The sequence below is a fragment of the Amycolatopsis sp. NBRC 101858 genome, assembly GCF_030269325.1.
Classification (GTDB): domain Bacteria; phylum Actinomycetota; class Actinomycetes; order Mycobacteriales; family Pseudonocardiaceae; genus Amycolatopsis; species Amycolatopsis ponsaeliensis.
Window position 1 is genome coordinate 1,978,816 of the sequence record NZ_BSTD01000002.1, and the last position, 55,584, is coordinate 2,034,399.

The 55,584-nt window shown below is 72.6% G+C and carries 56 protein-coding genes (2 of these 56 cut by a window edge); 16 read left to right on the forward strand and 40 right to left on the reverse strand.

What is annotated here, in order from left to right; genetic code table 11:
• From QSK39_RS22170 to QSK39_RS22200, 7 genes are all read right to left on the reverse strand, one after another.
• On the reverse strand, window positions 1–456 hold the beginning of the coding sequence (locus tag QSK39_RS22170) for a UbiD family decarboxylase (protein WP_285479678.1). 969 nt of this gene lie to the left of the window's left edge; the window shows 456 of its 1,425 coding nt (coding positions 1–456); its start codon is at window positions 454–456; its stop codon lies beyond the left edge, outside the window.
• Window positions 453–1,157, reverse strand: a complete 705-nt coding sequence (locus QSK39_RS22175; RefSeq protein WP_285479679.1) for an isochorismatase family protein — start codon at window positions 1,155–1,157, stop codon at window positions 453–455. The genes QSK39_RS22170 and QSK39_RS22175 overlap by 4 nt, the downstream gene beginning before the upstream one ends.
• The gene (locus QSK39_RS22180) at window positions 1,154–2,116 is read right to left on the reverse strand and encodes an ABC transporter substrate-binding protein (RefSeq protein ID WP_285479680.1); all 963 of its coding nucleotides are present in this window, start codon (window positions 2,114–2,116) and stop codon (window positions 1,154–1,156) included. The genes QSK39_RS22175 and QSK39_RS22180 overlap by 4 nt, the downstream gene beginning before the upstream one ends.
• Window positions 2,113–2,871 carry an ABC transporter permease gene (locus QSK39_RS22185; protein WP_285479681.1) on the reverse strand — a complete coding sequence of 253 codons (759 nt, stop codon included), beginning with the start codon at window positions 2,869–2,871 and terminating at the stop codon, window positions 2,113–2,115. The genes QSK39_RS22180 and QSK39_RS22185 overlap by 4 nt, the downstream gene beginning before the upstream one ends.
• The gene (locus QSK39_RS22190; RefSeq protein ID WP_285479682.1) at window positions 2,855–3,748 is read right to left on the reverse strand and encodes an ABC transporter ATP-binding protein; all 894 of its coding nucleotides are present in this window, start codon (window positions 3,746–3,748) and stop codon (window positions 2,855–2,857) included. The genes QSK39_RS22185 and QSK39_RS22190 overlap by 17 nt, the downstream gene beginning before the upstream one ends.
• Window positions 3,749–3,992: 244 nt before the next feature.
• Window positions 3,993–5,186 (reverse strand): MFS transporter, encoded by a 1,194-nt coding sequence (locus QSK39_RS22195; protein ID WP_285479683.1) that lies wholly within the window; start codon window positions 5,184–5,186, stop codon window positions 3,993–3,995.
• Window positions 5,183–5,959, reverse strand: coding sequence for a DeoR/GlpR family DNA-binding transcription regulator (locus tag QSK39_RS22200; protein ID WP_285479684.1), 777 nt, complete (start codon window positions 5,957–5,959; stop codon window positions 5,183–5,185). Before QSK39_RS22200 ends, QSK39_RS22195 begins: the two co-directional genes overlap by 4 nt.
• Before the next feature lie 123 nt (window positions 5,960–6,082).
• Between QSK39_RS22200 and QSK39_RS22205 the strand changes: the two genes are divergently transcribed.
• Window positions 6,083–6,670 (forward strand): TetR/AcrR family transcriptional regulator, encoded by a 588-nt coding sequence (locus QSK39_RS22205; protein ID WP_285479685.1) that lies wholly within the window; start codon window positions 6,083–6,085, stop codon window positions 6,668–6,670.
• Here QSK39_RS22205 and QSK39_RS22210 read toward each other — a convergent pair.
• Window positions 6,667–7,767: a Gfo/Idh/MocA family protein gene (locus QSK39_RS22210; protein WP_285479686.1), complete on the reverse strand. Its 1,101-nt coding sequence runs from the start codon at window positions 7,765–7,767 to the stop codon at window positions 6,667–6,669. The genes QSK39_RS22205 and QSK39_RS22210 overlap by 4 nt on opposite strands.
• Window positions 7,764–8,498 (reverse strand): sugar phosphate isomerase/epimerase family protein, encoded by a 735-nt coding sequence (locus tag QSK39_RS22215; protein WP_285479687.1) that lies wholly within the window; start codon window positions 8,496–8,498, stop codon window positions 7,764–7,766. Before QSK39_RS22215 ends, QSK39_RS22210 begins: the two co-directional genes overlap by 4 nt.
• Window positions 8,499–8,696: 198 nt before the next feature.
• Here QSK39_RS22215 and QSK39_RS22220 point away from each other — a divergent pair, with 198 nt between their 5' ends.
• The 3 genes from QSK39_RS22220 to QSK39_RS22230 all read left to right on the forward strand — a co-directional run bounded on the left by QSK39_RS22220 (window position 8,697) and on the right by QSK39_RS22230 (window position 10,220).
• Window positions 8,697–8,891 carry a hypothetical protein gene (locus QSK39_RS22220; protein ID WP_284742694.1) on the forward strand — a complete coding sequence of 65 codons (195 nt, stop codon included), beginning with the start codon at window positions 8,697–8,699 and terminating at the stop codon, window positions 8,889–8,891.
• Between the two features lie 77 nt (window positions 8,892–8,968).
• Window positions 8,969–9,814 carry an SAM-dependent methyltransferase gene (locus QSK39_RS22225; protein WP_285479688.1) on the forward strand — a complete coding sequence of 282 codons (846 nt, stop codon included), beginning with the start codon at window positions 8,969–8,971 and terminating at the stop codon, window positions 9,812–9,814.
• 61 nt (window positions 9,815–9,875) lie between these two features.
• Window positions 9,876–10,220, forward strand: a complete 345-nt coding sequence (locus QSK39_RS22230; protein WP_285479689.1) for a hypothetical protein — start codon at window positions 9,876–9,878, stop codon at window positions 10,218–10,220.
• Here QSK39_RS22230 and QSK39_RS22235 read toward each other — a convergent pair.
• The 10 genes from QSK39_RS22235 to QSK39_RS22280 all read right to left on the reverse strand — a co-directional run bounded on the left by QSK39_RS22235 (window position 10,217) and on the right by QSK39_RS22280 (window position 23,831).
• A complete protein-coding gene (locus QSK39_RS22235) occupies window positions 10,217–13,072 on the reverse strand; it encodes an RICIN domain-containing protein (protein WP_285479690.1) in 2,856 nt (951 codons plus the stop codon). The genes QSK39_RS22230 and QSK39_RS22235 overlap by 4 nt on opposite strands.
• A 298-nt stretch (window positions 13,073–13,370) precedes the next feature.
• Window positions 13,371–13,796 (reverse strand): CU044_2847 family protein, encoded by a 426-nt coding sequence (locus tag QSK39_RS22240; protein WP_285479691.1) that lies wholly within the window; start codon window positions 13,794–13,796, stop codon window positions 13,371–13,373.
• Window positions 13,797–13,820: 24 nt separating this feature from the next.
• Entirely contained in the window at window positions 13,821–15,110 is a 1,290-nt protein-coding gene (locus QSK39_RS22245) for an ABC transporter substrate-binding protein (protein ID WP_285479692.1), read from the reverse strand.
• Window positions 15,107–16,216 carry a GlnX family signal transduction membrane protein gene (locus QSK39_RS22250; protein ID WP_285479693.1) on the reverse strand — a complete coding sequence of 370 codons (1,110 nt, stop codon included), beginning with the start codon at window positions 16,214–16,216 and terminating at the stop codon, window positions 15,107–15,109. The genes QSK39_RS22245 and QSK39_RS22250 overlap by 4 nt, the downstream gene beginning before the upstream one ends.
• The gene (locus QSK39_RS22255) at window positions 16,213–17,622 is read right to left on the reverse strand and encodes a vWA domain-containing protein (RefSeq protein ID WP_285479694.1); all 1,410 of its coding nucleotides are present in this window, start codon (window positions 17,620–17,622) and stop codon (window positions 16,213–16,215) included. Before QSK39_RS22255 ends, QSK39_RS22250 begins: the two co-directional genes overlap by 4 nt.
• Window positions 17,623–17,626: 4 nt before the next feature.
• Window positions 17,627–19,822: a serine/threonine-protein kinase gene (locus QSK39_RS22260; RefSeq protein WP_285479695.1), complete on the reverse strand. Its 2,196-nt coding sequence runs from the start codon at window positions 19,820–19,822 to the stop codon at window positions 17,627–17,629.
• Between the two features lie 46 nt (window positions 19,823–19,868).
• Window positions 19,869–21,323 (reverse strand): S1 family serine peptidase, encoded by a 1,455-nt coding sequence (locus QSK39_RS22265; protein ID WP_285479696.1) that lies wholly within the window; start codon window positions 21,321–21,323, stop codon window positions 19,869–19,871.
• Between the two features lie 247 nt (window positions 21,324–21,570).
• Window positions 21,571–22,542, reverse strand: coding sequence for an ABC transporter permease (locus QSK39_RS22270; protein ID WP_285479697.1), 972 nt, complete (start codon window positions 22,540–22,542; stop codon window positions 21,571–21,573).
• Entirely contained in the window at window positions 22,539–23,423 is an 885-nt protein-coding gene (locus tag QSK39_RS22275; protein WP_285479698.1) for an ABC transporter ATP-binding protein, read from the reverse strand. The genes QSK39_RS22270 and QSK39_RS22275 overlap by 4 nt, the downstream gene beginning before the upstream one ends.
• A gap of 12 nt (window positions 23,424–23,435) precedes the next feature.
• Complete coding sequence (locus QSK39_RS22280) at window positions 23,436–23,831, reverse strand: GntR family transcriptional regulator (protein WP_285479699.1); 396 nt, start codon at window positions 23,829–23,831, stop codon at window positions 23,436–23,438.
• 119 nt (window positions 23,832–23,950) lie between these two features.
• Between QSK39_RS22280 and QSK39_RS22285 the strand changes: the two genes are divergently transcribed.
• The 3 genes from QSK39_RS22285 to QSK39_RS22295 all read left to right on the forward strand — a co-directional run bounded on the left by QSK39_RS22285 (window position 23,951) and on the right by QSK39_RS22295 (window position 27,439).
• Window positions 23,951–24,724 (forward strand): cyclase family protein, encoded by a 774-nt coding sequence (locus tag QSK39_RS22285; protein WP_285479700.1) that lies wholly within the window; start codon window positions 23,951–23,953, stop codon window positions 24,722–24,724.
• Entirely contained in the window at window positions 24,721–26,349 is a 1,629-nt protein-coding gene (locus QSK39_RS22290; RefSeq protein WP_285479701.1) for a thiamine pyrophosphate-binding protein, read from the forward strand. The genes QSK39_RS22285 and QSK39_RS22290 overlap by 4 nt, the downstream gene beginning before the upstream one ends.
• A gap of 91 nt (window positions 26,350–26,440) precedes the next feature.
• Window positions 26,441–27,439, forward strand: coding sequence for a hypothetical protein (locus QSK39_RS22295; RefSeq protein WP_285479702.1), 999 nt, complete (start codon window positions 26,441–26,443; stop codon window positions 27,437–27,439).
• Between the two features lie 60 nt (window positions 27,440–27,499).
• On the opposite strand, the gene QSK39_RS22300 is transcribed toward QSK39_RS22295, so the two are convergent.
• From QSK39_RS22300 to QSK39_RS22310, 3 genes are all read right to left on the reverse strand, one after another.
• Entirely contained in the window at window positions 27,500–29,140 is a 1,641-nt protein-coding gene (locus tag QSK39_RS22300; RefSeq protein ID WP_285479703.1) for an HNH endonuclease signature motif containing protein, read from the reverse strand.
• A 170-nt stretch (window positions 29,141–29,310) separates the two neighbouring features.
• A complete protein-coding gene (locus QSK39_RS22305) occupies window positions 29,311–30,036 on the reverse strand; it encodes a GNAT family N-acetyltransferase (RefSeq protein WP_285479704.1) in 726 nt (241 codons plus the stop codon).
• A gap of 1 nt (window position 30,037) precedes the next feature.
• Entirely contained in the window at window positions 30,038–30,484 is a 447-nt protein-coding gene (locus QSK39_RS22310) for an Lrp/AsnC family transcriptional regulator (RefSeq protein ID WP_284742675.1), read from the reverse strand.
• A gap of 157 nt (window positions 30,485–30,641) precedes the next feature.
• On the opposite strand from QSK39_RS22310, the gene QSK39_RS22315 reads away from it, so the two are divergent.
• Window positions 30,642–34,034, forward strand: a complete 3,393-nt coding sequence (locus QSK39_RS22315; RefSeq protein WP_285479705.1) for an indolepyruvate ferredoxin oxidoreductase family protein — start codon at window positions 30,642–30,644, stop codon at window positions 34,032–34,034.
• Here the strand turns inward: QSK39_RS22315 and QSK39_RS22320 are convergent.
• From QSK39_RS22320 to QSK39_RS22335, 4 genes are all read right to left on the reverse strand, one after another.
• Complete coding sequence (locus QSK39_RS22320; protein WP_285479706.1) at window positions 34,015–34,641, reverse strand: response regulator; 627 nt, start codon at window positions 34,639–34,641, stop codon at window positions 34,015–34,017. The genes QSK39_RS22315 and QSK39_RS22320 overlap by 20 nt on opposite strands.
• A gap of 67 nt (window positions 34,642–34,708) precedes the next feature.
• Window positions 34,709–35,674, reverse strand: coding sequence for a GlxA family transcriptional regulator (locus tag QSK39_RS22325; protein ID WP_285479707.1), 966 nt, complete (start codon window positions 35,672–35,674; stop codon window positions 34,709–34,711).
• 1 nt (window position 35,675) lies between these two features.
• A complete protein-coding gene (locus QSK39_RS22330; RefSeq protein ID WP_285479708.1) occupies window positions 35,676–36,185 on the reverse strand; it encodes an ATP-binding protein in 510 nt (169 codons plus the stop codon).
• 193 nt (window positions 36,186–36,378) lie between these two features.
• A complete protein-coding gene (locus QSK39_RS22335; RefSeq protein ID WP_285479709.1) occupies window positions 36,379–37,020 on the reverse strand; it encodes an FMN-dependent NADH-azoreductase in 642 nt (213 codons plus the stop codon).
• A gap of 82 nt (window positions 37,021–37,102) precedes the next feature.
• Here QSK39_RS22335 and QSK39_RS22340 point away from each other — a divergent pair, with 82 nt between their 5' ends.
• Window positions 37,103–37,579 (forward strand): MarR family winged helix-turn-helix transcriptional regulator, encoded by a 477-nt coding sequence (locus tag QSK39_RS22340; protein ID WP_285479710.1) that lies wholly within the window; start codon window positions 37,103–37,105, stop codon window positions 37,577–37,579.
• Window positions 37,580–37,582: 3 nt separating this feature from the next.
• Here the strand turns inward: QSK39_RS22340 and QSK39_RS22345 are convergent, their stop codons facing one another.
• Window positions 37,583–38,194, reverse strand: a complete 612-nt coding sequence (locus tag QSK39_RS22345) for a SecDF P1 head subdomain-containing protein (RefSeq protein WP_502873293.1) — start codon at window positions 38,192–38,194, stop codon at window positions 37,583–37,585.
• A 14-nt stretch (window positions 38,195–38,208) separates the two neighbouring features.
• Window positions 38,209–39,996 (reverse strand): glycoside hydrolase family 76 protein, encoded by a 1,788-nt coding sequence (locus tag QSK39_RS22350; protein ID WP_285479712.1) that lies wholly within the window; start codon window positions 39,994–39,996, stop codon window positions 38,209–38,211.
• Between the two features lie 165 nt (window positions 39,997–40,161).
• Between QSK39_RS22350 and QSK39_RS22355 the strand changes: the two genes are divergently transcribed.
• Window positions 40,162–41,226 carry a serine hydrolase domain-containing protein gene (locus QSK39_RS22355; protein WP_285479713.1) on the forward strand — a complete coding sequence of 355 codons (1,065 nt, stop codon included), beginning with the start codon at window positions 40,162–40,164 and terminating at the stop codon, window positions 41,224–41,226.
• On the opposite strand, the gene QSK39_RS22360 is transcribed toward QSK39_RS22355, so the two are convergent.
• Genes QSK39_RS22360 through QSK39_RS22370 form a run of 3 tightly spaced genes read right to left on the reverse strand, consistent with a single transcriptional unit; the run spans window position 41,223 to window position 43,637 of the window.
• Window positions 41,223–41,807: a CPBP family intramembrane glutamic endopeptidase gene (locus QSK39_RS22360; RefSeq protein ID WP_285479714.1), complete on the reverse strand. Its 585-nt coding sequence runs from the start codon at window positions 41,805–41,807 to the stop codon at window positions 41,223–41,225. The two genes, QSK39_RS22355 and QSK39_RS22360, sit on opposite strands and share 4 nt — an antisense overlap.
• Window positions 41,804–42,700 (reverse strand): NAD(P)H-binding protein, encoded by an 897-nt coding sequence (locus QSK39_RS22365; protein WP_285479715.1) that lies wholly within the window; start codon window positions 42,698–42,700, stop codon window positions 41,804–41,806. The genes QSK39_RS22360 and QSK39_RS22365 overlap by 4 nt, the downstream gene beginning before the upstream one ends.
• 10 nt (window positions 42,701–42,710) lie before the next feature.
• Window positions 42,711–43,637, reverse strand: a complete 927-nt coding sequence (locus QSK39_RS22370) for a DMT family transporter (RefSeq protein ID WP_285479716.1) — start codon at window positions 43,635–43,637, stop codon at window positions 42,711–42,713.
• 73 nt (window positions 43,638–43,710) lie between these two features.
• Between QSK39_RS22370 and QSK39_RS22375 the strand changes: the two genes are divergently transcribed.
• On the forward strand, window positions 43,711–44,634 hold the full coding sequence (locus QSK39_RS22375) for a LysR family transcriptional regulator (RefSeq protein ID WP_285479717.1): 924 nt from the start codon (window positions 43,711–43,713) through the stop codon (window positions 44,632–44,634).
• 3 nt (window positions 44,635–44,637) lie between these two features.
• Here the strand turns inward: QSK39_RS22375 and QSK39_RS22380 are convergent, their stop codons facing one another.
• On the reverse strand, window positions 44,638–45,522 hold the full coding sequence (locus QSK39_RS22380) for an alpha/beta fold hydrolase (RefSeq protein ID WP_285479718.1): 885 nt from the start codon (window positions 45,520–45,522) through the stop codon (window positions 44,638–44,640).
• A gap of 58 nt (window positions 45,523–45,580) precedes the next feature.
• Here QSK39_RS22380 and QSK39_RS22385 point away from each other — a divergent pair, with 58 nt between their 5' ends.
• Window positions 45,581–46,126, forward strand: a complete 546-nt coding sequence (locus QSK39_RS22385) for a helix-turn-helix domain-containing protein (RefSeq protein ID WP_285479719.1) — start codon at window positions 45,581–45,583, stop codon at window positions 46,124–46,126.
• Here QSK39_RS22385 and QSK39_RS22390 read toward each other — a convergent pair.
• The gene (locus QSK39_RS22390; protein ID WP_285479720.1) at window positions 46,110–47,000 is read right to left on the reverse strand and encodes a LysR family transcriptional regulator; all 891 of its coding nucleotides are present in this window, start codon (window positions 46,998–47,000) and stop codon (window positions 46,110–46,112) included. The genes QSK39_RS22385 and QSK39_RS22390 overlap by 17 nt on opposite strands.
• Window positions 47,001–47,085: 85 nt before the next feature.
• On the opposite strand from QSK39_RS22390, the gene QSK39_RS22395 reads away from it, so the two are divergent.
• Entirely contained in the window at window positions 47,086–48,030 is a 945-nt protein-coding gene (locus QSK39_RS22395) for a threonine/serine dehydratase (RefSeq protein WP_285479721.1), read from the forward strand.
• Here the strand turns inward: QSK39_RS22395 and QSK39_RS22400 are convergent.
• The 6 genes from QSK39_RS22400 to QSK39_RS22425 all read right to left on the reverse strand — a co-directional run bounded on the left by QSK39_RS22400 (window position 47,984) and on the right by QSK39_RS22425 (window position 53,005).
• Window positions 47,984–48,493 (reverse strand): hypothetical protein, encoded by a 510-nt coding sequence (locus tag QSK39_RS22400; RefSeq protein WP_285479722.1) that lies wholly within the window; start codon window positions 48,491–48,493, stop codon window positions 47,984–47,986. The two genes, QSK39_RS22395 and QSK39_RS22400, sit on opposite strands and share 47 nt — an antisense overlap.
• Window positions 48,390–48,803: an LLM class flavin-dependent oxidoreductase gene (locus QSK39_RS22405; RefSeq protein WP_285479723.1), complete on the reverse strand. Its 414-nt coding sequence runs from the start codon at window positions 48,801–48,803 to the stop codon at window positions 48,390–48,392. The genes QSK39_RS22400 and QSK39_RS22405 overlap by 104 nt, the downstream gene beginning before the upstream one ends.
• 90 nt (window positions 48,804–48,893) lie before the next feature.
• Window positions 48,894–49,724, reverse strand: a complete 831-nt coding sequence (locus tag QSK39_RS22410) for a peptidoglycan-binding domain-containing protein (protein WP_285479724.1) — start codon at window positions 49,722–49,724, stop codon at window positions 48,894–48,896.
• Window positions 49,725–49,794: 70 nt separating this feature from the next.
• Entirely contained in the window at window positions 49,795–51,930 is a 2,136-nt protein-coding gene (locus QSK39_RS22415) for a heavy metal translocating P-type ATPase (RefSeq protein ID WP_285479725.1), read from the reverse strand.
• Window positions 51,927–52,805 (reverse strand): DUF8832 domain-containing protein, encoded by an 879-nt coding sequence (locus QSK39_RS22420; protein WP_285479726.1) that lies wholly within the window; start codon window positions 52,803–52,805, stop codon window positions 51,927–51,929. Before QSK39_RS22420 ends, QSK39_RS22415 begins: the two co-directional genes overlap by 4 nt.
• Complete coding sequence (locus QSK39_RS22425) at window positions 52,802–53,005, reverse strand: heavy-metal-associated domain-containing protein (protein ID WP_285479727.1); 204 nt, start codon at window positions 53,003–53,005, stop codon at window positions 52,802–52,804. The genes QSK39_RS22420 and QSK39_RS22425 overlap by 4 nt, the downstream gene beginning before the upstream one ends.
• Before the next feature lie 351 nt (window positions 53,006–53,356).
• Between QSK39_RS22425 and QSK39_RS22430 the strand changes: the two genes are divergently transcribed.
• The 3 genes from QSK39_RS22430 to QSK39_RS22440 all read left to right on the forward strand — a co-directional run bounded on the left by QSK39_RS22430 (window position 53,357) and on the right by QSK39_RS22440 (window position 55,163).
• On the forward strand, window positions 53,357–54,409 hold the full coding sequence (locus tag QSK39_RS22430; RefSeq protein ID WP_285479728.1) for a C40 family peptidase: 1,053 nt from the start codon (window positions 53,357–53,359) through the stop codon (window positions 54,407–54,409).
• A 63-nt stretch (window positions 54,410–54,472) separates the two neighbouring features.
• Window positions 54,473–54,895 (forward strand): hypothetical protein, encoded by a 423-nt coding sequence (locus tag QSK39_RS22435; RefSeq protein WP_285479729.1) that lies wholly within the window; start codon window positions 54,473–54,475, stop codon window positions 54,893–54,895.
• Window positions 54,896–54,962: 67 nt separating this feature from the next.
• On the forward strand, window positions 54,963–55,163 hold the full coding sequence (locus tag QSK39_RS22440) for a DUF3072 domain-containing protein (protein WP_285479730.1): 201 nt from the start codon (window positions 54,963–54,965) through the stop codon (window positions 55,161–55,163).
• A gap of 139 nt (window positions 55,164–55,302) precedes the next feature.
• Here QSK39_RS22440 and rho read toward each other — a convergent pair whose 3' ends face one another.
• Window positions 55,303–55,584 carry the 3' end of a transcription termination factor Rho gene (gene rho, locus QSK39_RS22445; RefSeq protein WP_285479731.1) on the reverse strand. Its footprint extends 780 nt past the window's final position, so only the last 282 of its 1,062 coding nucleotides appear in the window; its start codon lies beyond the right edge, outside the window; the stop codon is at window positions 55,303–55,305.

Genomic DNA, 55,584 nt, shown 5'->3' on the forward strand with positions numbered 1-55,584 from the left:
GTCGTAGTCGCGGGTGACGACCGCGCAGCCGGTGCCGATGTAGCGGCCGCCGTCGCCCTCGTGCCAGCGCGGCACGGGGAACTTCAGCAGGTCGACCTCGTCGTCCACATGGGACAGCAGCGGCCCGTCGCCGACGCTGACAGCGTGGAAGTCGCCCGAGCGCGAGATCCACTCCCCCGGCTTGACGGCGAGCTTCTCGACGAGGTCCTCGTCGGTGTTGTCCCAGCCGAGCCCGAGCACCGACCCGAGCAGCCGCGGGTTGCTGACCGAACCGGACAGCACGCGCGAACCGGAGGCGTAGTCCTTGATCGAGTCGAACATCAGCGCCTTGGGGTGCGAGCGCCGGTAGTTGACCTGGGACAGCGCGCCGATCTCGAGCTCCCAGTGGGCGCCTTCGACGGTCTGCACCTCCCCGGCCGCCTCGGCTTCGGCGAGCCACTTCCGCAGGTCGGTCATGCCGGGATCCTTCGCGAGGTCTGGCGGAGGTGGCCGATCGCCGCCTCGGCGGTGAGCACGTCCGCGTACTTCTGGTCGAGGTCGAACAGGCTCAGCCAGTGCGACGCCTCGAACCGGTCGAAACAGCAGTCGCCGACGACGCCGACGCGGTAGCCGCGGCTGCAGGCGTCGACGACGGTCGAGCGCACGCACCCGCTCGTGGCTTCGCCGGCGACGAGCACGGTGTCGTGCCCGCCCATCCGCAGCAGCGTGTCCAACGGGGTGCCGTGGAAGCAGCTGGGACCGATCTTCTCCAGCACGACGTCCCCGGCCCACGGCTCCACTTCGGACACGATCGCGTTCGGGTCCACCGTGGATTTCGGGGTCAGCGCCGAGCCCGGTTTGCGGTTCCACCGGCCGTACCGCGCCGGCGTCGCGTGGAAGTAGATCACCGGCGCCCCGGCGTCGCGGGCGGCACGCAGCAGCGGGGCGGTGCGGTCGACGGCCGCCCAGCCGTCCACGCCGCACGCGCTCGGCCAGTCCTCGACGGCGTCGAGGATGTCCTGCCGGGGCAGGCCCAGCGCCGCGTAGTAGAGGTCGACGACGAGCACGGCCGGGTTGGCACCCAGGCCGAACGGGGCCCGCTTCGCCCACGACGTCGCCGCCAGCACCGCGCGGTCCCGTTCGGTCAGGTGCTTCGCCCACTCGGCTTCGAAGTTCATGACGCCGTGAAGCTGTTGTCGATGTACTTCGCGATGTCCGAGGGAGCCGTGGTCTTGGCGTTCTCGGCGGCTTCGTCGAAGGCCTGCTTGATCACCTTCTCGTCCACCGCCGGCGTCTTCGCCCAGACGTCGAGGAAGAAGTCGTAGGCGTACGACGCGAGCTCGGTGCTCTGCACGCCGCTGTACTTCTGGATGCTCTTGACCGTCTCGTTCTTGTGGCCGCGGATGTACTGCAGTGCCTCGGTTTCCGCCGCGACGAACCGCTTGACGACCTCGCGGTTGTTCTGCAGGTACTTCGACTGCACGGTGTAGGCGCCGAGCGGGAACGGCATGTTCGACAGCGCGGCGAGCCGGTGCGCGCCCTTGTTCCGGCTCTCGGTGCCGTTGGGCGGCTGGGTGAGGATCGCCGACACCGCGCCGCTGCCGAGCGCGGCCACCTCGGCCGGGACGCCCTTGACGAACACCGCCGTGACGTCCTCGCGCTTGAGGCCGTTCGCCTCCAGCAGCGCGGTCAGCCCGAAGTCGCTTTCCGAACCGGGCGAGGTGATCGCGACCTTCTTGCCCTTGAGCCCGGCGACCGACTGGATGTCGGGGCTCGCCCACATCTCGAGGTTGTAGTGCGGCTCGGACATCGCGACGTACTTGAGGTCCGCGCCCTTCATGATGGCCGCGGCGGTGTCGGCCGCGACGCCGACGCCGATCTGGACGCTGTTGCTGGCGAGCCCCGCGACCAGCTGCGAACTGTCGTTGAGCCGGCTGAGCTTCACGTTCAGGCCGTGCTTGGCGAAGATGCCGTAGTCCTGCGCGGTGTAGAGGTCGGAGTAGCCCGCGCCGAGCGCGGTGTAGCCGATGGTGACCGGCAGCGCGCCGCTCGCGTCGGCGGTGACCGTGCCGCCCGCCCCGCCGCCGCACGCGGTGAGGCCCAGCATGAGGCTCGCGGCCAGGAGAAGCTTCTTCATTGTGCACCTGCCCAGTGGGTGAAACGGCGTTCGACGAGCCGGACGGCCCAGTTCAGGACCAGGGCGAGCACGGCGAGGATGACGATCCCGGCCATCGCCGAGTCCATGTTGAAGTTCGAGGTCTGCGTCTGGACGAAGTAGCCGAGGCCCTGGCTCGCCAGGAACAGCTCGGCGACGATCGCGCCGACCAGCGCGCGGCCGACGGCCAGCCGCACCCCCGCGAGGATGTAGGGCAGCGTCGCGGGCAACGCGATGGTGTAGAAGAACTTCAGCCGCGGGGTGCAGAACACCGTCGCGACGCGGGTGTAGTCGCTGTCGAGGTTCCGGACGCCCGCGGTGATGTTGATGATCAGCGGCAGGATCGCAGCCCACACGATGACGATCACGCGCGAGGTGTTGTCGATGCCGAACCAGAAGATGATGATCGGCAGGAACATCACGTACGGCACCGAGTAGAGGATGTTGACCATCGGCTCGGTCATGTCGTGCAGGATCTTGCTGCGGCCGAGCACGAGCCCGATCGGGATGCCGAGGACGAACGTGATGCCCAGGCCCCACAGCAGTTCCAGGCCGGTCGCGCCGAGCGCCGGGTAGATCTCGCCGGAGCCGAAGAGCTTTCCCTCGGCCGCGGCGATGCGCAGCGGGTTGCTGCTGAAGGAGACGTCGACGAGGCCGAGCGCCGTCGCCAGCTGCCACAGCACCAGGACGATCGCCATCCCGGCCGTGCCGAGCAGCCCGCTACGGTGTCGCCGCACCCAGCCGGAGCTCGCCGACAGCGCCGGTGGCGGGGTCGGGGCTGGTGTCGTGCGCGGGAGAGACGCTGTTGTCATGGTTCGGCTCCGAAGCTGCGGGTTCGTGGTGGAGGGCCGAGAGGATCTTGTCGCCGTAGGCCAGGAACTCGGCGCTGCGGCGCCAGGCGGCGGCACGCGGGCGGGGCACGTCGATGACCACTTCCAGCGCGACGTGCGCCGGGGACGGGGAGAAGACGAGCACGCGGTCGGCGAGCAGCACGGCCTCGTTGACGTCGTGGGTCACGAACATCGCGGTCTTCTTCGTGACGGCGTCGGCCTGCCAGATCCGCAGGAGCTCGTCCTGCAGGTTCTCGCGGGTCTGGGCGTCGAGGGCACCGAAGGGCTCGTCGAGCAGCAGGAGCGTCGGGTCGGTGGCCAGGGCGCGCGCGAGGTTGACGCGCTGCTTCATGCCGCCGGACAGCTCGTGCGGGTACTTCTTCGCGACCTCGGCCAGCCCGACGACGTCGAGGAGTTCCTCGGCGCGGTTCCGGGTCTCCGGCGTCAGCCTGCCCTGGACCTGGGGTCCGAAGAGGACGTTGTCGAGGACGGTCCGCCACGGGTAGAGCGAGGCGTGCTGGAAGACCAGCGACCGCTCCGGCCCGGGCCCGGTGATCGGCCGGCCGCCGAGTTCGAGGGCCCCGCCGGCGACCGGCACGAGCCCGGCGACGGCCTCGAGGAAGGTGGTCTTGCCGCACCCGCTGGGGCCGACGATGACCACGAACTCCTCGTCGCGGATCTGCAGGTTCAGGTCGAGGCACGCGGTGGAGAACCCGCCGCCGCGCCGGGCCCGGTGGCCGAGCAGCAGGTCCCGCGCGTCCAGGCAGGTGGTCGGGACGGACATCAGCGCGTCCCCGGGATTTCTGGGTGGTTCACTACCGCTCCTCCTTGCCGATGGCTGCACTGCGGATCGCAAGGTGTCGACACTTCGGGAGAGTCTGCGTCCGCACGGCGGCAACTGTCAAGGAGTCGGAATCGAGTAAGTAGCGAACTGTCGACACTAGCCACTTCACTACAGGCGAACGACAAAGGCCCCCTGGCCGGCGTCGAGAGCCGGCCAGAGGGCCTTCACGGACCTGCGCGAGAGGTCAGCCGACGGGTTGCTCCGCCGGTTCCGGCTTCGGGCTCAGCACCCCCGCGAACACCGCCGCCAGCACGCACAGCACCACCGGCACGGCGAAGGTCACGTTCAACGGCATCCACCGCGTCAGCCCGCCGATCAGCGCCGGTCCCGCCAGCAGACCCACGTACCCGAGCCCGACCACCCGGGCCATCAACGCGCCCGACGCCCGTGTGTCCAGGTTGCCCGCCGCCGTGAACAGCTGCGGGACTCCGCCCGACAACCCCAGCCCGAACACGGCCCAGCCCACCAGGGACAACGGCACCCACGGCGCCGCCGCGGCCGTCGTCAAACCCACCGCCGCCAGCGTCGCTCCCCAGCGGACGATCGCCGCCGGGCCGGCCCACGCCGCGACGCGGTCGGTCAGGAAGCGGCCCGTTGTCATCGCCACCGCGAACGCGCCGTACGCCAGCGCCGCCGTCGACGACGAGGTGCCCAGGACCTTCTCCATGTGCAGCGCCGCCCAGTCGTTGGCCACGCCCTCCGACAGCATCAGGGCCAGCGCCAGCAGGCCGAGCAGCCACACCACGCGGCCCGGTGTGCGACGGCGGGCCGGCGCCGCCTCGGCGGGCGATTCCGAAACCACCGGCGCGTCCGACGGCTCCATCAGGAACCGGGCCGCCGTCAGGGAAAGCGCCACGCACAGCAGGCCGGTGCCGGTGAGCGTCACGCCCGTCGGCACGCCCGCGCCGAGCGTCGCCGCGCCGATGACCGCCGCGAACGCGCCGCCGATCGACCACATCGCGTGGAACGCCGCCATGATCGGGCGCGGGTAGGCCCGCTCCACGACGACCGCGTGCGAGTTCATCCCGACGTCGATCGCGCCGTTGCCGAAGCCGAACAGGATCAGCGAAAGCCCCAGCGTCCACCACGAGTTCGCGAACCCGGGTGCGAGCAGCGCGAGCCCGAGCAGCACCCCGGCCGCCGGGACCAGGCGGCGGTGGCCGAGCCGGTCGACCAGCGGCCCGGAGATCTGCATGCCCGCGAACGCCGCGCCGCCGAGCACCAGCAGCAACGCGCCCAGCGTGCTGTGCGAGATGCCGGCCGCGCGCTCGACGTTCGGGATGTGCACGACCCACATGCCCATCGCGAAGCCGTTGAGGCCGAAGAACATGAACGTCGCGAACCGGGCGGCACGCGGGCGGGGCGGGGCGGTCGTCATCGGTTCTCCCAGGGGACGGCGACGTGCACGAGCACGCCGAGGCCGGCCAGCGCCGCACGCTGGTCCTCGGGCGCGCCCGGGTCGGTGATCACTACGTCCGCGCGATCGGCGGGACAGACGTGGGCGAGCGCGGCGCGGCCCCACTTGGCGCCGTCGGCGAGCACGATCGCCCGGGCCGCGACGTCGAGGGCCGCCCGCTTGACCTCGGCGTCGCCCAGGTCGAACGCGGTGAGCCCGGCGTCGAGGCCGAACGCGCAGGGGCTCAGCACCGCGACGTCGAAGCGCAGGGCGCGCAGCGACGCGACGGTCAGCGGGCCCACCAGGGCCTGCTCCCCCGGCCTCGGCTCGCCACCCGGCAGGAGCAGCCGGACTTCCCCGTCGTCGGCCAGCTCCCGGGCCGCGTGCAGGGAAAGCGGCATCACGGTGACCGGGCGCCCGCGCAGCAGCCGCGCGAGTTCCAGCGCGGTCGTGCCGCTGTCGAGGACGATCGTTTCGCCGTCGCGGATCAGCTCGGCCGCCGCGGCCGCGATGGCCCGCTTCGCCGCGACCGCTTCCGTCGCGCGGGCGGCGAACGGCGGCTCGATCCCGGACGGCGACGCCGGGACGGCTCCGCCGTGCACCCGCCGCAGCACCCCGCGCGAGGCGAGGTGGTCGAGGTCGCGGCGCACGGTCATCTCCGACGCGCCGGTCGCCGACGCCAGGTCCGCGACGGCCACCTGGTCGGCGTCGCGCAGCCGCTCCACGATGATCCGCTGCCGTTCCGCACTCTTCACGCCGCGATGTTCGCAAGTCGCGAGCGTTCGCACAACCGATTTGTTCGTCCGCTCACGTTGCTTGTGCGAAACACCGCTGCGGCATGATGGGGCCGTGCACGCCGCCGAGACCACCGCGACCCCGTGACCGGGGGCTACCTGAAGGGCCGGATCCGCCGTGAGGACATCATCACGGCGGCGGCCGCGGCGTACGGCGAACTCGGCTACCAGGGCTCGTCGCTGCGGGAGATCGCCAAGCGCGTCGGGATTTCGCACGCCGGCCTCCTGTACTACTTCCCGACCAAGGAAGCCCTGCTCGCCGCCGTGCTGGAACGGCGTGACGCCGAGGACTCCGAGCGCGAGCAGCTCACGGTGCCGCCCGGTCTCGAAGTCCTGCGCCACTTCGTCGCGCTCGCCGAGCACAACGTCCGCCACCCCGGGATCGTCGACCTCTACTCCCGGCTCGCCGCCGAGGCCGTCGCCGCGGACCACCCGGCGCACGAGTACTTCGTGCGCCACTACCGGGCCGCGCGCGAAGGCGTGCGCGAGTCGTTCGCGGTCCTGGCCGCCCGCGGCGAACTGCGGGACGGCGTCGACCCGGGGATGGCGACCCTGACGTTCATCGCGCTGATGGACGGCCTGCAGGTGCAGTGGCTGACCGTCCCCGGTGACGTCGACCTGGTCGGATCGCTGCGCTTCTACCTGCAGAACGTGCTCACCGTCCCGGTCTAGAGGGTCTTCGCGTACGGGTCCCAGCCCACCGGCAGCAGGGGCGGGACCTCGACGCTGCTGCCGACGTCCACGCTCTGCCCCCGGGTCAGGGACTCCTCGATGGCCAGCATCGTGTCGAGCACGTGGTAGGCCAGCTCGCCGGACGCGCGTTCCGGCTCGCCGGCGCGGATCGCCCGGGCCAGCTCCAGCGCCCCGGTGCCGCGGGAGGCCGCGTGCCCGGCGGGCGCCAGCTCTTCCGGCTCGTCCCGGTCGAGCAGGTGCAGCCGGGTCGGCTCGTCGAAGCGGTTGGGGTCGGGCAGGACGGCGGTGCCGAGGGTGCCGGTCAGCTCGACCAGCCCGGTCCGCTTGAGCGCCGAGTCGAAGCTCAGGACCAGCTGGGCGGACCCGCGGTCGAACTCGACGAGCGCGACGACCGTGGTCGGCACCGACACCGGGAACTCCGTCCCCGCCCGCGGCCCGGACCCGACGACGCGGGTGTCACGCGCCCGCCCGCCGGCCCCGGTGACGCGCCGGGCCGGGCCCAGCAGGTGCACCAAGGCCGTCAGGTAGTACGGGCCCATGTCGAGCAGCGGCCCGCCGCCCGGCTGGTAGTAGAACTCCGGCGCCGGGTGCCAGAGCTCCGGGCCCGCCACCTGGAACAACGCCAACGCGGTCAGGGGGCGGCCGATCCGGCCGTCGTCGACCGCCCGGCGCGCGGTCTGCAGCGCGGCACCGAGCACGGTGTCGGGCGCGCTCGCCACGCGCAAGTTCTTCTCCCGGGCGCGGTCCAGCAGCTTGCGGCCGGTCTCGCGGTCCAGCGCGAGGGGCTTCTCCGCCCAGACGTGCTTGCCCGCTTCGAGGGCGGCGAGCCCGACCTCGACGTGCGCCACGGGGACGGTCAGGTTGACCACGATTTCGACGTCGGCGTCGTCGAGCAGCTCGGCCACCGTGCCCGACTGCGGCACCCCGTACTTGGCCGCTTGGGCCGCGGCGCGCTCGGTGTCGAGGTCGGCGACCCGCAGCACGCGGACGTCCGGGAAGCTCGTCAGGTTCTCGAGGTAGGTGCCGCTGATGACGCCGGCGCCGACGATCCCGACGCCGACCGGCCCGCCGGTCACCGGGCCGCGCCGGTCAGGAAGGTGCGGCTGGCGGCGATGGCCTCGAAGAGGTCGCCGTCGTAGGCGTCGAACTCGATCACGCGCAGCGCGTCCGGCGCGGCGGCGAGCACGTCGGCGACGGGCACCCGGCCCCGCCCGGCGGGCAGCTGGCCGGTGGCGTCGGTGGCCAGGCCGCCGTCCTTGACGTGGATCGCCTTGACGCGGTCACCGAGCCGGCGCAGCAGGGCGGGCGCGTCCTCGCCGCCCGCGGTGGCCCAGTAGGTGTCGACCTCCAGCGCGACGGCCGGGTCGAGCTGGTCGGCGAACACCTCGAAGGCGCTGCGGGCGTCGATCCGGGACTCCAGCTCCCACCAGTGGTTGTGGTAGCCGACCTGGACCCCGTGCTCGGCCGCGACCTTGGCGGCGGCGTTGAGCGCGTCCGCCGTGGCGGCGATGTCGGCGGGGTCCTGCCACTGCTCCGGCTTGACGAGCGGGTCGATGACCAGGCCGATGCCCAGCTCGGCCGCCGCGGCGAAGACGGCCGCCTGGTCGGCGCCGATCAGGCGGGCGTGCGCGGTCGGGGCGGTCAGGCCGTTGGCCGGCAGCCCGGCCCGCAGCGCTTCGACGTTCTCGACGACCCCGTACGGCTCGACTCGGGTGAAGCCGATCGCGGCGAGCCGCCGCAGGGTGTCGGCGGGGTCGGCCGCGAAGGCGTCGCGGACCGAGTACAGCTGCACGGAAAGCTCGCTCATCACCGGCTCCTGGAGGTCACGGGGTTCCTTGAATTTCTACCACCTGGTCAAAATTGGCACCAGGGATTTCGCGGCCGGTCCACCGGACGGCGGCACCGGCGTGCCGAGGCTCACTGCCGTCGTTGTTTTGGTCAGGGCCGGTTGGGGCAGTAACGCTTCGACGAGGTCAAGGCCGATCCGATCCGGGAGGTGCCGGTAGTGGACAGGGCAGGGGACGAAGTGGACACGGGGGCCGTCGGCCACCCGGCGTCCCGTCGCGACCTGACGGAACTGTCCGAGGCCGCACGCGACCTCGACCGCCGGATCGAGCAGCACCTCGCCCGGCTGCGCCGCGAACGCGCCGAGCGCGCCCGGGACGACATTCCTGACCAGCGGCTTCGGCCGAGCGGCTGACCTCGCGTTTACCGCGCGGACCCGAGCTACTACGCTGGGTGGCCCCACGCCACGCGCCGAAGTCCTGCGAGGTCGCCATGTCCGAGACGCTGTCCCCGAGCCAGAAGCCCGTCGGGGTCGACCCCGACCGGCCGAGCATCGCGCGGATCTACGACGGCTTCCTCGGCGGCAACAACTTCTACGAGGTCGACCGCGTGGTGATGGAGAAGATCCGCGCGGCCGTCCCGGAAGCGGTCGACATCGCCCGCGGCAACCGCGGTTTCCACAACCGCGCGCTGCGGATGCTGGCCGCCCAGACCAAGATCCGGCAGTTCGTCGACTGCGGGTCCGGGCTGCCGACGGCGGAGAACACGCACCAGATCGTCCAGCGCATCGACAAGGACCACACGGTCGTCTACATCGACAACGACCCGGTGGTCCTCGCGCACGGCCGGGCGCTGCTGGTGGAGAACGACTTCACGCACATGGTCGAAGCGGACATCTTCAAGCCGGAAGCGGTGCTCCGCGACGAGACCGTGCTCCAGCACATCGACTTCTCGGAGCCGGTCGCGCTGCTGCACGTCGGCACGATGCACCACTTCGAGGGCGACGGCGCGGCCGACGTCATGCGCGAGTACATCGACGCGCTCGCCCCGGGCTCGTACGTGGTGCTGTCGCACTTCTTCGACCCCGAGGTGCCGGAACTGACCGCGATCGCCAAGCGCATCGAGGACATCCTGACCCAGGGCCCGCTCGGCGCCGGCCGGTTCCGCACGCGGGCGGAGATCGAAGCCATGCTGCCGGGGCTGGAGTTCCTCCCGCCGAACGCGACTTCCGGGCCGGGCCTCTCGGTGTGCGACGAGTGGTGGCCGGACGGCCCCCGGCTCACGCCCCTGTCGGGGTCGGCGAAGTGCGTCGCCGGGATCGTCGGCGTCAAGCGCTAGCTCGATTCGCGGCGGCCGGACCGCCCGCTGCCGCCACCGGGTGGTCCGGCATGATGAGCCGGTGCCCCGTCGTGAGCTCCGCCCGCACCAGGTGTGGCTGATCGGCGTTCCACTCAACCTGCTGCTGGCCATCCCGTGCGCCTACCCGGTCGCGTACGCGATGCTGGGGACGCAGGTCCTCGCCGGTGAGCTCGGGTGGGGCACGGTCGACCCGACCGTCGTCGACGACGGCGCGGGCCTCGTGATCGGGCTCGGCCTGGTCTTCCTGGTGTTCGCCGGGCTGGTCGTGGCCGGCTTGAACGCCCTGTTCGCCTTCCGCGCACCGCAGCTCAAAGCAGGCCGGTACTGGCTCGCGGTGGCGCTGCTGGTCGTGGTTCCCGACATCGTCTACTGGACCAACCGCTAACGCAGCCGCCACAGGTGATCGGCGGTTCCGGTGTCGCCGAACTGCACCACCTGCGCGCTGTCGGCGGTCGACATCCGATCCACGCCGAGGACCTTCCCCGAGTTGCGGTTGACGATCCGGAACCAGCCGCTGCCGTCGTCGCGCAGGCGCCACAGGTGATCCGCCGACCCGTTGTCGGTGAACTGGACGACGATCGCACTGTCCGCTGTGGACCGCTGGTCGATCCCCAGCACCTTGCCCGAGTGGACGTTGCGGATCAGGAACCAGCCGTCGGCGGCGGCCTCGAACGTCCAGAGGTGGTCGTCGGTGCCGTTGTCGGCGAACTGCACGACCCGCCCGCCGTCCGATGTGGACATCTGGTCGACGCCGAGCACCTTGCCGGAGTTGCGGTTCTCGACCCGGACCCGGCCGTCCGGGACCAGCCGCCAGACGTGGTCCGCCGTGCCGCTGTCGGCGAACTGCACCACCTGCGCGCTGTCCGCAGTGGACATCTGGTCCACGCCCAGGACCTTGCCGGAGTTGCGGTTCTTCAGCCGCCACCAGCCGTCGCCGTTGTCGACGAGCTGCCAGAGGTGGTCCGCGGTGCCGTTGTCGGCGAACTGCACGACCTTCGCACTGTCCGCTGTGGACATCTGGTCCACGCCGAGCACCTTGCCGGAGTGGTGGTTGCGGATCCGGTACCAGCCGTCGCCGTTCGCGACGAGGTGCCAGACGTGGTCGTCGGTGCCGTTGTCGGCGAACTGCACCACGCGCGCACTGTCCGCTGTGGACATCTGATCGACGCCGAGCACCTTGCCGGAGTTGCGGTTCACGATCCGGAAGCCCGCTCCCCCGCCGCCGGGCGACCACGGGTGGCCGTTCGGGTCAGCCGTCGGGAACGACGTGACACGCAGGCGGGCCGCGCCCATGGGGATCAGCGTGACCGTCTCGACCGCCGCGTCGCTGCGGGCCGGTGACGCCTGCAGCGGCGTGACGACGTTCTGGTCGTCGGCCGTCCATTCGGCGATCTTCCGCGCGGGCGCGGTGATCTTGACCGGCGCGGTGTCCGGCGTGAACGGGTTGGCGGGCAGCGCACCGCCGGCCGCGGAGAAGGTCAGTGCCGCGCCGGGGGTGAGGCCGTAGTTCCAGGGCGTCGTCGCGTGCACCGCGTACTCGGGGAACTGCGCGTTCCCGCCGATCTGCTGGTAGCTCTCGCCGATCTTCAGCGAGTACGTCAGCGGGCCGTGGTCGACCGAGACGGAGTCGTGGTTCGCCGCCCAGGTCCGCGTCGTCGTGCGCTGCGGCAGGGTGAGCGTGACGACGTCGCCGTTCGCCCAGGTCCGGTCGACCTTGACGAACGACGGCCCGGCCGTCGCCGCGACCGTCGCCCCCGCCACGACGAGCCGGGGCGCGGCGCACCACGCGGGAATCCGGAAGTACAGCGGGAACGCGAGCGGCTTCGACGTCCGGACGGTGAAGGTGACCTGCTCGGAGAACGGGTAGGTGGTGTCCTCGGTGATGGTCACCGACGTGCCGTCGCCGACCTTCGCCGTGACGCTGCTGGCGGAGTACATCGCGGCGGCGAGACCGTTGTCCGGCGTGGCCAGCCAGAGTTCTTCGGTGAAGTACGGCCAGCCCATGCCGTAGTTGTGGGGGCAGCAGCGGTACTGGTCGACGCCCGGCAGGTAGGCCTGCATCGCGAAGCCGTTCTGGAACTGGCCTTCGCTCTTGGGCACGTTGTCGAGGTCGACGCCGTTCGCGCTGGTGATGTAGTGGACGGCGCGCCCGGCCGGGTCTAGGGCGGCGGGCAGGGAGTTGAAGGCGAGGTCTTCGCAGCGGTCGGCCCAGACGGGGTCGCCGGTCAGCCGGGTGAGCAGCTGGTGGCTCGCCATGAACTCGACGATCCCGCAGGTCTCGAAGCCCTGCCGCGGGTCGCCGAAGCCGGGCCGCGCGTTCTCGTCCCCGGCGAAGCCGCCGCCGGCGAACTGGCCGTAGGTGGCCATGACCGTGTTGTAGTCGGCGTAGGTGGCCTGGGTCAGGCTCGCGTTGCCGGACCGCAGGGCGTACTGAGCGGGTTCCCTGAAGCCCTGGGCGATGTTGACGTTGTGCAGGCTGGGCAGGTTGTTCACCCAGCTGGCGCCGAAGCTGTGGATCTTGTCGGCGAGGTCGAGCAGGAAGGTGTCACCGGTGCGGTTGAAGAGCCAGAAGACGCTGTCGAGGCCGTCACCCCAGCGGACGGACACCCAGCTGGAGTCGAACGCGCTCTTGCCCTGGGCGTTCATGTAGCGGAGGAAGCGGGTGAGGAACGGGATGACGCGGGTGTCGCCGGTGTACTCCTGCCAGGAGCGCAGGGCTTGCAGCAGCGGGAGGTACGGCCAGAAGTCGGGGCCGTTGTTGAGCGCGGTGCGCAGGGCGGTGGGGCCGAAGAAGCCGTCGGACTGCTGGGTGGCGAGGATGGCGTCGATCCACTTGGCGGCGGTGGCTTTCGCGGCGGCGTCCCCGGTGACGGCGGCGAGGTCGACGTAGCCCCGCAGCCAGTAGGGCACTTCTTCCCAGCCGGCGCGCTCGGGGTGGACCCAGCCGCTGGTGGCGAAGTCGAGGAAGTGCGAGGTCTCGGGGTAGTGGCCGCAGAGGCCGTCGAGCTGCAGTTTCAGCTGGCCGGCGAGCCAGCCTTGGGCGGTGACGGCCCCGGGAGGGAGCTTGAGGAAGGCGACGGGCTTCAGCGGAGCGGCGTTCGGGGTGTAGAGGCCGCCTGACGCGGGGGCGAGCTTCCTGACCGCGGCGGCCCCGGCTCGGCCGGCATTGGCACCGACCAGCACGGTGGCGGCGGCAACTCCGGCTCCGGCGACGAACTGCCTGCGGCTCAGCGACACGGGACGGCCTCCGCTCGTCTTTACAACGTTGTAAATACAGGTGTACTCGGTGGATACAACGTTGTAAATCCGCCGTTCGTCGGAGCCGCCGAAAGCCATGAGGGGCGGCAGGGCGGTCGCGCACAGGCGGCGGCTCGGGCCGGTCGGGACGCGCGGCGGGCCGGTCGGGGCGCGCGGGTGGCCCGACCGGCTCCGCACGCGGGCGGGCTACGGCACGTTCGGCGACACCGGGTCGGCTCCGCACGCGCGCAGGCTACGGCACGTTCGGCGACACGGGTCGGCTCCGCGCGCGAGCGGGCTACGGCACGTTCAGCGACACCGGGTCGGCTCCGCTCGCCGCCGGGTCGGGTCCGGTTGTGGAACCCGCCGCCGGTTTGGCCGGTTCCTCCTCCGCTCCGTCCTCAGTGGACGCCTCGTCCCCGCGTACCCACTTCAGCTTCACCTCGAACTGCCCCTGCAGCCCCGTCCGTGCGATCACCGCGCCCGCCTGGGCGTCCAGCTTCACGCCGAACTTGAGCTCCACCTCGTCCGGGCCCAAGCCGCGGAACTGGGCCAGCGCCGCTCCCGCTGCCGCGCGGACCTCGCCCAGGGCGTGCTCGAACGTCGTCGTCGCCTTGCGGAGTACTCCCGACGGCGCCGAAGCGCGCTCCAGGCCCGGCTCCACCTCCACCTCGACCAGCACCGATCCGCCGTCGGCCAGCGGGAAACGCACGAATTCCGGCAAGGAGTCCTCCCGAAGCAGAAACGATCAACAAGACAAATCCAGCCACTGCTCCCGGCCGATGCCGCGGCGCACCCGATCCAGCTGGTCGAGCAGGCCTGCCAGCCGGTCCGGGTGGGCCAGGTACTCCAGCACCGCCTGGTAGAACGCGCTGCTCATCGCCGACGGCATCAGGTCCGACGCGTCGAAGCACAGGTCGTTCCCCCGGGCGAGGGTCGTCGCGATCCGCTTGGTGACGTCGCTGCGGTAGACGTCCTGGTCCACCAGCCGCTGGTGCACCGAGAAGGTCGTGCCGCCCGACGGCCAGATCCGCTGGCCCGCCTCACCGGCCAGGTACACCATGAGCTTGCGCGCGGCCGGCGTGTCGCGGAACATCGCCGCGAAGTCGGCCGAGACCTCGGCCGGGCCGCCCGCACCCGCGCCAGGGAACGGGAAGAACCGGAAGTCGCGGTCGGGCACCGGCGGCCCCGGGAGCGCGGTGTACCCGCCGATCGCGAACGAACCCAGGTGCTCCCACACGCACCCCGGCGGTTCGGCGAACATCGCCTTGCCGGCGTCGGCGAACGACGTCAGCAACGCCGCCGTGCTGCCGCCGCGGACCGCGCCCGGCGCCAGCACCAGCTCGCCCCAGCTCTCCCACGCGGCGCGCATCGCCGGGTCGGTCCACGGCAGCTCGCCCGCCGCCCAAGCGCTGTAGACCCGCGGGCCGGCGCTGTGCAGCAGGATGTCCTCGATCCAGTCCGTGCCCGGGAACCCGGAGTTCGGCGGCGCGCCCATGCCGAGGCACCAAGGGCGCCGCCCGCTCGCGGCGAGCTGCCGCGACGTCGTCAGGAGCTGGTCCCACGTCGCCGGTTCCGGCCCGGTGAACGTCTTCGGCGAGTACCAGACGATGCTCTTCAGGTCGGCCTTGACGGCGACCGCGTACATCGCGCCGCGCCCGAGTTGCTGCAGCTTGAGCCACTGGGGACTGTACGTCTGGGCCGCCTCCGCGCCGAGGACGGCGTCCAGCGGCTTCAGGTCGCCCGAGCCCGCGTACCCGGCGAGCTCGGCCGGGTTGGACAGCACCGCCACGTCCGGCGGGGTGCCCTGCTGCAGGTCGCCGCGCAACACCTGGTTCTGCGCGCGGGTGCCCTGGTAGCGCGTCGGGATGCCGGTCTCCCGGGTGAACCCGTCGAGCACGCGCTGGAACGCGGCCTGCTCGTCGCCGGTCCACGAGCCGAGCACGGTGACGACGTCCGCGCCGGACCCGGTCGAGCAGCCGGGCACCCCGGCCGCCAGCACAGCGGCCAGCACGACGGCGGCGATGCGCCTGCTCATTTCGCCCCCCGGAACCGGTATTCGTCGAGCCGGGGTTGCAGGCCGCCCACGACCAGCACCCCGATTCCCGCGGCCAGCACGGGAATCCCGTAGCCGAGCAGGCCGTTCCAGCCCGGTTCCGTGAGCCCCGGGCCCAGCAGCGCCGACTCGTCGACGTCGGCCGGGGCCGCGGGCGGAACGGCCGGCGGCGAGGCCGTCGCCGCGGCGAACGCGGTCACCGTGTCACCGCAGGCGTCCGCTCCCCTGGTCCGGCACGAGGTGACCAGCACCTTGGCGAGCGTCCACTGGGCCTCTCCCGCGGTGGCCGTCGTCGCGGCGGAGCGCGCGTCCACCGTCCGCTCCAGCGCGGCACCGCTGTCCCGGGCCTCGGACTGGACCCCGAGCAGCAGCGCCGTTCCCGCGCCGAGCAGCACCAGCGCCCCCGTCGCGGCGAACAGCGCCGAGTTCACCGCCCGCCGGAAGCGCCGGGCGAGGAACCGCTGCGTCCACACCAGCAGGGCGAGCAGGAGCAGCAGCGGCAGCGCCCACAGCAGCGTGATCGCGGGGTCCAGCCAGTCGGTGCCGAGCTGCGCGTCCAGGGCGGCGCGCTGGGCGGCGGCCAGGCTGTCGAGGCGCGCGAGGATGCCGTTCTCCTTCGCGGTCAGCAAATCCGACGCGGACTGCAGGTTGCTCGCGGCGAGCGGGCCGCCGTCGTCCTGGCGGAAGTGGGCGTCGGCCTGCCCGATGAAGCTGTTGTACGCGGGCAGCAGCCCTTCGATCAGCTGCAGCGTCTGGCTGCCCTGTTCGCCGGCCGCGTTGTGCTCCGCGACCTGGGCGAGCTGCTGGCCGGCCCGCGCGATCTCGTCCTCGTACTGCTCGCTGGGGCCGGTCAGGCGTACCTGGTCGCGCTCGAAGGCGGTCACCGCGGCACCGTGGGCGGCCACGAGCGCTTCCTTGACCAGCGACACCTCGAGCACGGCCGGCGCGGTTCGCTCGCGCACCTCGGCGATGCTCGCCCGCACCCCGAGGAAGGTCGCCAGCGCGGTCACCAGCACCAGCGCGCTGCCGGCCACCAGCCCGAGCCGCAGCCACCACAGGGTCTTGCGCGTGGTGCTCGTCGCGCTCACGACGGATCCTCGAACGGCTCGCCGCACCGCCCGCAGCGCTTCGCCGCGGGCCGTGCCTTGTGTCCACAGTGGACGCACTCGCGCGGCGCCCCACCGCCCTCGGACCGGGCCACCGGGGTGACGGGTTCGGCGGTGTAGGTCGAGATGGTCGACCCGAGCACGAGCGAGAACCCGTCGCGCGGGCGGACCCCCTCCTTGATCGCGACGGCGCCGTCGCGGACGTCGATCAGGCGGCCCAGGCGCTTGAGGATCTCCGCGTTGCCGAGGTCGGTGGCCAGCCGGTACGCGGTGCCCCATTCGCGCGCCGCCTCCGCCCGGTCTTCGCGCTCGAACGCGTCCCAGCCCGCGCGGACCGCGCGACCCAGCTCGGCCTGCCCGGTGATGCGGGCGACGTTCTCGTCCGGCACGCTCGAGAGCGCCAGGTCGTCGGTCAGGTAGGCGACGACCGGAAGCTGGTCGCTCACCACGGTTTCCGCGCCCTCGAGCAGCGTGACCGTGCCCAGCAGCCGGTCTTCGTGACGGGTCAGCTCCGCCGCCTCGACGTCGAGGCAGAGGTGGTACTCGCGCTGCTCGTCACCCCACGCGCCGGTGGGCAACTCGAGCACGCGGCCGGCGGACCGGCACTGCGCGGTGAGGTCCACTTCGGTCGGGAAGACCTGCTTGACGAACCTCAGCCTGCTGTAGGGCAGCGTGGTCAGCCGCAGCCGCAGGTCCGGCACCGTCCGGCCCATCGCCTGCTCGACCAGCCGCCGGAAGTCCCCGGCCAGCTCGGCGTCCTCCAGCACCGCGTCGGCGCTGCCGCGCAGCACGGACGCGATGCGCTGCAGGTCCCGCGGCTCCCAGTCGTCGCCGATTCCCCTGGCGTCGCAGGCGAATTCGCCCCGGCAGCGATCCAGTGCGGCGTCGAGTGCGCCCATGCGGTCGGACTCGTTCTTGCCGTCGGTGAGCAGCACGGCGTGCCGGATCGCCGGGTTGGTGCGCTCGAAGAGCTCCCGGGCCAGGTCCAGCCACCGGCTCATCGCGGTGCCCCCGCCGGCGATGAGGCCGGAGACCGCCGTCTTCGCCTCCTGCCGGGTCCGCGGGCCGGCGACGGCCAGCTCCGGCGTCGCCGGGTAGACCAGCTCGGCGTGCGCGGTGCACTCGACCACCCCGAACAGCACGCCGTCGCGCAGGGAGTCGACGGCGACCCGGCAGGCGTGCCGCGCCGCCTCGATCTTCGTCGGCGGCCAGTCCATCGAGCTGGAACAGTCCACCAGCAGCAGTTCCGCGGCCTGCGGCGGGCCGTCCGCCGCGGTCGCCCCGGCGTCGCCCACCCGCACGGTGAGGACGGCGTCCATCCGCTCGTCCGAGGGAGCCAGGTACTTGTTCTGGCTCAGCTGCAGGGTGAACGACGGGGTCTCGGGCATCCGATCACCTTCTCGTCTTCGGGCGGACGGAGTTGGCGAGGTCGACGAGCACGCCGTGCTCGTTCCGGTCCCGGGCCCGCTCGGCGAGCCGGCGCAGGGACTGCTCCAGCAGCGTGCGCAGCCCGCCGTCGGTGACGCGCTCGCCGAGCAGGGCACCGCCGTTCCAGCCCGGCTCGGCGCCCTCGCCGAGGGCGTCCAGCGCCGCCTCGCGGACGAGCGTCTCCAGGCGGTCCTGGGACTCGCCGTCGAGGTAGAGCTCGGGCAGCCGCCGCGCCGCGTCGGCGAGGTCGTCCCGGCTTGGCGGCCCGGACGGCAGGCGGGCCACCCGGATCCGCACGGCGGCGATCCGCGCGGCGTCGTAGTGGCGGGAGATGGGCGGGACGGCGTCGAGCAGGGCGACCGCGGCGTCGCGGCCCCGATCCCGCAGGTGGCTCCTGGCCAGGCCGAAGGCGGCGCTGACCTGGCCGTGGTCGCGGTGCCACACCGAGCGGTAGCAGCGCTCGGCCACCCGGGTGTCCGCGCGCAGTTCGGCGCAGAAGCCGAGCGCGAGCTTCGGTGCGAGCTCGCCCGGCCACGCGCGGTGCACCCGGTCGAACGCCGCCGCGGCCGGCTCGGCGTCGCCGCGGACGAGCGCCAGCAGGCCGTGGTGCCAGGCCGCCCGCCAGTCGCGTGCGGCCTCGGCGCCGAGCAGCTCTTCGGCCGCCGACAAGGCCGCGGCCGCGCGGTCGGAGTCGCCCACCGCGATGTGTGCCCGGGTCCGGGCGAACTCGATCTCGACGGACCGTTCGCCGAACAGGGCGAGCTTGTCCAGCCAGCGGTGCGGCCCGGGCGCCCCCGCGGCGGCGATGAACTCCGCCGCCGGGTCGTCCGGCGCGACCCGCGGGATCGGCAGCCGGCCGGCCCCGTCGGCGGCGCCCGGCAACCCGGGGTCCAGGCCTTCGCGGCCGGGTGCGGCGGTGACCCAGCGGTCGAGGCCGGGCACCGCGCCGAGGCCGTCGTCGAGCAGTTCCGCGGTGTCCTCGAACAACGCCGACGGCACCGGGCGCGGCCGTTCGTCGCGCAGCGAAAGGATTTCCCGGCGCACCCCGTCGAGCTGCTCGGCCATCTCGGACGCGGTGGCGAACCGCCGTTCGAACGGCGCGACCGCGCGCTCGAGGACCCGGCGCAGGGAGTCGAGGCCGCCGGCGACGCGGTCCGGGTCGGCGTCCTCGCTCGCGCCGTCCAGCAGCACCTGCAGCGTCCGGCCCACGGTGTGCAGGTCGGACCGGACGGTCAGGCCGTGCCGGGTGAGCTCGTGCGCCGGCGCCTGGAACCCCTCGGTCCCGACGCTCGGGGTGGCCGGGTCGTCGATCGCGCGGGCCGCGCCGAGGTCGATGACCTTGACGCGCTTGTCGCCGTGGATCACGTTCTCCGGCTTCATGTCGCAGTACAGCAGGCCTTCGCCGTGCAGGTAGTCGAGCGCGCCGAGGATGGCCCGGCCGTAGACGATGACGTGCTCCACGCGCGGCGGCGGGCCCTTGACGAGGAGGTCGCGCAACGACCGGCCGCCGACGTACTCCATCACCAGGTAGGTGTCCGGCTCGCCGCCGGAAGGCGGGATGTGCTCGACGAAGTCGCTGATCCGCACGATGTTCGGGTGGTCGAGCCGGATGAGCACGTCCCGCTCGACCCGCGCGAGCGCGCGCAGCATCGCGCTCTCGCTGTTGATCACGCCCTTGAGCACGACGTGCTGGCCGGCGAGCGCGGTGTCCGCGGCCAGGTACACCCAGCCGAGCCCGCCGCGGGCGAAGCAGCCGAGGACCTCGTAGCGGTCGCCGACGCGCTCCTCGCGCGAAAGCTTGGGCAGGAAGGAGAACGGCTCTCCGCAGTTCTCGCCCTCGCAGAACCCCTCGGCGAACCCGGGTTCGCCGGCGTACGCGCGGCCCACGGGTTCCCCGCAGCGGCCGCAGAACCGGTGCTGCTCGGGGTAGTCCGGGTCGGCGAGGACGAGCTTCCCGGGATCCGGCACCTCGACCGCGGGCAGCGACTGGAAGTCGGCCTCACCACCCCAGAGCTCGACACTCCGCCGGGTGCTCTCCGGCGCGGGCGTGCTCACCGCGACGGCCGGAGCCTCGACCGGCACCCGGCGGTGGCCGCACACTTCGCAGAACCCCGTCGGCCCGACAGGCTGCCCGTGACACCACACCGGTTCGGCGGTCATGCGCACTCCCCCCGGGTGTGCCAGGCCTTCGAGACATCCCCAGCCCTCATGAGCCCGCCAGCCGGTGCCGCACCGCGCGCACGTAGTGCTCGACCAGCTCCGCGGCGGCCGCCAGGTCGCCGGGCACCTCCCTGAGCGCCGCCATCGCCGGGCGGTACAGCTCGGCCAGCTCCTCGTCCTCCATCAAGCCCGCGTCGGTCGCCTTCGCGTTGTAGCCGCGCAGGCGGCCGTGCAGTTCGTCGTGGCGGGCGGCGTGCGCGTCGAGGTCGGCGTGCAGGCGGATGAGCTCGCGGCGGGCGGCTTCGGCGTCGCGCTCGGTCACCGTCAGTGCCCGCCGGACCCGGCCCGGGTCGATGCGCTCGCCCGCCGAACGCAGCGCCGCCAGCCGCAGGCGCAGGTCCGCGGCGGGGCCCGGTACCTCGGCCGCGGGGTGCGTGCGCGTGCCGACCTGGACGGCCCGCTCCCGCGTCCGCTCCTGCTCGTGCTCCACCATCTCGACCAGCAGCGCCAGCCGCTCCAGCCGGCGCGCGTTCCGCTCGCTCTCCCAGCGGCGGGCCAGGTGCACGCCGGGCGAGTCCGGCCCGCTGAACTGGACGAGCACGGTGGCCCCCTTGTCCATCAGCGGCTTGACCGCGCCGGTCAGGACGTCCTCCGGCGCGCGGGCGGCGTCGACCCCGGCCACCGCCACGGCGACGTCCTCCGGGTTGGTCGCGAGCACCGTGGTGACCTCCTCGGTGCTGATGCCGGCGCTGACGTTCTCGGCCACTTCGTCGGCGGTCTTGCCGGTGGCGTCGACGATCGCGGCGAGCCGGTCGCCCCGGCCCGGCCGCGCGCCACGGCGTTCGCGCCGGACCTGGGTCAGGAAGTCCCGGACCACCGCCGAGTCGCGGTCGCCGATGACGACGACCAGCGGACCGGACGGCGGCCGCGGCGGCTCGCCCACCCACCGGGCGACCTCGGGGACGTGCCGGACGATCGTCTCGACGGGGATCAGGTAGGCGAGCCCGAGCCGCTCGTCGGTGTATTCGGTGACCACCATGCCGAGCACCGCGTCGGTGGCCTTGTCGATCACCCCGGCGCCGCTGAACCCGCGGCGGACGCGTTCCCCGGGCGGCTTCGAGTTCAGCTGGATCCACTCGCTGCCCGCCCCGGCCGGGCCGGCCAGCTCGGCGTCGTTGACCCACACGCCGTGCTGGTGCGGCGCCGGGAAACCGTAGGTGTGGACCACCCGGTCGCGGACGGCACCCAGGCGCACGAGCGGCGCACCCGGCACGCCGGGGAACGCTTCGCTCAGCTCCAGCAGCGCGACGTCCCCGCGGCCGTCGGGCAGCGGCGGCACCCAGCACCCGGGCCGGACGCCGGCGTAGGCCTCCGGTGTCCCGGGCAGGCCGACGAACCGGACCACGAGCTGCGGGACCGGGCCACCCGGCGCAAGCGCTTCCTCCCCGGCGGCCTGCACGACGTGCGCGCAGGTCAGGACCGTGGATTCGCCCAGCAGCATGCCGGCACCCAGTGCCCGGCCCGACGAGTCCAGCAAGCACACCCGCCACGGTTCCGAATCCCCCGCGCGCCCAGCGGAAATGTTTCCGTTGTGCTCCCTCACCGTGAGCGACCTTACGGCGGCGCACCGACGGTCCGGGCCGGGTTCGCCCGCTTCCCCCGGCAGACCACCCGAACGGCCGCAGGGGCGCCGGGCCGCCGTGGGCAACTCACCACCCGGCGGACTGCCCGGTGGGAAACGGCCGTGGTCAGGCGAGCGTGCGCAGCCGGCGGAGCGCGAAGTACACCAGCGCCACCGTCAGCACCGCGAAGATCCCCGTCTCGATGCCCTGGAACGTCCAGAACCGGTCGCCCGGCTGGTACTGCAGCCAGTTGTACGCACCGGCACCGGCCTCGCTCGGCCCGCAGCCGCCCGCTCCGCACGGGCCGATCTCGGAGTTCGGCAGCACCATCTCCCCGGCCGCGTTGCGGACGCCCTGGGAAAGCACCCAGTCGCCCGACGCCGTGTTCGGCGTCTGGTTGCCGTCCGGGAAGAACGTCAGCGTCCGCGCGGGCAGGTAGCGCGGCCGGGCCAGGACCTCGATCGCGACGCGGATCGCCGCGAAGCCGACCAGCGCGATCCCCATGGCGGGCAGCACCTTGCGCCAGTAGGTCCCCGCGAAGACACCCAGCGCCAGCGCGAACAGCGTGTACGCGATCGGCACGACTCCCTGGACGTCGAACGAGAAGTACCCCAGCCGCCCGGTGCTCGCGGTGACCAGCGGCTCGAACCACCACGAGACACCCAGTGCGTACCCGACCGCCAGCACCACGGTGATCCCGCCGACCAGGCCGAACTTCACCAGCGCCCAGTGGAGGCGGCTGACGCCCTGGGTCCACACCAGACGATGGGTGCCCTGCTCGACCTCGCGGGCGACCAGCGGCGCGCCGAAGAACACGCCGACCAGCACCGGCAGGACCACGAACAGCACCGCGACGAACACCATGCCGCCGAACTGCTGCTCGAACTGGTGGCCGAGGCCGGTGCAGCGGCTCACCTCCTCGGTCTGGGTGATCATCGACGCGCTGCCGAGCGCGGCCCGGCAGGCGGGCAGGCCGAGGTCGTCGAACTTCGTGTGCATCGCCAGGCCGGTCGGCACCATGATCGCGGCGAGCGCGACCAGGGCACCGAGGGTGAACAGCGCCTGCTTGCGGTGCTGGCGCCAGGTCAGCCAGATCATGCCGGCACCCCCCATTCGGTCGCGGCGACGCGGACCTCCGCTTCGGCGAGGTGCGCGAGCACCAGGTCCTCCAGGGTCACTTCGTGCTCCGTCCACATCGGATCCACCGGCCCGCCGCCGCGGCGGACGAGCAGGGTCGACTGGCGTTCGGTGTGGCTCGCGCGAACCACTTTCGCGACACCGGCGATGGACTCGCTGCCGGCCCGCGGGCCGACGAGCGTGCGGTGCGACTCGAGCAGCTCGTCGACCGCGCCGGTCAGCTGGACGCGGGACCGCTGCAGGACGATCAGGTAGTCGCAGCTGCGTTCGAGGTCGGCGAGCAGGTGCGAGGACAGCAGGACGGTCGTCTCGCTGTCGGCCACCGCGCCCATCAGCGCCTGCATGAACTCGCGGCGTGCCAACGGGTCCAGGCTCGCGATGGGCTCGTCGAGCAGGAGCAGCCGCGGGCGCTTGGCCAGGGCCAAGGCCAGCGCGACCTGCGCCCGCTGCCCGCCGGACAGCTTGCCCACCGGCCGGTCCGGCGGGACGCCGAGCCTGGCCAGCCGTTCGCGGGCCAGCGCGGCGTCCCAGCGGTGGCGGTTCAGCTTGCCGCCCATGGTGACGTGCTCCGCCGCGGTGAAGTCCCGGTACAGCGGGGTGTCCTGGGCGACGAAGCCGACTTCGGGGAGCATGGACCGCGGGTCGCGGCCGAACACGCGCACCTCCCCCGCGTCGGGCCGCAGCAGCCCGACGGCCAGGTGCAGCAAGGTCGTCTTGCCCGCGCCGTTCGGGCCCACCAGTGCGGCGATCCGCCCGGCGGGCACCTCCAGCGCGCAGTCCTGCAACGCCCAGGTGCGCCCATAGCGCTTGCCCAGCGCCCGGGCCTGCACGGCCAGCTCCATCTCCGGAACTCCCTACGCAAGGTCGCGGGGCACCGGCGTGCCGCGCAACGTGGTCTCGATCAGGGCGGCGATGTCGTCGGCCGACATCCCCGCGGCTTCGGCGCGCTCCAGCCAGGCCACCAGCTCGTCGCGCAGCTGCCCCTGGCTGCCCAGCGACGGCCCGGCCAGGCTGCCGGTGACGAACGTGCCCACCCCCGGCCGGCCTTCCGCGAGTCCCTCCAGGACCAGCTCGCGGTAGGCCTTGAGCACGGTGTTCGGGTTGATCGCCAGCGCCTGGGCCACATCCCGCACCTTCGGCAGCTGGTCGCCGGGCCGCAGCAGGCCCACCCGCAGCGCCTGCTTCACCTGGACGACGAGCTGCATGTACGTGGCGACCCGCGAGCGGCCGTCCAGGACGAACTCGATCACCCGACACCTTCCTATTGTCTTACGACATTAAGACAACACCCGGGAACGCGCCGCTGTCAAGGAACGCCGGCCGGGCATAAGGTCTCGATCGAGACGCACACCGGCACCGGGAGGCAGGCATGTCGTTGTTGGACGGGCTGAGCAAGGCGATCGCCGGGGGGACGATCGAGATCGTCGACCTCACCGCTCCGCTGAGCGCGAGCACGCCGATCCTGCAGCTTCCGGAGCCGTTCGCCAACACCATCCCGTTCCGGCTGGAGGAGATCAGCCGCTACGACGAGCGCGGCCCGCGGTGGTACTGGAACGACATCCACACCGGCGAGCACACCGGCACCCACCTCGACGCCCCCGTCCACTGGGTGTCCGGAAAGGAGGGTCACGACGTCTCGCAGGTGCCGCTGAAGACCCTGGTCGCGCCCGCGGTCGTGCTGGACTTCTCGGCGCAGGCGGCCGAGGACCCGGACTTCCTCCTGTCGATCGACGACGTCCGCGCCTGGGCCGCCGAGCACGGCCCATTGCCCGACGGCGGCTGGCTGCTCTTCCGCACCGGCTGGGACGCGCGCAGCGACGACCAGGAGCGGTTCCTCAACGCCGACGAAGCCGGGTCGCACGCCCCCGGCGTCTCGCCCGAATGCGCGCGGTGGCTCGCCGAGGAAACCCCGATCACCGGGCTCGGGGTCGAGACCGTCGGCACCGACGCGGGCCAGGCGCCCGGCTTCGAACCGATGTTCCCGTGCCACGAACTCCTGCTGGGCGCCGGGAAGCACGGCTTGACGCAGCTGCAGAGCCTCGCCGCGTTACCGCCGACCGGGACGCTGCTGGTGGTCTCGCCGCTGCCGATCGTCGGCGGGTCCGGCAGCCCGGCCCGCGTGCTCGCCCTGGTGGAGCGGTGAACGTCGCCGAACTCGTCGGCCGCACGCTGGCCGGCCTCGGCGTCGGGACGGCGTTCGGGGTGGTGGGCAGCGGCAACTTCGAGGTGACGAACGCGCTGCGCGCGGGCGGCGTCCGGTTCGTCGCCGCCCGCCACGAGGGCGGTGCGGCGAGCATGGCCGACGCCTACGCGCGGATGAGCGGCCAGGTCTCGGTGCTCTCGCTGCACCAGGGCTGCGGGCTGACGAACGCCGTCACCGGGATCACCGAGGCGGCCAAGAGCCGGACGCCGATGCTCGTGCTCACCGCCGACTCGGCCGCCGCGTCGGTGCTGTCGAACTTCCGCATCGACCAGGACGGGCTCGCCGCCGCGGTCGGCGCGGTGCCGGAGCGCGTGCACTCGGCGGCGAGTGCGGTCGCCGACACCGTGCGGGCCTTCCGGACCGCGTGGCAGCAGCGCCGGACGGTCGTGCTGAACCTGCCGCTGGATGTCCAGGCCGAGCCCGCGCCACCGGGAGCGATTGCGCTGCCTTCGATCGAGGGGCCGGCTCCGATGCGGCCCGACATCGGCGTGGCGGCGGACTTGGCGGACCTGCTGATCGCCGCCGAACGGCCGGTGTTCATCGCCGGCCGCGGCGCCCGCGGGAGCCGCGAGCCGCTGCGGGAGCTGGCCGCGCGGTCCGGCGCGCTGCTGGCCACCTCCGCCGTCGCGCACGGGCTCTTCCACGGCGATCCGTTCGCGCTGGGCATCTCGGGCGGGTTCGCCTCGCCGACGGCCGCCGAGCTGATCGTGGGCGCCGACCTCGTCGTGGGGTGGGGGTGCGCGCTGAACATGTGGACCACCCGCCACGGCAAGCTGCTCAGCCCGCACGCGGACCTCGTCCAGGTCGACCTGGAGCAGAGCGCCCTCGGCGCGCACCGGCCGATCGACCTCGGCGTCGTCGGCGACGCCGGGTGCACCGCGGAAGACGTGCTGAGCGAGCTGGGTGACCACAAGGCGGTCGGTTACCGCACCGAAGAGGTCGCCGCCCGGATCGCGGCCGGCCGCTGGACCGACGTCGAGCACGAGGACCTCTCCCGCGAAGGCCGGATCGACCCGCGCACCCTGAGCAAGCTGCTCGACGAGCTGCTGCCGGCCGAGCGGATCGTCTCGATCGACTCCGGCAACTTCATGGGCTACCCGAGTGCCTACCTGTCGGTGCCCGACGAGCAGGGGTTCTGCTTCACGCAGGCGTTCCAGAGCATCGGGCTGGGCCTGGGCACGGCGATCGGCGCGGCGCTGGCCCGCCCGGACCGGCTGCCGGTGCTGGGCACCGGCGACGGCGGGTTCCACATGGCACTGTCCGAACTGGACACCGCGGTCCGGCTCGGCCTGCCGCTGGTGGTGATCGTCTACAACGACGCCGCGTACGGCGCGGAGATCCACCACTTCGGCGACGCCGACATGACCACGGTCCGCTTCCCCGACTCGGATCTGGCCGCGATCGGCCGCGGCTTCGGCTGCGCGGGGGTGACGGTCCGATCCGCCGAAGACCTCTTCGCGGTGCGCGAGTGGCTCGCGGGTCCGCGTGCCGAGCCGCTGGTCATCGACGCGAAGATCGCCGACGACGGCGGTTCCTGGTGGCTCGCGGAGGCGTTCCGGCACTGACCCGGCCTTGACAGCGGCCCGGGCGGAGCTGGATGCTGGCCGAGTTGTCTTACTGTCGTAAGACAGCAGGTATTCCGTCTGGGGAGCTGTCATGCGCCTGTTCAAAACCGTCCTGGCCGTGCTCACGGCCGCCACCCTGGTGGCCGCACCCGCCGACGCGGGTCAGCCCCGGCCACCGTCCGATCCCGTCGGCGCTCTCCTCGCGGCGTTCGACACGCATTCGATCGTCGCGAAGTCCAGCCCCGACCCCGGGCCGTTCGTGTTCGACCTCGTGCGGGACCCGCGTTTCCCCGGCACGGTGAACGACATCGCGGTCGAGTGCGGAAACTCCCTTTACCAGCCGCTCCTGGACGCCTACACCGCCGGCGGCGACGTGGCGGACGTCAGCCACGTCTGGCGGGACACGACGCAGCCGAGCTGCGGGTTTTCGTTGTTCTACGAACAGCTTTTCGCCCTGGTGCGGCAGGTCAACACGACGCTGCCGGCGGCGCGGAAGATCCGCGTGCTGGCGTGCGACCCGCCGATCGACTGGAGCCGCGTCCACACGCCGTCGGACATGGAGCCGTTCCACGACCGGGACGCGTCGATCGTGTCCGTGGTGAAGACGCAGTCCTTGCAGAAGCACCGCAAGGTCCTGATGCTGTTCGGCCTGGGGCACCTGAAGCACGACGGCGGCAGCGCGGCGGTCGCCCAGCTGGAGCGCGAGTACCCCGGCGCGGCCTACGTGATCGCGGACCACTACGGGTTCACCGCGGACAACGCGCGGCTCGAAAAGAGCTTGGGCTCGTGGCCGTCCCTGACCCCGATGAAGGGGTCGTGGCTGGGCAAGCTCGACACGACGTACTTCCCGACGAACCGCGAATACCCGCCGGGTTCGAAGGGTTTTCCCGGGGTGGACGCGTACCTGTACCAGGGCCCGGCGGATCTCCTGCTGCGTGAGCCGCTGTCGGCCCGAGCGGTCCTGGACACGGAGTTCCTGAACGAGCTACGCCGCCGCGCGACCGCCATCGACGCACCACCGGACGGGCTGGCCTGGCCGGAGTTCTTCTTCGAGCGCGAGCGCACGTCCGGGGTGCTGCTGCACGGTTAGCCAGTGCGGCTCGGGGCGTGGGTGTAGGCCCGTAGCCGGTTGGCTGCGGGCCTTTCCCGTTTATGCCGCGAATGGCAGTGGTTGGTGGAGGTTGTTGCGCCGGGGTTTTCGGCGTTTGTCCAGGAACGCTGGTGGGAGGAATTCGGGTAGGCCGTCGGCGGCGATCCTTACTTGCCAGCCGGAGCGGTGCAGCAGCCGGTGGTGGTGGGCGCACATCAGGACGAGGTTGCCCAGCTCGGTGGGGCCGCCGTCGGCCCAGTGGCGGATGTGGTGGCCTTGGCAGTGGCGGGGTGGGCGGTGGCAGCCGGGGAATGCGCAGCCGCGGTCGCGTAGGTAGAGGGCTCGGCGGAGTGGGGTGGAGATGAGGCGTCGTTGGCGGCCGAGGTCGAGGGGTTCGCTGGTGGTGCCGAGCACGGCGGGGATGAGCATGCAGTCGCAGGCGTGGATCCGGGCTTCGGCTGCGGAGATGGTGCCCAGGTCAGCGAGCGCGGCTCGGCCGACGCCAGGTTTGGGGGCAGGGCCGGTGTTGCCGAGCGCGGCCCGGCCGACGCCTGCCTTGGAGGCAGTGCCGGTGCTGCTGTAGGCAGCCTGACCGGCAGTGGGCTTGGGCATGGTTCCGGAGTTGCCGAGCGCGGCCCGCCCGCCGGCGGCCTTGGCAAGGGGCCAGGATTCGCCGACCCTTGCCTGGCCGGTACCGGACTTGGGTGCGATGCCGGTGTTGCCGAGCATGGCTCGGCCGGACGCGACCTTGGGCATAGCGCCGGATTCGCCGAATGCGGCTTGACCGGCAGTGGGCGTGACGCCAGTGCGGCCGAGGGGCGCCGTGCCGATGCTGGCCTTGGGCATGCTGCCGGAGGTGGCCGGGCCGCTTGCAGGCTTGGCGCCGGTGTCGCCGGGGATTGTTGTGGCCAGGCCGGACTTCAAGTCCGCCAACGACACCGCGATCATCACGTGGGCTCGTTCGCCCGCCTGCAGCGGCAAGTCCGGGGAGTTGAACGCCAGGTCGATCGCGTCGGAGAATGCGTCGCCGTAACGTTCCAGTGGGGAACGCAAGTCCGGGCCCTCATCACCGCTGCGGCGTTGCGCCAGGGAGTCCAACAAGGCACTGGCGCGACACCCGGTCTCATCGTCGAAACGGCCGTTCAGCTCCCAGAACCCGGATCTCTTGCGCCGCAATGATAATTCTCGGCTGGGCGTTGAAGGTTCGGTCTCGTCGGGCTCGGTTCCGTCGGGATCCAGGTGGGCCACGATCCGGGCACCCAATGCCGCGACCTGTTTGTGGCCGGCTTCGGAGGCGAAGGACAGCAGGTGCCGCTCGGCCTCGTCGCGGTGCTCGGGCGGGATCTGGGTCATCACGCCGACGATGGTGTCGATCATCGGGGTACTCAGCCGGCCGGCGGAGGCGGCGGCGCCGGTGGCGGGAGCAAGAGCGGGAACCGGGGTGCCGTCGAGGGTGCGGCCGGAATTGAGGGCTCGGGCTCGCTTGACAAGCGTCTCGGCGGCAGCCTTGGGCACATCGGCGAGATGCTCGAAGAGCCGCGCGACAGAGCGGTAACCGAAGAGCTCCAGCACACCACGGGACTCGATTTCCACCAGCAGAGAACCGATCTCGGCTTCCAGCGAGCGCATGGAGGTGAGCAGCGCGGAGATGCGGTCGGCCAGAGCCACCGCATCCGCTTGCCACACAGCTTCGCTGTCCACACAACAAGATTACTGACACCCGAACACATGATCATCACTCGATCAGGTGGAAGCGATACCGCGGCAGGGACACCGTCGCGTGGGGAATCGGCGCTCCGGCACCGGGCGGCAAGCAACAACACGAAGCGCCGATTTCCCACGCCCCGGCGAAGCCGCATCAGTAAAGGCGATCACCCGACCCGATGCGAAACCCAGACGTTGGGCTCAACGTAGACAGCGAAATCCTGCGCAACCGAAACGAACACGGGAGCGAGGGCACCGGGAACCTCCACGACGCCATCACGGTCGAACGGCAACCCGGTCCACCCACGCCAATCCGCCAAAGGCGCCTGAACGGTCGCCGAACACGCCGCGACACCGAGAATCCGGCCACCGGCACGCACATGCGTACGCAACCACCGATCGGCAGGCAGACCGTCCGCCCGCGTCTGGGCGACATACGAGCGCATCGGCACCGCCGGGACCGCCGCCTTGTCCGGCGGCCGGACGGGGATCACGAGCGACTCCGACCCGGCCGCCGCCGCGCGCATTCCCTCCAGCACGGCACGGGAATACCCGCGCCCCTGGTAGTCCGGATGCACCGCGATCTCCAACGCACAAGCGGTGTCCGTGACAACCCCGTCGAGCGCGTCCTCCGCGGCCCACACGGCCACTTCGTCCCAGCCGCGCGAAGGCAACCGCCCGCGCGAACGGAACGGCACCATGATCCCCCGCGCGACCGGCCGGTCGTCCTCCAGCAGCGCGACGACCAGGTGCGGCCAGCGGCTCGCCACCCGGCGGCCGCGCACCAGCAAGCCGGCGAGGCTGCCGGCCATGAACTTCGGCGACTCCGGCGGGTACGGGATCGCGTACGTCGCTTCGGCGAGGTCCGGGCGCTGGGCCAGCGTGACGAGCACGTCAGTTCCCCCGGGACCAGGACTCCAGCGCGATCAGCGTCTTGGTTCCGGTCACCTGGTGGTGCCGGCGGATCTCGTCGATCGTCTTCTGCAGGTGGGCCATGTCGCGCACCCGCAGCCACACCAGCGCGTCCGGGTCGCCCGCGATCGTGAACACCGCCTGCGCCTCGGGCATCCGCGTGGTGGTGCGCAGGATCTCGGCGACCTTCGTGTTGCCGACGAACCTCAGCTCGGTGAACGCCTCGATCCCCCAGCCCAGCTTCGCGTGGTCGACCTGCACGGTGAACCCGGTGATCACGCCGGTCTCGCGCAGCCGGTCGATCCGGCGCTTGACCGCGGCCGTCGACAGCGTGACGCGGCCGGCGATGTCCGACAGCGTCCGGCGGGCGTCCTCGCGCAGCAGGCCGAGGATCTCGTGGTCGGTCGCGTCGAGCAGCTCTTCGGTCATGCGTCCGAGCGTAAACGGACGCAAAAATCCCGGCCAGCGGACGCGGATGCTCGCCGAAATTTGCGTGTGAGACCTTGATCCGGCACTGCCTGTTGCGTGAGGGTAACCAGCGCCGCAGTGTGTCCCGAAGCACATCGACGCGAAGGAGGCCCGCGCCGTGGAGACGTTCACGCTGGACGACCGCTACCTGCGAGAAGCGGGGACCGTGCACCTGACCGGGGTCCAGGCCCTGGTCCGGCTGCTGTTCGACCGCGTCCGCCACGACCGCGCCCACGGCGGCGACCCCGCCGTGTTCGTCTCGGGCTACGAGGGCTCGCCGCTGGCCGGCTACGACCTCGAACTCGGCCGCCGCGCGAAGCTGCTGGAGAAGCACGACGTCGTCCACCGCCCGGGTCTCAACGAGGAGCTGGCCGCGACGTCGGTGATGGGCAGCCAGCTCGTCGCGGGCGCCGGCGGGCGGCGCGGCGTCACCGGGTTCTGGTACGGCAAGGCACCCGGCCTCGACCGCGCTTCCGACGCCCTCCGCCACGCCAACCTGGCCGGCACCGACCCGCGCGGTGGCGCCGTCGCCCTGGTCGGCGACGACCCGAACGCGAAGTCCTCGACCGTCCCGTGCGCGTCCGAGCTCGCCCTCGCCGACCTGGCGATCCCGATCCTCTACCCGGCCGACTCCCAGGACGTCCTCGACCTCGGCATGCACGCCGTCGAGCTGTCCCGGGCGGCCGGCGTCTGGACGTCGCTGAAGGTCGTCGCCAACGTCGCCGACGCTTCGGGCACCGCGACCGTGAGTCCGCAGTGGACCGCGCCCGAAATCGCCAGGGCCTACCGCCACGCGCCGACGTCGCGCCTGCTCGGCACCAGTCTCGCCGAGCTGGAACGCAGCCTCTTCACCGTCCGGCTGCCCCTCGTGCTCGACTACCTGCGCGCGACCGGCATCAACCGGATCACGCAGCGGGGACCGGCCGACCGGATCGGCATCGTCTCCGCCGGGAAGTCCTACCTGGACCTCCAGCAGGCACTGCGCGCACTGGGGCTCGATGCGGAAGGCCTGGCGCAGCACGGCATCCGCGTGCTCAAGCTCGGCGCGATCCACCCCCTCGAACCCGGGATCGTCCGCGAGTTCGCCGACGGGCTCGACGAGATCATCGTCGTCGAGGAGAAGCGCGCGTTCGTCGAGACCGCCCTCAAGGAGGTCCTCTACGGCGTCCCCGGCGCGCCCACGATCACCGGCAAGAAGGACCGCGACGGCCGCACGCTGTTCACCGAGCTCGGCGAGCTGGACCCGGACGTCGTCGCGACCGGCCTGGCCCGCCGGCTGCCCGGGGGCATCGCGTCGGTGGACGCCTTCACCGCGCGCCGCCGCCGCGAGCGCATCTCCGTGCCGCTGCTCGCGCGGACGCCGTACTTCTGTTCGGGCTGCCCGCACAACTCGTCGACGAAGGTGCCCGAGGGCACGCTGGTCGGCGGCGGTATCGGCTGTCACACGATGGCCCTGTTCATGGAGCCCGACCAGGTCGGCACCGTCCTCGGCGTGACGCAGATGGGCGGCGAGGGCACGCAGTGGATCGGCATGGCGCCGTTCGTCGAGGCCGAGCACTTCGTCCAGAACATCGGCGACGGCACGTTCACCCACTCCGGCAGTCTCGCCGTGCGCGCGGCGGTCGCCGCCGGGGTCAACATCACCTACAAGCTGCTCTACAACTCCGCGGTGGCGATGACCGGCGGCCAGGACGCCGTCGGCGGGCTGCCGGTGGAGAAGGTCGCCGAGCTGCTGCTGGTCGAAGGCGCGAAGCGGGTCGTGATCACCAGCGACGCGCCGGGCAAGCTGCGCCGCCGCAAGGTGCCCGCCGGCGTCGAGGTCCGCGACCGGACCGAACTCCTTGCGACGCAAGAGGAACTGGCCGCCATCAAGGGCGTCACCGTGCTCATCCACGAGCAGGAGTGCGCGGCCGAAAAGCGGCGGAAGCGCCGTCGCGGCAAGCAGGAGACGCCGGCGACCCGGGTCGTGATCAACGAGCGCGTCTGCGAAGGCTGCGGCGACTGCGGCACCAAGTCGAACTGCCTGTCGGTGCAGCCGGTGGCCACCGAGTTCGGCCGCAAGACGGCGATCCACCAGTCGTCGTGCAACGTCGACTACTCGTGCCTGGCCGGGGACTGCCCGTCGTTCGTCACCGTGGTGCCGACCGGGAAGAAGCAGCGTCGCGAGCTCGGTGAGCTGGCCGCGGACGCGGTGCCCGCTCCCCCGGCCGCGGCGAAGGACTTCACCGTGCGGATCACCGGGATCGGCGGCACCGGCGTGGTCACCGTGACGCAGATCCTCGCCACCGCCGCGGTGCTCGACGGGCGGCACGTCCGCACGCTCGACCAGACCGGGCTGGCCCAGAAGGGCGGCGCGGTGGTCTCCGACCTGAAGGTGACCGCGGAGCCGGTCGAGCAGGCCCCGAAGCTCGCCACCGGCGAATGCGACCTCTACCTGGCGTGCGACGCCCTGGTCGGGGCGGACGCGGCCAACCTCGGCGTGGCCGACACGTCCCGTACCACGGCGGTCGTGTCGACGACCGAGGTGCCGACCGGCCGGATGGTCGTCGACACGACGGTGTCCTTCCCCGATCCCGGCAGCGTCCTCGCGCCCCTGGAGGCCGCGGCGAAACGCACGGTGTCGCTGGATGCGCGCGGCTTGGCCGAAGAGCTCTTCGACGACGACCAGTTCGCGAACGTGCTGCAGCTCGGCGCCGCCTTCCAGACCGGCGCGATCGGCCTGCCCGCCGAAGTGATCGAGCGTGCGATCGAGCTGAACGGCACCGCGGTGGCCGCGAACCTGCAGGCCTTCCGCCGCGGCCGCCAGCTGGTGGCCGACCCCGATGCGCTCACGACGTCGCCCGCTTCCGCGCGGCCGGTCGCGCAGCCCGCCGCGCGGAAGCTGGTGCACGCGGCGCCGGAGTCCGAGCTGGCCCGGCTGCTCGACGTCCGGGTCCCCGACCTGGTCGCCTACCAGGACGAGCGGTACGCGCGGGCGTACGCGGAGTTCGTCGAGCAGGTGCGGGTGCTGGAGGACGGGCCGACGGAGATCACCGAGGCGGTCGCGAAGCACCTGTACAAGCTGATGGCGTACAAGGACGAGTACGAGGTAGCACGCCTGTCGCTGGACCCGGGGTTCCTCACCGGGATGGAAGAGCAGTTCGGCGCGGGCACGAAGTACGCCTACCGCCTGCACCCGCCGGTGCTGCGGGCCCTCGGCATGAAGCGCAAGATCAGCCTGGGTCCGTGGTTCCGCCCCGCGTTCCGGCTGCTGCACGCGCTGCGGCGGCTGCGCGGCACCCGGTTCGACCCGTTCGGCCGCGCCGAGGTGCGGCGGGTCGAGCGCGAGCTGATCGAGGACTACCGCGGTACGGTGCTGCGGGCCTTCAAGTCCGAAGACGTCGACCGCGACCGGGTCCTGGCGCTGGCCGAGCTGCCCGACCTGGTGCGCGGCTACGAGGACGTCAAGCTGGCCAACGTCGCCCGGTACCGCGAGAAGCAGGCCGAGGTCCTCACGCTCGTAAATAGCTGAGCATCGCCTGGGCTTCGTCGGGGACGCGCAGTTTCGCGCTGACGTCCCCGGCGTGCTGCCGGGCGGCGGCGGTGCCGATGCCGAGCAGCCGCCCGATCGTCGGCACGGAGTGGCCTTCGGCCAGCAGCGCGACGACCTCGCGTTCGCGCGCGGTGAGCGTCGCGACCGGGTCGCCGGGCCGCGGCCGGGCCAGCTGGACGGCGACGACGTCGCGGTCCAGCACCGTGCCTCCCGCGGCCACCCGGCGAAGGGCGTCGAGGAACTCGTCCGGCTTCCCGACGCGCTCCTTGAGCAGGTACCCGGCGCCGCCCCCGCCGGCGGCCAGCAGGTCGCCGGCGTAGCCGTCCTCGATGAACGCCGACAGCGCGAGGATGGCCAGCCCGGGGGCGATCCGGCGGGCTTCGAGCGCGGCCCGCAGGCCCTCGTCGGTGAACGTCGGGGGCATCCGGACGTCGACGACGGCGAGGTCCGGCTCCGCCGCCTGGACGGCGGCGACCAGGTCAGCGGGGTGGTCGACGGCGGCGGCGACGTCGAACCCCTCGCTGCGCAGGAGCAGGACCAGCCCCTCCCTCAGCAGGGCGTCCTCTTCCGCGATGACAATGCGCACGTCGGCTGCCTCCTCGCCTCCACGTCCTCTCCCTGCCTGGATGCACGGATCGGCCCCCGGTACCGGTTCAGCCGATGCCCGTGGTCCGGAACCGGGCACGGTAGTCGCTCGGGGTCACCCCGAGGCCGCGCGCGAAGGCGCGTCGCAGCGTCTCGACGGACCCGAAGCCGGCTCGCCTGGCCACGACGTCCAGGGGCTCGGTCGTGCGTTCCAGCCGGTGCTGGGCGGATTCGAGGCGCACCTGCTCGACGAACCGCGCGGGCGTGCGGCCGAGCTCGTCGCGGAACAGGCGGGTCAGGTGCCGCGCGCTGATCCCGGCGCGGGCGGCGAGGTCGTCGAGGGTGTGCGGCGCCGCCGGGTCGGCCGCGACGGCGTCGAGCACGGCCCGCAGCACCTCGGTGCGCGGGCGGCCGGTCTCCAGCCGGACGCTGAACTGCGACTGCCCGCCGGGCCGCTGCAGGAAGACGACCAGGTGCTTGGCCACCAGCCGGGCCACCTCGGCCCCGAGGTCCTCCTCGACCAGCGCGAGGGCCAGGTCGATGCCGGACGTGACGCCCGCCGAGGTGAACACCGGGCCGTCCTTGACGAAGATCGCGTCCTCGTCGACGCGCACGCGCGGGAAGCGGCGGGCGAGCCGGCCGGTCAGGTCCCAGTGGGTGGTGGCGCGCCTGCCGTCGAGGACACCCGCCGCGGCCAGCGCGAACGCGCCCGCGCACACCGAAGCCGTGCGGTCGGCGCCGCCGGCCAGGCGCCGGATCTGCGTGATGAGCTCGGTGTCGGCGATCGTGCGGACCCATTCGGGGCCGCCGGGGACCAGCACGGTCGCGCCGCGCGGGTCGGCCGCCGCGAGGTCGAGGTCGGCGCCCAGGCGCGTCCCGGTGTTCGCGCTGACGTCGGCGCCGCCGGGCGAGGCCGTCTTCAGCTCGTACCGGCCGCCGTGCTCGTTGGCCTCGGCGAAGACCTCCAGCGGCCCGGAGACGTCCAGCAACCGGACGCCGTCGTAGAGCACGACGAGAACGGGACGGCCGCGCACGTCAGCTCTGGCCGGACCAGCCGCTCAGCCGCGTGAGCAGGCGCTCCAGCACCTCCGGGTCCGCGGCCACCGGGGCACCGGAGACCGGCTCGTCGACGAGGGTCCGGCGGTCCTGCCGCCGCGGCAGGCGCACCTGCTTGGCGTTCATCCCGCCGGGCAGCTCGAGCTCGCACCAGGTCGTGCGGGCCCCGCCGACGCCGGGCGTGACGCCCACGCGCTCGCCGGGCCCGGCGACCTTCGGCTCCGGCAGGCCGGGCACGTCGTCGTCGACCTCGACCACCAGCACGTCGGCACGCAGCCGCAGCCGCAGCGTCACGAAGGCGGGCGACCGCGGGTCACCGGCTTCGATGACGGCCTCGACCAGCCGTCTCGCGGTGGCGGTCACCTGCTCCAGCATCGGCATCAGGGACCAGTCGGTGAGAATCAGGCGGACGAACAGCTCCGTGACCGGCAACGCGCTCGGTTGCGCGACCAGCCGGATATCGTCCATCTGCGAGGTGTGCGCGCTCAAACCTGACCTTCCTCGCCCAGGTGCGGACCGTCCGGGTTTCCGCATCTTTCCACCCGGCCTCGGGCGGCACGGTACCGGCCGTGTCCGGGCTGCTACCGCGGGGGCCCGGGGCCGGGTCGGCGAAGACGAAGATCTGCGCGCCGAACGGTTGCCGGAAGGCGGCCTTCGGCACCGAAGGCCGCCTCGGCGCTCGTCAGACCCGGGCCGGGGCCCAGAGGGCGTCGATGGTCTTCTCGGCCGTCGCGAGGCTCGCGTCGGCCAGCGGGATGAGCTCCGCCATCGCCGGGTTCACGTGCGCGAGCGTCAGCTCCGCCGTGACGAACCGCGGCTCCAGGCCGGTCAGCGAGACACCGTGCGGGAGCCACTGCTCGGCGTGGTCCCAGCCTTCGCGGGGTGCGCCTTCGCCGTACCCGCCGCCGCGCGAGGCCAGCACGATGAAGTCGCGGCCGCCGAGCAGCCCGGTCATCGTCTCGTGGTCGACCGACAGCCCGGGCGCGATGAGGTGGTCCACCCACGCCTTGACGCTGCTCGGCGCGCCGTAGTTGTAGACCGGCAGGCCCAGCAGCACCGTGTCGGCCGCCTTGATCTCGCCGACGAGCTCCTGCGTCAGCGCCCACGACGCGGCCTGGGCCGGGGTGTGCTGCTCCGGCGGGACCGCGCGGGCGGCCCCGCTCTCGGCGTCGAGGTGCGGGAGGGGGTGTGCGCCCAGGTCGCGGTAGGTGACGGTGCCGTCCGGGTGCGCGGCGCGCCACGCGGCCGCGGCCCGCGCGCTGAGCCGGCGGCTCACCGAGCGCTCGCCCTGGATGCTCGAGTCGATGTGGAGGAGATGCGCCATGTCGTTAGCCGCCCATAGATCGTTGATGTAAGACAAACCATTAATAGCACATCGACCATCGACTCGCCCATATACTGGGCGGATGACCTCGCTGCCGGTCGTCAACCAGCCGCCCCACCGGTGCGGGGCGCTGCTCGACCACCTCTCGCGCCGGATGCGGCTGCGCAGCGAGTCCGTGCTGGCCCCGCTCGGCCTCCGGCCGCGCCACCTGATCGCCCTCACCGTCCTGCGCGACCGGGGCGGCAGCTCGCAGCAGGACCTGGCGAAGGTCCTGGAGATGGACGGCACGAACGTCGTCGGGCTGCTGAACGACCTCGAGACCGAGAACCTGATCGAGCGGCGCCGCTCCCCCGTCGACCGGCGGCGCCACGTCGTGGAGCTCACCGACGTGGGCGCGAAACTGCTCGCGCGGGCCGAGTTCGCGCTCGCCGCGGTCGAGGACGAGGTGCTGTGCGGGCTGAGCCACGAGCAGCGCGAGCAGCTCTACGAGCTCCTGTACCGGGCAACGAGCAAGACGAACACCGAAGCCTGCACCGAAGGCCTGCCGCCGACCTGCTGAGCGTCAGCCGCCGGCGATGTCGCGGGCCAGCTGCCGCGCTTCGGGCAGCGTGAACGTCCCGGTGATCTGCGTTTCCCCGCCGGTGATGGCGGACTGCACCTCGGGCGCGGTCAGCACGCGGCTCTTGAGCACCATCGCGACCTGCTTGCCGATGTTCTGCCCGGTCCACTCCGCCCAGGTCTTCGTCCCGGCGGACGTGAAGCGGATGCTGATGTAGGAGCTCCCGGTCTGCGGGTCGACGGCGGCGTCCACGCGGCTCACGTCGGCACCGCTGAGGAACCCGGGCGCGAGGACGTACTTCGTGCCCTTCGCGCGGTCGCAGCTGACCAGCGGCAGCATCGGGTCGTCGTGGCCGTCCAGGGGGTCCGGCTGCCCTTGGGCGCAGTCGAACGCCTGCGCGGCGGCCTGCTGCGTGGCCGGATCGGTACTCTGCCGCTCGGTCGCCGAGCCGGCCGCCGGCCCGGGCGGCAGCTCGGCCAGCACCGGCCGGAAGCGCAGCTGGGTGCCGTCCTTGACGACGAAGCCGGTGGGAACGGCCTGACCCGCCACCTCGGCCTGGCACCCGGTGACGAGCACGGCGACGGCCGCGAGGAGGAGGATCCGCACGGCGCCCATTCTGGCGTGCGGGCCTACCCGGCCGCCAGGATCGCTTCGAGCCCGGAGGCCTGGGTGCGCCAGTCCGTCACGTTCGGCGTGGTGCCGGTCCAGCGCTGGCCGATCCGGTTCAGCGAGTCCCGGTCGCCCGTCCACAGCGCGTCCGCCTGCTTCTGCGCGAACGCGCGGTAGGTGGCCGAGCCCGTCGCCGTGGCGAGGTCGCCGAAGTAGCACAGGAAGATGCCCTTGAACTGCTTCTGGTTGTCGTCGCAGGACCCGGTGCCGGTGTCGCAGGATTCGACGAGCACGCCGCCCGAGGTGAGCCGCGCCATCGCCGCGTCCGCCAGCCGCTTCGCGGCGTCCAAATAGGACTGGACGCCGGTTGCGCGCCACAGTTCCAGCAGCCCGCCGATGCCGAGGCCCTGGTTGTACGTCCAGACCGTCTGGCCGTTGTTGGCACACGACGACGTCAGCCCGTCGTTCACCAGGCCCGAAGAATTGATCAGGCCGCTGTTCAGGAACCAGTCGCCCGCGGTCCGGGCCCGCTGGCCCCACACCGTGTCGCCGGCGAGCCGGTTGTGCAGCGACGCGGTCAGCCGCAGGTACAGCCCGGCCGTGACGGCGTTCTTGTACGTCCGCTCGCGGTTCCACCAGACCCCGCCGCCGCAGCTGCCGGTGTCCCAGAACCCCTGGACGTAGTTCGCGATCGTCGTCGCCTCGGTGAGGTAACGCGCGTCGTGGGTGCGGTCGTAGACGGCGACCCAGGCCAGGCCCCACCACCCGCTGTCGTCGATGGCGCGGCTGACGAAGTCGCCTTCGATCGCGTCGGAACTCCTTACCCCGGCGGGGAAAGCGGCGCGGTTGACGTCGAAGGTGCGGGCCAGCGCGGTGTCGAACCCGCCCGCGTCGGCCACCGCGGTCACCGCGACCGCCGAGTTCCACCAGCTCGACGGCCACCACGCCGTGTACGGGTCGTAGGACCACATCAGCGCGTCGAGCGCGCCGGCGGCCCGCGTCGTCGCCGGGCGTGCCCAGGCCGTGCAGCTCCCTTGCGCGTGCGTGGCTTCGCGGCCGCACGCGCGCACCGCGCCGCCGTAGAGCCGGCCCCGCGGATCGCGCGTCGCGAACGCCGCGGTGTGCGTGCCGGTGGCGCCCGCGGCGACGCTCGTGCGGCCCAGCGACGAGCCGTCGGGCCAGCTCGCGCCGGCGTCCCAGGACCGGTCGAGCCAGATCTCGTCGCCGGCGCCGCCGGCTTCGATTCCCGCCCAGGCCATGCCCTTGCCGTCGAAGTGGAGCCGGATCGTGCGGCCGAAGAGCGTGGTCGGCGCCACCGGCTGGCTGTCACCCGTGCCCGGGGCGGTGCGGTCGCAGGCGGCGTCGCAGACGTCCGGGTAGATCCACGCGGTGCACGCGACGCCCTGCGCGTCCCCGCACGCCCGGACCAGTCCACGGTGGTGGTGCTGGGGATCGGTGAGGTTGTACATCAGCGTGCGGGTGCCGGTCCACGTGCCCGGGATGCTCGCTTTGCCCAGCAGGCCTTCCCAGGTGGCGCCGCCGTCCCAGGACCGGTCGAGCCAGACGGCGTCGCCGGCGACGCCGTTGTCGATGCTCGCCCACGCCATGCCGTCGGGGTCGGAAGCGTGCAGCCGCACGACGCGGCCGTTGATCACCTTGTCGGGCAAGGGAAAGCTCTCCCGCGCGGCCCGCGACGGATCGAGCGTGTCGCACGACGTCACGCACACCGTCGTGGCCGCTTCGGCGGGCCGGAGGGACATCGGAGTGAAGGAACCGAGGACGAGCAGCAGCACGAGCAATGTCCGCATCGACATCCCTCTCCACGCACCGGGGTTCGCTCCAGCATAGGAAGCCGGCGGCCGATTCTGAAGGATTCCGCCCGGTTCTGGCTCGTTCCGGACAAAGGTTCTCCACCGGGCCTGTGCCCGAAAAAATGAGTGGTGCGGCCTCTCCGGACGGGGTTGGCTGGCGCCGTGACCGAAATCTGGGGTGGCTGTGAGGACCGGTTCGGCAAACTGCGCGACGTGCTGGCGGAGTCGCTGGACACCGACGACGTGGGCGCCTCGGTCGCCGTGTTCGTGGACGGCGAGCCGGTGGCCGACCTCTGGGGCGGACATGTCGACACCGCGCGCACGGTCGCGTGGGATCGGGACTCCATCACCAACGTCTGGTCCACCACCAAGACGATGACCGCGCTGTGCGCGCTGGTCCTGGCCGACCGCGGCGACCTCGACCTGGACGCGCCGGTCGCGCGGTACTGGCCCGAGTTCGCCGCGGCGGGCAAGGGAACCACGCGCGTGCGGCACCTGCTCGGGCACACCGCGGGCCTGCCGGACTTCGACGGCCCGATCGCGGTCGAAGACCTCTTCGACTGGCCTGCCGTGACGGCGCGGCTGGCCGCGCAGGCTCCGGCGTGGGAACCCGGTACCGCCGGCGGCTACCACTCCGTCACCTTCGGCTTCCTGGTCGGCGAAGTCGTCCGCCGCGTCACCGGGCGCAGCCTCGGCACGTTCTTCGCCGAGGAGGTCGCCGGCCCGCTGGGCGCGGACTTCCACATCGGGCTGGGAGCGGAACACGACCACCGGGTCGCCCCGCTGATCCCCGACCCCCAGGGCGACAAGCCGCCGGGGTTCCTCGTCGGTGTCTCGGATTCGTACCCCGAGGCCTGGCGGCGTGCGGAACTGCCCGCCATCAACGGGTACGGCAACGCCCGCTCGGTCGCGGCGGTGCAGTCGGTACTGGCGTGCGGGGGCGTGTCGGGCGGCGTGCGGCTGCTGTCGCCGGCCGGCGCCGAGCGGGTCTTCGAAGAGCAGTTCCACGGCGATGACCGCGTCCTCGGCGCGACGATGCGCTACGGCATGGGCTTCCGGCTGGAGAACCGCACGTGCACGTGGGGCGGCTGGGGCGGCTCGATCGTCCTCGTCGACGCCGACCACCGCCTGGCGGTGTCCTACGTGATGAACCAGGTCCTCTGGGACGGCGGGTACGACCGCGGCCTCGGCGTGGTGATGGCCGCCTACGAGGCGATCGCGGCTTAGTCGTCGAGCTCCGGCGGGAACAGGCGCGGCAGGAAGGCGAGCATCAGCGCCGACCAGACCACGTGCGTCAGCAGCGGCGCCTGGACCCCGCCCGACCGGCCGCGCTGCACGGCGAACAGGGTGCCCATCGCCGCCGAGGCCAGTACCAGGGCCGGGTTTCGCGTCGCCGTCGTCGAAAGGACGTACAGCGCCGTCGATCCGCGAGGGCCGAAAGCGTCGTAGAGGGCGCCGCGGAAGAAGACCTCCTCCGCCGCGCCCGTCACGAGCGTGGTCACCGCCACCGAAGGCGTCGAACCGTGGTGGGCGTGGCCGAGCACGCCCGCGATCGCCCGCCGCAGCAGCGGGATGCGGCGGGCCACCAGCGCGCCGCCGTAGAACGCGCCGAACGCGCCGGCCCCCGCCAGGACCGGCCCCGCGACGTCCCGGCGGCCCCGGGGCACCCGTCCGGCGCCGGCGAACCACGTCGCCGCGACCGACGCGGTGAGGACGTGGAACCGGCGCGAACCCGACCGGCTGGCCAGCGACGCGCCGAGCAGGCCGGACCCGGCGGCCGTCACCCCGGCGAGGAGCGCCTTCTTCACGCGGGCCGCCGGCTCTTCGCCCGCTCGCCCAGGGCCTGCAGCACCGCTTCGTCGTACCCCATCGGCTCGAACTCGACGATCCGGCGGATCGCGTCGTCGCGGACGACGACCTCGTTCGTCATCGAGTCGATCAGCGCCCGCCCGGTGGTGACGTCGATGTCGGTGACGAGCGAAAGCCAGTACGACGAAAGCCTCGGCGAGAGCAGCGGCACCGGCACGATCACCAGCGGCCGCCCCTCGATCGCCGCGACCCGCTGCAGCATGTCCCGGTAGGCCAGCACCTCGGGCCCGCCGATGTCGAACGTGCGGCCCGCCGCCTCCGGGTGGTCGAGCACGCCGGCGAGGTAGCGGACGACGTCGGCGATCGCGATCGGCTGGGTGCGCGTGCCGACCCAGCGCGGCGTGATCATCGCCGGCAGGTGCTCCACGAGCTGGCGCGTCAGCTCCCACGACGTCCCGCCGTGCCCGACGACGATCCCGGCACGCAGCACGGTCACCGGCACGCCGGTCTCCCCCAGCAGCCGCTCGACCTCGCGCCGGCTGCGCAGGTGCGCCGAAAGCGTGTCGTCGTCGTCCCCGAGGCCGCCGAGGTAGACGATCCGGCCCACGTCGGCGTCGGCCGCCGCCCGGGCGAACGCGCGGGCCGCGTCGGCGTCACGGCGCTTGAAGTCCGCACTGTCGAGTGAATGCACCAAGTAGTAGGCGGCTTCGGCGCCCTTGAGGGCGTCCCGCAGGGAACCGACGTCGGCGACGTCGCCGCGCACGGGCTTGCCGGCGCCTTCGTACTTGTCGGGGTGCCGCGTCATCGCGAGGACGTCGTGCCCCGCTTCTTCCAGCACCGGGCACAACCGGCTGCCGACGAACCCCGAAGCCCCGGCCACCAGCACTCTCATGGTCGCGACGTTAGCCGGGGCTTCGCCGGTCCGCAGAACGTCGGTTCCCGGCGAAGCAGACCGCGGCGACGACGCCCGCGCAGCCGGCGAGCTGCAGCACGCTCGGCGTCTCCCCGAGCAGGCCGATGCCCAGCAGCACGGCGCCGACCGGCTGCAGCAGCATCAGGGTCGCGCCGGTGGTGGCGGACATCCGGGGCAGCGCGGCGGAGATCAGGATCCAGCCGATCAGCTGACCCACCACGGCGAGCGCGACCAGCCAGCCCAACGTCTCCGGGCTCGGGCTCAGGTCGAGCGAGCCGGTCGGGAGCCCGAGCACGACGGCGACGACGCCGGCGGAGATCGTCGCCAGCACCAGGGACTGCGCCTGCGCGCCCGCGCCGCCGCTGAGCCGGATCAGGAAGAGGTACACCGCGTACCCCGCGCCGGCCAGCAGCGCGAACACGGCGCCGGTCACCGGGTCCGGGCCGAACGAGCCGGTGTCGGCGAACCCGCCGGCCAGCACGACGCCGCCGAGCAGCACGGGCACGGCGATGACGAACCGCTTCGCCGGGCGTTCCCGCAGGAACAGCAGCGCCAGCAGCGGCACGATGACCACCTGGACGGCGAGCAGCACGGTCGCGACACCGGCGCCGATCCGCGGGATCGCCTCGCCCCACAGCACGAAGTCCAGGCCGAGCCCGGCGCCGGCCAGCAGCGGCAGCAGCACGCGGGGCGCAGGGCCGGACTTCCGCCGTTCCCGCGCGGCGAGTGCGAGCAGCACCGGCAGGGCCAGCAGGCAGCGCCAGAACGCGCTGGTGCTGCCGCTGGCGTGCGAAACCTTGATGAAGACCGACGACAGGGAGATGCAGAAGCTGCCGAGCGCCGCGAGCAGGCGCGGGTCGAAGCGCTCGGTGAACGGCGCGGGGACGGTCGTGGGGCGGGGCGCGGTCGCGGTCACCACTCCAGCGTGCGGGTGCTGACTGTCAAGGACAAGCGAATGTTTCTGCGCGGAATTCGGTAGTATCCCTACCGTGTTCGGAATCGAGCGGATGCGCGCGCTGCACGCCGTGGCCACGCAGGGGTCGGTCGCCGCGGCGGCCGCGTCCCTGCACGTCACGCCGTCGGGGGTGTCGCAGCAGCTGGCGAAGCTGGAGAAGGAAGCCGGGCAGCGGCTGCTGGAGCCGCGGGGCCGGGGCGTCCGGCTGACGAAGGCGGGCCAGGTGCTGGCCGGGCACGCCGAGCGGATCCTGGCGCAGGTCGCCGAGGCGAAGGCGGACCTGGAGCTGCTGCGCGAGGACGTCATCGGGCCGCTGCGGGTCGGCGCGATCCCGACGACGGTGCACGCGCTGCTGCCCCCCGCGCTGGCCACGCTCGCCGCGCAGCACCCGCGGCTGGCCGTGACGCTGCACGAGGGCGAGGCGGAGCAGACGATGCCCCGCGTGCTGGCCGGCGACCTCGACGTCGCGGTGCTGGAGAGCTGGGAGGACCGGCCGACGGTGCTGCCGCCGGCGACGACGCGGATCGCGTTGTTCTCCGACGTCGCGGACCTCGTCCTGCCGGCCGGGCACCGCCTCGCGCACCGCAAGGCGGTCGATCTGTCCGAAGTGGACGACCTGCCGTGGATCGGCTGGACCCTGGAGTCCGGCTGCTACGAGTGGCTGGTGCAGGTGCTGCGCAAGCAACGGCTGGAGCCGCGGATCAGCTGCACCGTCGGCAGCTACCCGACCCAGCTGGCGCTGGTGGCGGGCGGCGTCGGCGCGGCGCTGGTGCCCCGCCTGGCCCGCGAGCTGCAGCCCGAGGGCGTCCGCATCCTGGCCACGCGCCCGGCGCTGACCCGGACGATCTACGCGATCTGCCGGGCGGGCGAGGAGGACCACGGCGTCGTGCGTGCGTGCCTGGACGCGCTCAGGGCCGCCTCCGCGCGGTTCCGGAACGCGGGGCGGCCCACCGGCTGAGCGTCAGCGGATCAGGTCCCGGATCGCCCGCAGCACCGCATCCTTGCGCTGGATGTGCAGGAACTGGTGCGCCGCGTCGTCGAGCACCCGGTGCTCACCGCGCGACGACGCGGCGGCGATCGACGCGTGCAGGTCGCGGATCCCGCGCTGGGCGGCCTCGATGAGCTCCTCGGAACCGAACTGCGACCAGTACGGGTTGCGGCCCATCGCGGTGAGCACGATCAGCGGGACGTCCGGGAGCTGCCCGCCGGCACGCAGTTCGGCGTAGACGTCGTCCTCGTTCGCCGTCTCGCCGAGGACGGTCCGCCACGCCGCCAGGTGGTGCTCGACCAGGGACTCGCGCACGTCCGCCGGCCACTCCGCGAACAGCTCGGCGTACTGCCCGCGCGCGGCCGCGAGCTGGTCCTCGGTGAGGTCAGGCATGTCTGCCGCGGCCTGCTTCATCCGCTCGTTGAGCTCGACGGCTTCCGCGGGCAGGTGGGCGAACAGGTCTTCGTGTCCCGGGTCCAGCAGGAGCACGCCGGCGACGTCGGCCGGGAACAGCTGCGCGAACCGCCGGGCGTAGGACGCGCCCAGGGAGTGCCCGGCCAGCACGTACGGCCCGCCGACGCCGGCCGCTCGCAGGAGGTCTCGCAGCTCGGTCGCGACCTCGGCGGCCGTGCGGGGCAGCGCGACCGCGTCGCTCCAGCCGGTGCCGGCGCGGTCGTAGAGCACGCTCGTCGTGAACTCCGCGGCGGCGGTGTGCACGTTCAGGTAGTCCAGGCCGACGAGCCCCGCGCCGGGCAGGACCACGACGGGCGGACCGCCGGAGCCCGCGCGGTCGAGGAACAGCGCGCGGCCCGCGACCTCGAGGGTCCGGCCGCGCGGCGGCGATGCGGTGAGGGGCATGACGGCTCCTTCCATTCTCAACTTTGCGAACGGTAGCACGTATGAGAACATCAGGGCCATGGATCCCCTGCGCCTGCTGGTGCACCCCGTGCGGCTGCGGATCGTGCACGCGATGGCGGGCAGCCGGACCCGCACCACGACCGAACTGTGCGAGCGCCTGCCCGACGTCTCGAAGGCGACCGTGTACCGGCACGTCGGCGTCCTCGCCGACGGCGGGATCCTCGAGGTCGAGGGCGAGCACCGGGTGCACGGCGCCGTCGAGCGCCGGTACCGCCTGCGGCGCGACCGCGCGGTGGTCGACGCCGCCACCGCCGCATCGGTGTCCAAAGAGGACCACCGGCAGGTGTTCGCCACCGCGATGGCCACGCTGATCGCGGAGTTCAACGCCTACCTCGACCGCGAAGACGCCGACCCGGCCGCCGACCTCGTCGGCTACCGGCAGCACGCGGTGTGGCTCAGCCGCGCGGAGCTGGAGGGCATGATCGGCGAGCTGCGGGAGGTCATCGTGCGCCGCCTGGGCAACGAGCCCGCCCCGGACCGGACGCGGTACCTGCTGAGCCCGATCCAGTTCCCCGCCGCCGAACCGTCTACTGTGGACGACTGAGCCGACCGGCCATCTCGGTCACCAGCTTTCCGGGCTGCCGGTGGTGCACCAGGAAGACGTCCCGCGCCGGCCGGGCGTCGGCGGCGTCGCGGACCTCGATCCGCGCCGTCCCGATCCGGGCGAGCACGCTCTCCGGCACGAACGCGATCCCCAGCCCGGCCTCGACCAGCGCCAGGATCACCTGGTAGTCCCGGGTTTCGTAGGCGACGCCGAGCGTGACCCCGGCGGCGTCGGCGAGCTGCTCCAGGCACACGCGGTTGGGCACGCCCGGGCTGCCGGAGATCCAGTCTTCCCCGGCCAGCGCGCCCAGCGTGAGCCGGCGGCCGCGGGCTTTCGGGTGCCCCTCGGGCAGGATCAGCCGGAACCGCTCCGAGCGCAGCAGCGTCCGCGTCAGCCCGCGCGGGTCGGGCAGCGGCGCGCCGGGATAGCGGTGGGTGATCAGCAGGTCGAGGTCGCGGGAGTGGACCAGCCCGTACCCGTCGGGGGGTTCGAAGTCCAGCAGCCGCAGCGCGACGGCGGGGTGGTCGCGGCGGAACCCGGCGAGCGCGGCGGGCACCAGCGTCATGCCGGCGCTGGCGAACGTGCCGACGGTGAGCTGGGCCGGTTCCTCGTCGAGCAGGGCGCGGACGGTCCGTTCGGCGGTGCGCAGCTCCCCGACGATGGTCTCCGCGTGCCCCAGCAGCGCCTCCCCGGCCGGCGTGAGCGTGACCCCGCGCGGGTTGCGGTGCAGCAGGGGCGCGCCGACGTCGCGTTCGAGCTTGCCGAGCTGCTGCGAGACGGCGGACGGCGTGAAGGCGAGCCTCCGGGCCGCCCCGGCGATGGAGCCGGCGTGCGCGACCTCGGCGAGCAGGGCCAGGCGGTGAGCGTCGAGCATGGCAGCCTCCGGCCGTAAGCATCGCTAAAGCCAGCATAGGAGACGTCGCTGGTGCTTACGGCGGCCCGCGCGCATGCTGGTGCGCATGATCAGCACTTCGGATGTCGAGCGGGCCGCCGCCCGGATCGAGGGCCACGTCCGCCGGACGCCGGTGTTCGCCGACGACGGCGTGTGGTTCAAGCTCGAGCAGCTGCAGCACACCGGGTCGTTCAAGGCGCGCGGCGCGTTCAACCGGATCATCGCGGCGGGTGAGCTTTCGGCGGCCGGGGTGGTGGCCGCGTCGGGCGGTAACGCCGGGCTCGCCGTCGCTTACGCCGCAAGGGAGTTCGGGGTGGCCGCGCGGGTCTGCGTCCCGGCGACCGCACCGGCGGTCAAGGTCGCCAAGCTGCGGCAGCTGGGCGCGGCCGTCGAGCTGGTCGGCGAGAAGTACGCGGACGCCTACGACGCGGCGGTGAAGGACGCGGCGGACCGCGGCGCGCTCTTCTGCCACGCGTACGACCAGCCGGAGATCTGCGCCGGCCAGGGCACGGTCGGTCTCGAGCTGCTGGCCGACGTCGACGGGCTGGACACGATCCTGGTCGCGGTGGGCGGCGGCGGCCTGCTGGCGGGCATCGCGGCGGCGGTCGAAGGCCGGGCGCGCGTGGTCGGCGTCGAGCCGCACACGGCGCCGACGCTGCACGCCGCGCTGGCCGCCGGTGAACCGGTGCCGGTGGAGGTGTCCGGCATCGCGGCGGACTCCCTGGGTGCTTCGCGGCTCGGCGACATCGCGTTCGCGGTCGCCACCCGCACCGGCGTGGGCTCGGTGCTGGTGGACGACGCGGCGATCGCCGAAGCCCGGGCGGCGTTGTGGGACCGCTACCGCCTGGCGCTCGAGCCCGGCGGAGCGACGGCGTACGCCGCGCTGTCGACCGGCGCCTACCACCCGGCGCCGGGGGAACGCGTCGCGGTCCTGCTCTGCGGCGCGAACACCGACCCGGCGACGCTCACTTCCCCGACAGCCGCTCCACCAGCGGCGCGAACTCCTCGATGAAGGCGCTGTTGACGCTGACGTAGGAGACGCCGAGCTCGTCGCGGCGCCGTTCGAGCTCAGCGGCCATGTCGTCGAGGCTGCCGCGGATCATGGTGAGCGAGTCGTGCTCGCTGAGGGTTTCGGCATCGACCCCGATGAACCCCCGGATCCACGGCGGCACCTGCTCCCCGACGACGAAGATGTTCAGCGCGAACTCGATGTCCCGCTCGCCGGCCGCGGTGTTGATCTCCTCGACGTAGCCGGTCATCTCCTCGCGGGTGGTCAGGACGCCCCCGGCGAGCGTGACGATGTCGGCTTTCGCTCCGGCGAGCCGCCGCGCTTTCGGGCCGCCCGCGGCGACCATGACGGGGGTGTGCGCGTCACCGTCGAGCCGCCGGACGTGGTCGATGGTCTCGGAGATGGAGTCGAGCCGCTCCTGGCCCGAGCCGTAGGGCAGGCCGAGCTCTTCGGCTTGCTGCCGCATGGTGGGCAGCCCGGTCCCGAGCCCCGAGTTCGAACCGGTTGCCGGTGACGACGGAGAGGGAGTGCGACTCCCAGGCTGCGGCCCGCGCGGTCCGCAGCGGGCTGGCCAGGACGAAGGAGCCGACCTTGAGCTCGGTGGTGACGGCCGCGGCCGCCGCGAGGGCGGCGGTGGGGGTGGGCAGGTTGAGGTTGTCGGGGCAGAGCAGGGTGGAGTACCCGAGCTCCTCGGCGCGGCGCGCGGTCTGCAGCCACTTCGCACCGCCTTCCGTCGCGCCGGCGACCACGCCGAACCGGAACGGTTTCTTGGACATCGAAGCACCCCCGGGTAGTTGGTACTTCGATCAAACCACCGCGGAGCCCGGCCGTGCCAGCGCCGCGGTGGTTCGCCGATCCCCCGGGGATCACCCCCGCTGGTACTCCTCCCAGGTGACCTTCGGCACCGAAGGCCCGTCGTCGGCCCCGCGCCCGGCGAGCCCGTTCATCCCCAGGTAGTAGTCCCCGGTCTGGTGCTGGGCCCCCGACGAAAGATCCGGGTCCGAAACGGCCTCGGCGTGGACGTGGTAGGCGAACCCCTGCGCCGGAGTCCGGTACCACGCGGCGAACCCGACCTGGCGCAGCGCCTTGATGAAGTTCGTGCGGGTCGTCGACGACATGCCGGACACCGAGATGTCCATCGCGCCGCCGCCGTCGTGCGTTCCCGCCGACGCGTCGACGCCGCCCGGGTTGTACGACCCCTGCGTCAGGCTGACCGTCGTGCCGGTGAGCCTTTCGGCCTCCAGCAGCATCGCCTTGGTGCGGGTGTTGATCGTGACGCCGCGGTAGGACACCCGGCTGCCCGCCGAAACCGGCGAAGTCACCGTGTACCGGCCCTCGCCCAGCTTCTCCAGCGACGTCTTGCCCGGCAGGCCGGACGCGTCGATCCCGGTGTACCCCAACGACTTCTGGTACTGCGAGTACGCCGTGATGGTCGTGGTGCCGAAGTACCCGTCGACGTACGTCGCGGCCAGCAGGCCCTTCGCCTGCAGCGCCTGCTCCACCAGCAGCACGCTGTCGTGCGCTCCCGGGGTCTGGGTGTCGTCGGCCCGGCGGGGGTCGATCTGGGCCGCCTTCAGCACGGCCTCCATGTTCGCCGTGGGCAGCGCCGTCGTGGCCGCGGGCTCGGCCTGAGCCGGTGCGGCCACGGCGAACGCCGCTGCGGTGAGTGCCGTCAGCACGGCGGCCTTCGTGAACATCCCTGTCCTCCACTGGTCGGAATCCGTTGCTCCGCCAGCATCACCCGGCCCGGTATAAAGACCGTACAAATCACCCGGCCCGGAAGCCACGCAGGCGCAGGCTGTTCGTGACGACGAAGACCGAGCTGACCGCCATCGCCGCCCCCGCGAGCATCGGGTTCAGCAGGCCCGCGGCCGCCAGTGGCAGCGCCGCGACGTTGTACGCGAACGCCCAGAACAGGTTGCCCTTGATCGTGCGCAGCGTCCGGCGGGACAGGCGGATCGCGTCGGCCGCCGCGCGCAGGTCGCCGCTCACCAGGGTCAGGTCGGCCGCCTCGATCGCGACGTCGGTGCCCGTTCCCATCGCCAGGCCCAGGTCGGCCCGGGCGAGCGCGGCCGCGTCGTTGACGCCGTCGCCGATCATCGCGACGACCTTGCCGTCCTCCTGCAGCCCGCGGACGACGTCGGCCTTGTCCTTCGGCAGCACCTCGGCGATCACGCGCTCGATGCCGACCTCGGCGGCGACCGCACGGGCGACCACGGCGCCGTCCCCGGTGAGCAGCACCGGGGTCAACCCGAGCCCCCGCAGCCGGCGGACCGCCTCGGCGGACGTCGGCTTGACGGTGTCGGCCACGGCCAGCGTGCCGCGGACCTCGCCGTCCCAGGTCACCGCGACCGTGGTCAGCGCGCTGCCGGAAGCGGCCCGCCCGACGGCGACCTTCCGCCCCTCGACGACGCCTTCGACGCCCAGCCCCGGCGTGCTGCGGAAGTCCGCGACGGACGGCAGCGTTCCGAAGCGCTCCCGGGCGGCGTCCGCGATCGCGCGGGCGACCGGGTGTTCGGACGCGGCTTCGACGGCGCCCGCGAGCCGCAGGACCTCGCCGTCGCCCTCGACCAGCGTCATCCGGCCGGTGGTCACGGTGCCGGTCTTGTCGAACACGACGGTGTCGACGCGCCGGGTGGACTCCAGCACCTCCGGCCCCTTGATGAGGATGCCGAGCTGCGCGCCGCGGCCGGTGCCGACCAGCAGCGCCGTCGGCGTCGCCAGGCCCAGCGCGCACGGGCAGGCGATGATCAGCACCGCCACCGCGGCGGTGAACGCGGCCGACGGCGTCCCGCCCGCGCCGAGCCAGAAGGCGAGCGTCGCCACGGCCAGCGCGATGACGATCGGGACGAAGACCGCCGAAACGCGGTCGGCGAGCCGCTGCACGCGGGCCTTGCCGGTCTGGGCCTCCTCGACGAGCCGGGCCGTCTGGGCCAGCTGCGTGTCGGCGCCGACCCGGGTGGCGCGGACGACGAGCCGCCCGCCGGCGTTGACCGTCGCGCCGGCGACGGTGTCGCCCGGCCCGACCTCGACCGGCACGCTCTCGCCGGTGAGCAGGCTCGCGTCGATCGCGGACCCGCCGTCCTCGACGACGCCGTCGGTGGCGACCTTCTCCCCCGGCCGCACCAGGAACCGGTCGCCGACGGCCAGGTCACCGATCGGGATCCGCCGCTCGCCGCCGTCGCGCAGGACGGCGACGTCCTTCGCGCCCAGGTCCAGCAACGCCCGCAGCGCGGCGCCGGCGCGGCGCTTCGACCGGGCCTCGAAGTAGCGGCCGGCCAGGATGAACGTGGTGACACCGGCGGCGACCTCGAGGTAGATGGCACCGTCCCCGGCCATCCGCTCGATGGTGAATTCGAACGGGTGCTTCATGCCCGGCAGGCCCGCGCTGCCGAACAGCAGCGCGTACACCGACCAGCCGAACGCAGCCAGCGTGCCCATCGAAATGAGCGTGTCCATCGTGGCGGCGCCGTGGCGGAGGTTGGCGAACGCGGCGCGGTGGAACGGCCACGCGCCCCACACCAGCACCGGCGCGGCCAGGGTGAGCGAAATCCACTGCCAGTAGGTGAACTGCCACGCGGGCACCATGGCCAGGGCGATCACCGGCACCGACAGCACGGCGGAACCGAGCAGGCGCTGCTTGAGGGGGTCGCCCTCCGGGACCTCGTCCGGTTCGGCCTGGGGCAGTCTCGCGCCGTAGCCCGCCGCTTCGACCTGCGCGACGAGGTCCTGCGTGCCGACCTCGCCGCTGTAGACGACCTTCGCCTTTTCCGTCGCGTAGTTGACGGTCGCCGTGACGCCGTCCAGCTTGTTGAGCTTGCGCTCGATCCGCGCCGCGCAGGACGCGCAGGTCATGCCGGTGATGGCGAGCTCGACGTTCTTGGCTTCCAGCTGCAGCGTCACGGCCGGTCCCCTTCCCCGGTGGGCACGGTGAATTCGGCGGTGCGGACCTGGTCGCCGTGGCGGAAGTCCAGGAACAGCCGGTAGGTCCCGGCCGACGGGACCTCGGCGATGAACGTCACGGCCGCGCCCGCGCGGCCGTCCGGGTGGACGTGCAGGTACCCCAGGTCGCCGCCGCGCAACGCGACGAGGTGGCCGTACGCGCCCAGGTAGGGCTGCAGATCGGTGACTTCGCGGCCGTCCTTGGTGACCGTCGCGGTCAGGCGGGACGAGCGGCCGGGAACGAGGTCGCCGTCGAGCCGGACGCGGTAGCCGTCGACGTCGGCGGTGCGCGACGGCGCGTGCTCGACCGGCTGGAAGAGACCCGGCGCGACGAGGTCGACGCCGAGTGTCTGCGCCGGTCCCCCGGTCGGCTTGAAGTCGGCGAAGGCGCGGTAGCTGCCCGCGCCGGCGACCGTGATCGGCACGCTCCACGTGCCGTCGGCGCCGAGCTCGGGGTGCAGGTGCTGGTAGCCGCTGGTGTCGCGGCGGACGACGATGAAGTGCAGCCGCTTCTCGTGTTCGACGTCGTAGGCGGTCACGAGAGCACCGTCCGGGCCGGTGATCCGGAAGGTGAACTGCGTCGTGGCGCCCGGGGTGAGCGCCGGATCGGCGGGCGTGAGGGTGTAGCCGCCCGCGGCCGACGCCAGCCCGCCGGGCTGGTGGTCCGCGGCCTCCGCGACGGTGCCGCCGTGGACGTCCCCGTGCGCGGCGTCCTCGCCACCGTGCGCCCCGGCTTCGGCGGGGAAAGGACCGACGGCGGTGCCGGCGGCCCAGGCGCCGGCGGCGACCAGGGCGAGCGCCGCACCGTAGGCGGAGAGCTTCGCTGCCGTGTTCATGTCAGCCGGTACCCCGCTTCTTCGACGGCGCCGCGCACGTCGGCCGCGGAAAGGGCTTCGGTGCTGCTGACGGTGACCGCGCCGGTGGCCAGTTCGACGGTGACGCCGGTGACGCCCCCGAGACCGCGGATTTCCTCTTCGACCGAGCGGGCGCAGTGGTCGCAGGTCATGCCCGTGACGGTGTAGGTCGTGTCTGCCATGCCTCATGGATACCCTAGGGGGGTAGGGTAAGCAAGCGTGGTCACGACATGTAATCCCGGTCACAGTGGTTTCGGTTACCACTGGTCCAGGCGTGTTTCTCCTCGTCACGGAGAGTTCTCAAGGGGGTTCCCTGGACGGTGCCGTGTTCGTTTCGTAACCTGTTCGAGATCTCGCGGCCCCCGGTCGTCGATGAGACGGCGACGCGAGATCGCCGCCGATACCCCCTGCTGGGTACCGGACCCCACCGCGTGCTCTTCCTGTTGCGGTCGAGCACGCGCCGGACACGGCGAGGCCCCCGACTCGCCCCGGTGCCCGACGGCGGCCGATCAGCAAAGGAGACCCGCGCGAGAATGCGTTCGCATCCCGTCAAGCGCGTGGTGTCAGGTGCGCTCGCCGCTGCCTCGGTGATCACTGTCGTCACCATGGCCCAGGCGCCGGCCACCGCCGCCCCCATCTCCGTCCTCCAGGCTCCCCCGACCGGGTCCGACGCCCTGGCCAAGTACCGCGACCTCTCGGCCCAGGCCGAGAAGCTCAACGAAGACCTGCTCAAGGCCCAGGACGACCTGACCGCCAAGCAGGGACAGCTCGACAAGGCCAACGCCGACGTCACCGCCGCCAAGGACGCGGGTGCGGGGGCCATCGAGGCGAAGAAGAAGTACCAGACGCAGGTCGACAAGTTCGCCGGCGCGTCGTTCACCAGCGGCGTCCAGTTGAACAAGCTGTCGGCCCTGCTGGCCGGCACGTCGACGCAGGACTTCCTGGACCGCTCGGCGGCCCTCGAGGTCATCGCGACCGACAAGAACTCCGCGATGGACAACCTCAGCAGCGCGGCCGAGCAGGCCACCGCGGCCGAGAAGGCGGCGACGGACGCGGCGAAGCGGGCGACCGACGCCCGTGACGCGGCCGCCAAGCTGGCGTCGGACATCGAGGGCAAGAAGAAGAACCTCCAGGCCCAGATCGACCAGATCGAGGCCCAGAGCAAGACCCTCAGCACCGCCGACAAGACCGCCCAGAAGGACACCGGCGGCAAGGCCCCGACGGTCAAGGCGGCCTCCTCGGCCGCGCAGAAGGCGGTCGACGCGGCGCTGAGCAAGCTCGGCAGCGCCTACGTCTACGGTGCCACCGGGCCGTCCACGTTCGACTGCTCGGGCCTGATGCAGTGGGCCTACAAGCAGGCCGGGATCACCCTGCCGCGGACGTCGTCGGCCCAGGCGGGCTTCGGCACGTCGGTGCCGCGCGACCAGCTGCAGCCGGGCGACCTCGTCGCGTACTACTCCCCCGTGTCCCACATCGGGATGTACATCGGCGACGGCAAGATGGTCCACGCGCCGACGAGCGGCGACGTCGTCAAGATCTCGCCGCTGCTGAAGGAGTACGCGGGAGCGACGCGGCCGACGGCCTGACGTTCGATCGCCAGTGCCCCGTCCGGGAGGTGTGGAACCTCCCCGGCGGGGCACTCTGCGTCCATGGCCGAGAACGACGAAGTCGACCGGCCGACCTCGGACGCGGTCGGCAAGGTCACCGAAGCCTTCGAGACGGTCGAACGCGCGCGAGGTCACCTCTACGCGTTCCACCAGATGACCGGCAGCGCGGACCTCCTGTTCGAAGACGCCGCGAAGATGCTGCGGGACGCCGGCCACGCCGGGTGGGCGGACCGGATCGACGACGAGCTGATCGGGCTCAACGTGCTCCCGGAACGCTGGACTTTCCAGGTCGTCGAGGAGTACGACGACGGCTACTACCGCACCACCCGCGAACTCACGCGCCAAGTGCGGGAGGGCCTGACGGGCGGCCGCCGCCACGCGCAGGAGCAGCGGATGAAGGACGAGCGCCGCACCCGCGGGCGCCCGGGCCACGAAGCGGGCCCGCCGAGCACGCCGCCCTCGTGATCGGAAATTGTCGGACCGCTGCGCTAGGGTCGAACCCGAACGAACAGATGTTCGATGGGAGGCTGTGATGACGGATCAGGTGGAGCCCAATCCGGAGAAGGACCCGAGCGACTGGACCACCGGCGACGAGCCGATGACCGGGCCGCAGAAGTCGTACTTGCAGACGCTGGCCCAGGAGGCCGGCGAGGAGGTGCCGGACGAGCTGACGAAGGCCGAGGCCTCGGCGCGGATCGACGAGCTTCAGCGCACGACCGGGCGGGGCAGCTGAGGGCGAGCGCCGCTCGTGGCGGGGCAGCTGAGGGCGAGCGCCCCTCAGGCCGCGGCAGCTGACGGCGAGCGCCGCTCAGGCCGCGGCAGCCGAGGGCGTGCGCCGCTCTCAGGCCGCGGCGGCTTAGGGCGAGCGCCGCTCAGGCCGCGAGAGGGAGCGTGGCGCCCGTTACGCGGAGCAGGAACTCGGCGTTGGAGCCCGTCTTGCGGAGCTGGTCGAGCAGCTGCTCACTGGCTTGCGGGCCCTGCAGCGCGCGGCGGACCTCGCGCATCGCGGCCAGTTCTCCCGGTGTGACCAGGAGTTCTTCGCGCCGGGTGCCGGACGCGGTGAAGTCGACCGCCGGGAAGATGCGGCGCTCGGCGAGCTTGCGGTCGAGTTTCAGCTCGGCGTTGCCGGTGCTCTTCAGCTCTTCGAAGAACAC

Bases quoted from the DNA above. Each gene is read 5' to 3' on its own strand.
- QSK39_RS22175 (WP_285479679.1), bottom strand. From the start codon at position 1,157: ATGAACTTCGAAGCCGAGTGGGCGAAGCACCTGACCGAACGGGACCGC.
- QSK39_RS22180 (WP_285479680.1), bottom strand. From the start codon at position 2,116: ATGAAGAAGCTTCTCCTGGCCGCGAGCCTCATGCTGGGCCTCACCGCG.
- QSK39_RS22190 (WP_285479682.1), bottom strand. From the start codon at position 3,748: ATGTCCGTCCCGACCACCTGCCTGGACGCGCGGGACCTGCTGCTCGGC.
- QSK39_RS22195 (WP_285479683.1), bottom strand. From the start codon at position 5,186: ATGACGACCGCCCCGCCCCGCCCGCGTGCCGCCCGGTTCGCGACGTTC.
- QSK39_RS22215 (WP_285479687.1), bottom strand. From the start codon at position 8,498: ATGAGCGAGCTTTCCGTGCAGCTGTACTCGGTCCGCGACGCCTTCGCG.
- QSK39_RS22225 (WP_285479688.1), top strand. From the start codon at position 8,969: ATGTCCGAGACGCTGTCCCCGAGCCAGAAGCCCGTCGGGGTCGACCCC.
- QSK39_RS22245 (WP_285479692.1), bottom strand. From the start codon at position 15,110: ATGAGCAGGCGCATCGCCGCCGTCGTGCTGGCCGCTGTGCTGGCGGCC.
- QSK39_RS22255 (WP_285479694.1), bottom strand. From the start codon at position 17,622: ATGCCCGAGACCCCGTCGTTCACCCTGCAGCTGAGCCAGAACAAGTAC.
- QSK39_RS22260 (WP_285479695.1), bottom strand. From the start codon at position 19,822: ATGACCGCCGAACCGGTGTGGTGTCACGGGCAGCCTGTCGGGCCGACG.
- QSK39_RS22265 (WP_285479696.1), bottom strand. From the start codon at position 21,323: ATGCTGCTGGGCGAATCCACGGTCCTGACCTGCGCGCACGTCGTGCAG.
- QSK39_RS22270 (WP_285479697.1), bottom strand. From the start codon at position 22,542: ATGATCTGGCTGACCTGGCGCCAGCACCGCAAGCAGGCGCTGTTCACC.
- QSK39_RS22275 (WP_285479698.1), bottom strand. From the start codon at position 23,423: ATGGAGCTGGCCGTGCAGGCCCGGGCGCTGGGCAAGCGCTATGGGCGC.
- QSK39_RS22285 (WP_285479700.1), top strand. From the start codon at position 23,951: ATGTCGTTGTTGGACGGGCTGAGCAAGGCGATCGCCGGGGGGACGATC.
- QSK39_RS22295 (WP_285479702.1), top strand. From the start codon at position 26,441: ATGCGCCTGTTCAAAACCGTCCTGGCCGTGCTCACGGCCGCCACCCTG.
- QSK39_RS22310 (WP_284742675.1), bottom strand. From the start codon at position 30,484: ATGACCGAAGAGCTGCTCGACGCGACCGACCACGAGATCCTCGGCCTG.
- QSK39_RS22335 (WP_285479709.1), bottom strand. From the start codon at position 37,020: ATGGCGCATCTCCTCCACATCGACTCGAGCATCCAGGGCGAGCGCTCG.
- QSK39_RS22340 (WP_285479710.1), top strand. From the start codon at position 37,103: ATGACCTCGCTGCCGGTCGTCAACCAGCCGCCCCACCGGTGCGGGGCG.
- QSK39_RS22345 (WP_502873293.1), bottom strand. From the start codon at position 38,194: ATGGGCGCCGTGCGGATCCTCCTCCTCGCGGCCGTCGCCGTGCTCGTC.
- QSK39_RS22350 (WP_285479712.1), bottom strand. From the start codon at position 39,996: ATGCGGACATTGCTCGTGCTGCTGCTCGTCCTCGGTTCCTTCACTCCG.
- QSK39_RS22365 (WP_285479715.1), bottom strand. From the start codon at position 42,700: ATGAGAGTGCTGGTGGCCGGGGCTTCGGGGTTCGTCGGCAGCCGGTTG.
- QSK39_RS22380 (WP_285479718.1), bottom strand. From the start codon at position 45,522: ATGCCCCTCACCGCATCGCCGCCGCGCGGCCGGACCCTCGAGGTCGCG.
- QSK39_RS22385 (WP_285479719.1), top strand. From the start codon at position 45,581: ATGGATCCCCTGCGCCTGCTGGTGCACCCCGTGCGGCTGCGGATCGTG.
- QSK39_RS22390 (WP_285479720.1), bottom strand. From the start codon at position 47,000: ATGCTCGACGCTCACCGCCTGGCCCTGCTCGCCGAGGTCGCGCACGCC.
- QSK39_RS22395 (WP_285479721.1), top strand. From the start codon at position 47,086: ATGATCAGCACTTCGGATGTCGAGCGGGCCGCCGCCCGGATCGAGGGC.
- QSK39_RS22400 (WP_285479722.1), bottom strand. From the start codon at position 48,493: ATGCGGCAGCAAGCCGAAGAGCTCGGCCTGCCCTACGGCTCGGGCCAG.
- QSK39_RS22405 (WP_285479723.1), bottom strand. From the start codon at position 48,803: ATGTCCAAGAAACCGTTCCGGTTCGGCGTGGTCGCCGGCGCGACGGAA.
- QSK39_RS22410 (WP_285479724.1), bottom strand. From the start codon at position 49,724: ATGTTCACGAAGGCCGCCGTGCTGACGGCACTCACCGCAGCGGCGTTC.
- QSK39_RS22420 (WP_285479726.1), bottom strand. From the start codon at position 52,805: ATGAACACGGCAGCGAAGCTCTCCGCCTACGGTGCGGCGCTCGCCCTG.
- QSK39_RS22425 (WP_285479727.1), bottom strand. From the start codon at position 53,005: ATGGCAGACACGACCTACACCGTCACGGGCATGACCTGCGACCACTGC.
- QSK39_RS22430 (WP_285479728.1), top strand. From the start codon at position 53,357: ATGCGTTCGCATCCCGTCAAGCGCGTGGTGTCAGGTGCGCTCGCCGCT.
- QSK39_RS22435 (WP_285479729.1), top strand. From the start codon at position 54,473: ATGGCCGAGAACGACGAAGTCGACCGGCCGACCTCGGACGCGGTCGGC.
- QSK39_RS22440 (WP_285479730.1), top strand. From the start codon at position 54,963: ATGACGGATCAGGTGGAGCCCAATCCGGAGAAGGACCCGAGCGACTGG.